The sequence below is a fragment of the Pseudoalteromonas sp. APC 3694 genome (genome assembly GCF_030407565.1).
GTDB lineage: Bacteria > Pseudomonadota > Gammaproteobacteria > Enterobacterales > Alteromonadaceae > Pseudoalteromonas > Pseudoalteromonas tetraodonis.
In genome coordinates, this window is the sequence record NZ_JASDDE010000004.1 from 1 (window position 1) to 57,671 (window position 57,671).

Here is a 57,671-nt window from a genome sequence, read left to right on the forward strand (position 1 = left end):
GGTTCGGTGTAAAGTTTTCTGGCGAATTCAATTATACCTTATCTTCATGCTGTTTGTTTTTCATACCACAAAGATCAACACGCCCTAAATAACCCTAAAAAGAGTAGGGATTGCTCATTTTTTGTAATTTGGGAGCTTATTTATTGTCTGGTCTGATGAGTTTGGGTGTGATATAAATTTAGCAAATAACAGCAAAAGGACATTATTTGTGCACTTTGAACAATTATTAAAACAAGCAGCCCAAGCGAGTCAGGAAACTGACCCGTTAACCAATACCATGCAGTTTCCTGCTAACTGGTGCCAAGGTCGTACTGCTTTTGGTGGCCTCTCTGCTGCGCTACTTTATCAAGCAATGCGCAATAAAGTTGATTCATCAAGAAGACTGCTTTCTTTAAGTACAAACTTTGTAGGGCCATTATTGGCTGAAAAACCGTTTTCTTTATCGGTAGAAATATTACGTGAAGGTAAAAGCAGTACCCAAGTGCTCGCCAAAGCGATCCAAGATGATGCGGTGTGTGTCATCGTGCAGGCCTGTTTCGCCAAAAATCGTAACTCATCAATTAATGTGCCGGTATCAAAGTCGTTAACCTTACACCCTGTAAACGAAGGCCATTGTTTAGGCTTTGTACCTGGGAAAATGCCAGAATTTTTTCAGCATGTTGATTTATGCCCGCAACAAGGAGCCATGCCGTTTAGTAGTGCGCAAACCTCTCACCTTGGTGGTTGGATGCGATTTAAACACACGCCTGAAGAAATTACAGAAGCTCATGTTATTGCTCTTACTGACGCATGGCCGCCAACATTACTACAAATGTTTAAGCAACCTGCACCGGCTAGTAGCATGTCATGGTATTTAGAATTTGTACAAGCGCCTAATTTAGTGCCAGGTGAATGGTTGGGTTTTGAAGCAATCACTCATCATTCAAAAGATGGCTATGGCTTAGAAGATGGCTGTATTTGGTCACAATCGGGTGAGCTTATTGCACTCACCCGCCAAACGGTTGCCTTATTTGATTAATTAAAGAGCAGTGAAGTCGCGCTGGGTATATTGCTTATCTAAGTTAAGCATTATGGTGCGATATTCACCGCTTTGAATTATATTTGCTAAGCCTTTGTCAAACTGCTGTCTCAGCAAATCATTGTTAAAATACGCAGGCCTTGCCGCAGGTGGAAAAATAGCATGAATAACAAAATCTTTAGTGGCATTAGTTTTTTGATATTCCTTTAAGTAGTGAAGAAATATACGCCTATCGAGAATAATCGTATCAACCCACCCTGCCATTAAATGGTGTATCTGCGCTTGTTGATTGAATACTTCTTCATAGCCTCTCAAGTTTTCCAAGTTATGACCAAATTCTTTGGGTAAATAAGCAGGCGCATTTTGAAATGCTAAAACACTTTTAGTCGCCAGATCGTAAATACTATTAATAGTGAAGTTACTCTTTTTAAGACTCACCACCACATTCTCATAACTAACAACCGATTGGCTTCGATATATGCCAGCAATTAAAATACCCGAGTAATTTAATGCAATATCAACATGGCCTTGGTTCAATAAAGCATCTGCACGGTGATTTGACATGTAATGTACATCAACCTCATTTATGTCTTGATTGTTAAGTGCTGCCTTTACAATCTCGAGCTGAATACCTGAATCATTTTCACTTATTACATAAGGCGCAACAGTAGGGTTAGCCGCAATAATAACTCGTTGCTGCTTAATATCATTAACAAATGCAAAACTATCGCCACATAAACACACTAAGGCCAATAAAAATACAACTTTCACTCTTTCACCTAATCCGTTTTTATTTTCAGTTATTGGGGTTACTTTTCTTTAGTAATTTAGCCGTAGCGTTTGTATTTAACTATTATTTATAGCAATATTTAAATTATTGAATTAATTATAAGCTAACATTTTGCAAACTGCCTGCCCAAGCTGTGATCTTATCATTGATATTCCCGAGATTAATGCCAAACAAGTGGCATTGTGCCCACGCTGTAGCCATAAAGTCCGCGGTATTAATATAAACCATGACACTGAAATAGTCTCACTGAGTTTAAGCGCATTATTAATGTTGCTCAGCAGTATGTTTTATCCGTTTATCTCTTTTAGTAGTAATGGCATTACCCAAACTATTACTCTGCCCGACGCAGCACGGATTTTATTTAACTATGATAGTGACCTACTCGGCCTATTTATCGATATCAGCATTATTATTCTGCCTATGAGTTTGCTGATTATTTTGATCCCTTTGCATTTGGGCGCACTCAAAGCACTGCCGCAAGCAGTTGCAAGAAAACTATTAAAATTCACTTTAACGCTAGAGCCTTGGATCATGTCAGAAATATTTCTGATTGGTGTTTTAGTTAGCATGGTAAAAATAATGTCATTGGCTGAAGTTAGCTTTGGCACTAGCTTTTTTGCCTATGTGGGATTTGTAGTTTTATATGTTAGTGCGTTAACACGGTTGAATCGTGCTAGGCTGTGGTCTCAAGTAAGCCCTGCCACTACACTTCAAAATACTTCAAACGCTGAGCGGGCTATTGATGAGAATATAAAAGCCTGCCATGTTTGCCATCAGCTGAGCGTTGAATCAATCTGTCCTCGTTGCCACAGTAAAACGTATTTAAGAAACCCCAACAGCGTACAAAAAGCGGCTGCATGGTTAGTTACTTCTCTGATTTGTTATATTCCTGCGAATTTACTGCCCATTATGTACACCATCAGCCTAGGGGATGAAACACCTGCAACCCTTATTTCAGGTGTTATTACGTTATGGAGTAGCGGCTCGTATCCTATTGCAATTATTATATTTTTTGCCAGTGTAGTGGTACCGTTAGCCAAAGCGCTTATTTTGAGCTTTTTGTGCTTTATGGTTACAAAACCCGCCAACCTGCATACAAAAGGTTACACAAAAGTGTATCAACTTACTGAATTTATAGGTAAATGGTCTATGATTGATGTGTTTGTTGTGGCTATATTAGTTGCACTGGTGCAGCTAGGAAACTTAATGTCGGTTACACCCGGTTTGGGCATCGTCTTTTTTACCGTTATGGTATTATGCCAAATGATGGCGGCACACGCATTTGACCCTCGCCTACTGTGGGACTCACCAAAAATAATAACGCAGAGAATAAAGCATGACTAAAACAGCTAACGTAGCACAAAAATCAAGTATTTCTGCAATTTGGATTATTCCTGTGGTTGCCTTATTTGTTGGTATTTGGATGCTTTATCAGTATCAATTAAATAAAGGGCAAACGATCTACATCACTATGCCCCAAGCCGAGGGGATTATTGCTGGTAAAACAGAAATTAAAGTGCGAAGTGTTAAAATAGGTCAAATTGATCACGTACGCCTCTCCAACAGCCAAGACAGTGTAATAGCCCGAGCACAAATAGATAAAAACTATGATAATTTACTCACCGAAGATGCCAGTATTTGGGTAGTAAAGCCACGCATTGATGAAACTGGGATCAGTGGTATGAGTACCCTACTTTCAGGGGTTTATTTAGAGTTTTCACCGGGAGAAAGTAACCGACTTAAAAAGCGCTTTACCCTGCAAGAAGAGCCCGCATTAATTGGTAAAGATGTACAAGGTGGACGCTTTAAGTTGCTCAGTTACAATGCAGAAGTACTCGATGTGAGTACTGGCATATTTTTTAAAAACTATAAAATAGGCCAAATAGAAACCGCCACCTTTGATTGGAAAAACCAAGCAATGCAATACGGTATTTTTATTAAAGCTCCCTACGAGAACTTGATCACCTTAAACTCTATTTTTTGGGTTAACTCAGGAATAGAAATAGATCTTTCTGCTGATGGCATAAATATTAACACCGGTTCACTGAGCAAGTTATTAAAAGGTGGTATTTCTGTCGGTTTACCTGACCAGCAAGCTCCCGGCGATTTGGCAAAAGACGGTCATAGCTTTTCTTTAAGTCAAAATTACAATCAAGCTCTAGAAGAGCGCTTTTATGACTTTGATTATTACCTTATCGAATTTGAACAATCGATTAGAGGACTCCGTGTTGGTGCGCCAGTTGAGTATAGAGGTACACGCGTCGGCACAGTGGTTGAAGCGCCCGCCAATGTAATTATAGATGGAAAACCGGCTCATTTTCGCGCTAAAAGTACCGCTGTCCCTGTATTGATCAAAGTGGAATATGGACGTTTATACCACAACAACGCCTTAGCTAAAGAGTATTGGAAATCAAGCATAATCGAGTGGATAAAAAATGGCATGAGAGCGTCACTTAAACCGGGTAATTTGCTAACCGGTGCAGTTTATGTTGATTTTGACTTTTATACCGACCCCCCTAAAAGCGAGCTTAAAAAGCTTGCTCAATACGATGTGTTTCCTAGTGTATCGAGCGGGATAACCGTGCTTGCTGACCAAGTGTCTGATGTACTGAATAAGGTAAATAATTTAAAAATTGAAGACAGCTTGGCAAAAATGCAAACAACCTTTAGCGAGTATCAGGCATTGGCCAGCGAGATGCGCATATTATTAAGTAAACCTGATACCCAAAATTTACCCGGTGACTTTAATCGTAATCTCGAAAAAATAACCAAAAGCATGGAACAGTTTGAAATAACCATGCGCCAGTTTGACAAAACCATGGCAAGCTATCAAGCAGGCTCTCAAATGCACTATCAACTTGAGCAAACACTGCTACAAATTAAGCGTTTAACAGAAGAGTTTCAGCCTCTTACTCGTGGCTTAAACGAGCAACCTAATATGCTCATTTTTGACAAATCACTACCTAACGATCCACAACCGAGGAAGCAATAATGAAAGCACTATTTTTACTTTTAACGGGTGTGATCTTTATCAGTGGTTGCAGCTCTGCTATTCAAACAACAATTCAGTATTACCAATTTGAGCAGCCCATTAATGACTCTTCGCGAAATGTGCAAGATACACAGGCACAACTGCGCGTGCAAACAGTCACCCTAAGAGGCGCATTGAATAACCGGGGTATTGCTATGAAAGTAGATAGTAATCAAATCCATGCTGCTAATTATCATCTATGGGGCGAGTCGCCAGATGTTATGCTCAGTGCCAGCGCGCAGCAAACATTATTTAATACCATGACAAACTGGATGGTTATTAAAGGCTTACCCGTTATTACTGACCAACAGCAACAAAGATTTTACGAATTAGAATACGAACTACACCACTTTAACGGTGATCTGCAAGGTAATGCAGATATTTCAGGGCTATGGCGTTTATACTACACTCACCCAGAATCGGGTAGGCGTTTAATAAGCATCCATAATTTCTCATCTGTTTTGCCAATTGATGATGATGGCTATGATTCATTGGTGGCGACTCTTGAAAAAATGTGGCAACAAATCAACATCCTTGCGGCAAAAGAAATTGAAAAAGCGCGAATTTAATTTCGCTCTGTATTAAGTAAATATAATACATCTACCGCAATGTTAGTGTTCTCTATAATCACTTGACCTTGGGTTTTAAAACCGAGCTTTTGTAATACATTTTTTGATGCGCGGTTATCACAGCGGGCGATCGCCGTAACCTGGTTAATCCCCAAGTTTTGTCTATGGTTTAGCAAGGTATTTGCCGCCTCAAAAATATAGCCCTTTTTTTCAAAACCGTCTTTTAGCGCAAACCCTAAATCGGGATATTGCAGAACAGCTCGCTGATAAAACCCAACAATACCAACTAGTGTTTCATCATGTAATGCGATTATATAAGGCCCAAAGCCATGCTGCTTATGGGCAGATATAAAACTGTCTTTGATGTATTTTTTAGCGTCGTCTAAGGTATAAATACCTTTATCACCAATGTATTTAGTGAAATTAGCCTGATTAACCAACTTAAGTAACTCCGCCGCATCTGCTATTTGTGCGAAGCGTATGTGTAAGCGCTCTGTTGTAAAAGCAATATTCAAAATAACTCCTGATAATATTTTTCACGACCCGATATTTTTTTATTGACTGAAATAAAAAAGAAGATTATTTTTGCGCCGATGTTTTTAAAGGCACAACAATAGCGGCATGCATTCCTTGCGCCGTCTGGCGCCAAAGCCAACGCGTTTCACTAAAACTATTAATTTAACATAATTTTTTAAGTGCCCTTCACGCGTGCAAAAGCAGTGACTTGGAAAATGATTTAACAACAAACTTATCATCTTCTTTGTTTTTGTATAAGCAGTTTACTTTTTAAATCTGCTTTTAATTTTGTGATCTTATAAATGCTTGAACCTTCTGCGTTAACTCTACTGCCGCCTGCGGTAGTGGTTGTATTGGCTGTTGTTTTACGCCGCCCTATTTTATCGTTATTGATTGGTGCATTAGTTGGCCTTGTTTTAGCTGACCCTAGCAAAGTTCTCTCAAATTTTGCCAGCACATCACTCAAAGTAATGACTGATGAAACCATTGGTTGGTTAATACTTGTGTGTGGCGGCTTTGGTGCGCTTATTGCCTTATTAGTGCGCACTGGAGGGGCTTCTGCGTTTGGTAGTTTGGCTTTAAAGTACACCCGAGGTAAACGATCCTCCTTATTTATGACCTTTTGTTTGGGTGTTGTGATATTTATTGACGATTATTTAAACGCGCTTACCGTGGGTGAAACCATGAAGCGGATCACCGACAAATTTAAAGTGAGTCGTGAAATGCTCGCTTACATTGTTGATTCAACGGCAGCGCCTATTTGTGTACTCGTCCCTTTGTCAACGTGGGCTGTATTTTTTGGTGGCCTGTTAGTGGATAACGGCATTGCAGAAGAAGGCAAAGGCATTGCCGTTTATATTCAAGCCATTCCGTACATGTTTTATGCCTGGTTTGCGGTGTTGACTGTGGTGCTGGTTATTGCCGGCGTGATCCCTACTTTTGGCCCCATGAAAAAAGCCGAGCAACAGGCGCTAACTCACGCTCCTACTTTAGAGCCTGCGATTTATACTCAAGTACAAACCGCCGATGAATATGCAGTAAAAGCAGCGGAAGAACACTTTGAAGATGCGGATCCTAAAGGTAAGTTATATAACTTTTTGTTGCCGATTATTTTATTAGTCGCATTTACCGTATATTTTGAAATAGATGTGTACAAAGGTCTATTAGCGACAATGGCTGTCACTTTGCCATTTTATGCGTTACAAAAATTAATGAGCTTTAGCGAAATGATTGAGCGTATGCTGGATGGTTTTAAAAGTATGATCCCCGCAATTGGAACCGTGATTGCCGCCTTTATTTTTAAAGATGTATGCGACTTAATTGGCTTACCACAATTTGTGATTGGCAGCTTAAGCCCGTATATGACCGCTGGCTATTTACCTGCGGTGGTATTTATTGCGATGTCGATATTAGCGTTTGCTACGGGTTCAAGTTGGGGGATTTTTGCGGTTTCAATTCCTATTGTCATGCCCCTTGCGACGGCGGTTGATGCAAATATTCCATTGGTGATTGGCGCATTACTTTCAGCGTCTTCATTTGGTAGCCAAGCCTGTTTTTACTCTGATTCAACCGTACTAGCAGCACAAGGCTCTGGCTGTAATTTGATCAGTCATGCTGTAACGCAATTACCTTATACCTTAATTGCTGCAGGCTTTGCCATAATTGGCTTTTTACTTATGGCCTAACATGGCAATGGTAGCCATTTTACTAAAACCATAATTAACGCCGTTAAAACAAAACCCAGTCAACAATGGCTGGGTTTTGTTTGGTTTTTGAGTAATTTCAACTTACTTTTGCAATTTTATATCGCTGTAGTAAGCATCTAAACTCGTCACTTTAGTTTGGTTTGGTAAATCAGCAAACTCGCTATCACTAAACTTAGTGCCGCGTAGCTGCACATTTAAGCGGGCTGCTTGTGGATTTAACATGGTTTGCTGGTAGTAGTCTTTAATATCAGCAAGGGTGACCTTTTCTACTTCTGCAATTAGCTTTTGTTTTGAATCAAAATCAAAGTTTTCACGGTACCAATCGTTAATCAATGGGCTCATTTCGTCGCTTAAATTCTTTGGCTGTTCTTTTAACGAAACCAACGTTGCATTTTTAAGCTGTGCAAATGTTTCTTCACTCATAGCATTAAGCTCAGAAGCGTACTCTTTTTTGAACTTATCAAAGCGTACTTGAATTTCTTTTGGCCCTTTGACCGGCGTTTGAATAAACAAACCAATACCAGAGTAATCCTCAATAGGACGCGCTAATGCCCCTACCGCATAAGCTAGTTGTTCTTCGGTACGCATTTTGTCAAACGCGATTGTTCTAAAGTGCCCTTGTAAAACCGCCGCCTGCGCTTTTTGTTTATAACCTGGCGTTGGGTGAATGGTCATATCGACAACGGCTACATCGGCTACATCAATATCTTTGTGTAATACGCGCGCTTCACCTTGTTGTGGTAACCAGGCTTTACTGCGAGCAAACTCAGATTTTGTATGATTATTTGGTAAAATAGCCGTTAACTCAGCAGCAATGGCATCAATATCTTTTTGGTTATAGTTGCCATAGCTAAATACGCGTAAGTTATTATTCGCTAATGTGCTTTGCTTTAATGCTTGTAAATCAGCGAGCGTCAGTGATTGAGCTGCCTTAATAAGCGCGTCAGTATCAAAACTACCGGTTCGAGTCAGTTTTGAATATTCACTAAACGCTTGTGCATACGGGAACTGTTTTTGCTGATTGAGTAAATCACGTTGATAACGGTCAATCGCTTGATTAAATGCTTGCGCTGAAATTTTATCGTCAAATCCAGCTAACGCTTGTTTAAGTAAGGTATCTTGTTTATCGGTAAAACCACTTAATGATAAAACTAAGCCATTGCTTGAGCTTAAATTAACATTCATACCGGCAATAGCCGCTTCGGTTCGTAGCTGACTTAATTGAGTGTTATATAAATCTGCCCACACAGAATAAAGGACGGTTGAGTTAATATCACGCAACCCTGTTTGTGTGTTGATATACACCTCAACTAAACCTTTGGGTTGCTCTGCAAACTGCTGGCTTGCTTGGCGCCAGATTTTTACACCGTTTTTATCATAGCTAAGTTCTGGGTGTTTTTGCTCTTTAAAAGCCTGCGTTTTAATTGCAAAACTCTCTGGCAGTAAGTTGTTAACACTTGGTAAGGCTAAATTAAATTCACTTGGTTTTTCCCAGCTGGCAATTTCTGCATCACTAATATCGTTAATTTTATATTTGCCATCGTAAAAATGCAGCTCAGAATCTGTATCTTCCTGTTGAGAAATATACCAAACACGTAAGGTATCTGCGTTAAGTTGTTTTAGTACATTATTAACCGCATCAGCATCAAACTTAGCGTAGTAGTATGGTGCGTTTATCGCATGATTTAACGGATAATCTTGCATGCTTTGAGTCAGCGCACTGACGTAGTTAAACTCATCGCCTTTTTCTAAAAATTTAAACTGGTTATTCAAAGAGGTGCGAATTTCATTAAAGTACTTACTATTAACACCTTCACGTTTAATTAAATCAATATATTGCATAATAGTCGCAACAATGGCTTCGCGGTTTTTCATGCCCTCATCAGTCAGCTCTATGTTCACATTTAAAGAGCCATAGTTACCATACTGATTTGGAGAGGCAGAGGCTGATAACTGAGATACCCAGCCTTTATCACGTAATATTTGTGCTGGGCTACCTGGCATTTCATTGCTAAGTAAATAGGCAACAAAACGATTAGGTTTTACTGCAAATTCAGTTTGATTATTAGTGATTGTAAAGTCGAGCTGTAATTGTTTAACGTCTTCGTTTGGCGAGTAAAAAACACGTTTACCACCGGCATTATCAAAATTTAGCTTGGCTGATACTTTTGGCTTTTCAATATTTTTATTTTTAATATCAGCGAAGTATTTTTCTGCTTTTTTCTGCATTTCTTCAAGTGGTAAATTAGAAATTAACGCCACTTTCATAATATTTGATGAATAATATTTATTGTAAAAATCAACCGTTTCTTTGTGTAATGAACTATCAGCTTTATCGCCTAACGTTTCAAGGTTACCAATTAAGAATCGATTAGCCGGATGCTCACCCATCATTTTACGTGCAAGTTTAAATTGGCCGAAAAAGTCCATTTCACGACGCATTGACCATTCAGCATTTACTGCATTTTTTTCTTTTTCTGTGTATTCTGGGTAAAGCTTAGGGGCTTTAAAAAAGTCTGAAAAGCGGTCTAAGCCTTCATCAAACGCATCGTTATTAATTTTAAACATGTAGTTAGTAATATCGAGCCAAGTGTAAGCATTATGCGCGCCGCCGTTTTTAGTCATAAAATCGGAGTACCCTTTAGTGTCTGGGTATCGCTCAGTACCTAAAAACAACATATGTTCTAGGTAATGCGCCATGCCTTGTTGGCTCATTGGGTCGTGTAACAGACCTACACCTACACTAAGTGAAGCCGCTGATTTTTCTGCGCTCGGATCAGAGACTAAAATCACTTCAATATCGTTAGCAAGTTTCAAGGTTTTATATTCACGATTATCGTTAGGGCTTACAACGAGCGTGGGTGATAAAAGTGAGGTTTGTGGTGATTGAGAAAGAGTGGCGGTATTTGAACAACCGCTTAATATTGCTAGTGCAATTGCACTTAAGCCGATGATGTGTTTCATTTTAGTTTTATCCGTTATCGTAGAATAGGGTATTAGCGTTTTAAAAAGACTAAATCAGCTATAAACTACCACTATCAATTAATACTATGCTACTAATTAGCACTTAATTATGTAACACATTGTGAATAACAATCGAATACTCAAAGAAAATAATAAGGTAAGTTATGGAAAAGATAATAATAATGGCCATGTTTGTGCAGGTAACACTTTCATTAGTTGTTATGGTGATTATGGGAAAACGTCGTTTTGCAGCGGCTAAAAATAAACAAATACAGTTAAGCGACTTTGCTGCTATGCGCCTCGATAATGCAGGCGATCATGTGAGAGTAGCGGATCGTAATTTTAGCAATCAATTTGAAATACCTGTGCTTTTTTATGCGGGATGTTTACTTGCTTTACAGCTTAATATGGCAAGTGTCCCTATCGCAGTATTGGCGTGTATATTTGTAGCCACACGCATTATTCATAGCCTCATTCACCTTGGTAGTAATCATTTAAGAGCCCGTTTTAGAGTATTTTTACTAGGCTGCTTATCTGTATTTGTAATGTGGTTTTTGCTATTGCTGGGTGTACTTTTAAACTAAAAAATAACAGCGAATTTAATAATTCGCCGTTATTTTTTTAAAGTTTACTTAGCACGTTTTAAGCGAGGTGCTACTAGCAATAGTGCACCTAATAACCATGCCATACTGCCACTAGAGTCTGACGTTTTTGGTGGTGTAACTTCTACGTTATCAATTAATGTATTCTCTTTAGGTGTTAAATTTTGTGCTGAATTAGGATCGTCATCAAGCACAACCACCGTTTGTATTGATACTAAGTTTTGATTACTAATAACCACATTTTCATCTGAACATTGCTCTTTAGTAACACCAACTAATGGCACCTGAGAACAATGAACTAAGGCCGCTATTTTATCTAAAGTTTCTTGGCTTTGTGCTGTTATTTGTCCGAAAACGGTAAACCCACCATTTTGTAAATCTAAGTTTTGGCTGTTATCACTCATATTAAAAAACCATTGGCTAGTGGCGCTGTTTTCGTTGCCGCCCTGTTTTGCCATGGCAATTGTGCCTTTTACATTTGAGTAAATAGGTTCGTTTATTACCGCAGGCTTGGTTGTAATTGGATCCATTTCATCAGAAAAAGTAAAACCTCCCCCTTGAATGACAAACTTATCAACAGAGCGATGTATAACCGTTTGATTGTAGGCGGCATCATCAACATAACTTAGGAAGTTTTCTACTGTTTTAGGTGTTTGTTGATCAAACAAGTTAATTTCTATCGTTCCTTGGCTCGTCTGCATTTCGACTATGGTTGCTACGCTTGAAAAACTTGCTGCAGTTAAAATTGACGCTAAGATAAGCTTCTTCATTATTTTTCCTACTTTTTATTGTCATTAGGCGTCATAGAGTAGTGTTATTCATTTTATAAATCGATACATAAGTACTTAACGCTACAATTCATAGCAAGTCGATTACACCATAGTTACAACTGTTTACATTTTAATTTTAAACATGTTATGGGTAGTTAATTGCCTGAGTGCCCTAGTGTGCATCACGGTTACTCTTTCTAATAAATTTTAAACCTAGCAAGGTACTTAAAAAGCCCCTTATCAATCACTTTTTTTTTGTTATTATCAACTCACAAAGTGATAGGAGTAAATATAATGACTAACAACACGACTATTTGTGACTTTGGACTACACCAAGGTGAACCTTACACCCAATTGCCCGTTAGCTTTTTGAAGTGGATGATTGATGTTAATCATCAAAAATCTCAATATGCACGGGATGAACTAGCACGAAGAAACAGAGTTGTAGAACAACAGCGTGAAGCCTCGCTGGCTGAAAAAACATAAAGAAGTGCGTTTTTTTAACCTCGAACTAGTTTAAACTAGCCACCTACTAGATTGAGCTTTTATTCATCGATAGGTATTTTATGCGTACACTTATTTTTCTTGTTTTTTTCCTTGGTTTATCTGGCTGTGCCAGCGACTCTGTCAATAAACCTGCAGCACACTATTTAACAGTTCTTCATACCAATGATAACCATGGTCGCTTTTGGCATAACGAAAAAGGCGAATATGGTATGGCTGCGCGTAAAACCTTAATTGACCAGCTAAGAGCAGATGCAAAGGCACAAGGACATCAGGTGTTATTATTATCAGGTGGCGATATTAATACCGGCATCCCTGAATCAGACCTGCAATTTGCTGAGCCCGATTTTAAAGGCATGTCGAAAATTAGCTATGACGCAATGGCACTAGGTAATCATGAGTTTGACAACCCATTAAGTGTACTAAAAAAACAACAGCAATGGGCTAACTTCCCGCTTTTATCTGCCAACATTTTCGATAAACAAACTGATAAAGCTGTTTTTGAGCGCTATAAAATATTTAACAAAGGCGGCTTAACCATTGCCGTTATTGGTTTAACAACCACAGACACTGCTAAAATTGGTAACCCGCAATACATTGGTCACTTAGATTTTAAAGATCCTGTTGAAATTACCGCCTCACTTACCCAAATCCTAAAAACAAAATACAATCCCGACATTACTATTGCCGTAACCCACATGGGACACTACGTAGATGCTAATTATGGGATCAATGCCCCGGGTGATGTCACCTTAGCTCGCTCCTTAGATAAAAGTGCCCTTGATATGATTATTGGTGGCCATTCCCAAGAGCCAGTGTGTATGGCTGCTGAAAATGTTACTGATGAGCACTTTAAACCGGGTTTAGCCTGTAAACCAGATCAGCAAAATGGAACCTGGATAATGCAAGCCCATGAATGGGGTAAGTATGTGGGTAAAGCGGAGTTTAAATTAGAAAGTGGCCAATTATCACTGCTCAGTTATCAATTATTACCCGTTAATTTATACGTAGATAAAAAACAAAAAGACGGGAGCGTAAAATCCGTACTTTCAGCAAATTACATTAAACCAGATCCAGAACTGCAAACCTTTTTAGCGGCGTACCAACAAAAAGGAGCAAAGCAAATTGAGGGTAAAATTGGCTTCGTCAATGACAGACTTGAGGGAGATCGCAACAAAGTACGCTTTGAACAAACAAACCTTGCGCGCGTCATCATCCAAGCACAAATGAACACCGTGGGTGCGGATTTTGGTATTATTAGTGGTGGCGGTGTTCGCGATAGCATTAATGCAGGTGACGTGAGCTATAAAGATATACTTAAAGTACAACCTTTCAAAAATCGTGTCGCCTATATCGACTTCAAAGGCAGTGATATTTTAACCTATTTAAACGTTGTGACACGTTTTCCACCCGACTCTGGGGCTTACATGCAATATCATAACTTAGCATTTGAATTGAAAGGTGAGCAGGTAACTAACGTGTTCATTGCTGGAAAACCGCTTGATATAAGCAAAACATACCGCATGAGTATTAATGAATATAACGCTTCAGGTGGCGATAGTTATCCAAAAATTACACAAATGGCAGGTTTTGTAAGCACTGATGAAACTGACTCGCAAGCTTTAAAGCGATTTTTTGCTGAACATAGCCCCGTTGATGCTCGTGAATTTGCACCTAAATAATCTAATGTGAACAGCGAAGAGTGTCATTAAAATGCTAATGACACTCTTCATTAAACTTTATGTGAGAACAAAGCTAGTTAATCAAACATTTCAGCCCACAAATCACTCACCCTAAACGATAAAACTAAATTACTTTCCTATTATTTCTATATTGCCTTGGCTAACATTTACTAAGCCATAGCTGTGCATCCGTGAACGAGAGCCCTCTCCAAATGCCTTTGGCGGATAATACAACTCTTTCTGCTCTGGGCAATCATTTAATACATCATCTAGCGCCGCACGTATTTCGCTTAAGGTTTTTTCTAAACTGTTATTAAAGTTTGGCCGTTTTCTAATAGTATGCCCGAGTTCAACTAACCGATAAAAGTACTTATTTGCAAGTTCTAGCAACTCCTCGGGCACATTTTTATTATGGTTAAGTTTAGCCTCTGGATTATTAGTACAAAATTCAACAAGTGCTAAATAAAAACACAGTGGCTTATTTGCTAAGGCTACTTGTTGCTCAGGATAATAACTATTGGATAATGTTTTACTTTTTAAATCAATCACGAGTGTTAATGATTTTGATTCTGGGGCAATTGAGTCTTGCTCAGTACCTAGTTTTTTATTTTTTTGATAAGTAATACTCTGCTTCATCATGAACATAAGTAATACACTAATACCAAAAAGTAGTATATAAATAGTCACTACATCAGGCGAAAAATATGCTTGCTTTAAAGATAAAACAATAAACACCACGCTATTATTACTATTTAGTTTTCGAATAAACTCATCGGCTTTCAAGGATAAGTTAAACTCGTGCTTTGGCACTATCGAAATCACCTGTATACCCGTACCTTGAATCTGAGCATTTACTGTTTGAATATAATGCTGTAAAGCCGCTTTATTACCCGAGTGCTTAAGCAGCTTATTTGATAAATCGAGCAAAGGTAAGTCTAAAGCGATTTGTTTTTCTATTTGGGTTATTTGTAACTTATTTACCTGTTGCTGTTTATGTGTTGTTGAAATATAAAACACGAATGAAAATACAGTGAATAGTATAAAAACACCTAATGACGATACAAGCTTTCTCATTACGACTCCCCTATAAAGGTAACGGGGTAATTATTACATTGCCAATATGGCTCAACATCTTGATAGTATTGAAACGATTGTTCTTTAGACATACTCAATAAGTGAGACTGTACAGCACAGAGTAAATCAGTATTGTTGTGCTGCATTTTTAAGTACCAACGGGTGCCTGCCACATTACTACTAATAGGCGTAATATAATTTTTTGAAAAACGCTGACTGTCACTTTCTCTCCAAAAAGAGGCAATAAGGTCTACTTCCCCGTTCGCCAATAATTCTCTCAACTCATTGTGTGAACTCGCATAGGTTATTTTTAGATGAGCAATGTTTAGGCCTAGCTCTTTAAAGGCTTGTTTGGGTAAAATGTGCCCTGAGCGACTCGTTGGATAATCCAACAGACCGATTTTTTTATCTAAAAAATATTGTTTGCTGATCTTTGGTTTTTCTTTTGAAGAGATAAAAAACGCAGTGTAATCAGAAAAGCCAACCACAGGCTGATAGTTGTAAGTAGATTCAGCCTTAAACGCATCCATAATATTATTTTTCGCTAAAATTAAATCTGCAATACCTTTACCTACAAACTCTAAGCTATCAACGGTTCTATACCCCCAATAGCCAATGACAGAGCCATACTGTTTTGCCACTACTTTGTCACCACAGAGATTTTGAGTAAGTAATTGAGCAACGTATTTTGAGGGGGTAAATACTATAAGTTGACTCTTATTAGCTGTTGCCGTTGTTTGACATGTCGTTGATGTCTCAATTATTACTGGAAACGTTATATCTTCCTCGCCCACAATAACTTGACCTGAAAACCAACTTAGCAACACGCCCAGAAACATAAATGTAACAATTGCTGTTTTATGCAACATTAACTTCTTAATATTCAAAAAACACCCGTTTAAATTAGAGTAATAACTCATTTGAACAATTTTAATTACTTATTTCAACAGGTAATTTTACTCATTAAACACAACCCATTGAATATAAATAACTTTAAATAAGAAAGTATGAATTTTATTGAGTCCTTTCTATCAACTAAAAAAATGAGGACAATTGACCTTACTAGCGTTTACCAAATAAATGTCACACTAACTAGGATGCTTCAATGTACAAAAATGTAAAATATTCGCTTTCTTTAACACTTTTAATTAGTGCAATATTTGCAAGCACAGATTGTAATGCTTGGGGCCAAAACGGGCATCGTGTAGTGGGTAAAATTGCAGAGTCGCACATAAGCGAAACTACTAAGACTGCACTTATCCCCTATCTCAATGGCGAATCTTTAGCTCAGATTTCAACATGGCCTGACGAAATGCGATCTGCACCAGGTGACTTTTGGCAAAAAAAATCATCTCGTTGGCATTACATTAATGCTGATGACAACGCGACCTTTAGTTTTGACCACGACCACACTAAACACAAAGAATCAGTAACAAACATATTAGAAGGCATTCACTACTCTATCCGCGTGTTGAAAGATGATAAATCAAGCCTCGCGGCCAAACAGTTTAGCTTGCGTTTTTTGGTGCATTTAGTGGGTGACAGCCATCAACCATTTCATGCAGGAAGAGCAGAAGATAGAGGCGGCAATCGCGTTAAGGTTTCTTTTTTTAATCAACAGACCAACCTACATAGCTTATGGGACACCAAACTAGTTGAAAACGAAAACTTATCTTTTACTGAGTACGCTCAGTTTATAAATACCAACAACAGCGAGCTAATTAGTGAATATTTACAAAGTACACCAACAAGCTGGCTTGAAGAGTCGCACAACTTAGCCCTAAAAATATATGAATCAACAGAAGAACAGATTAGTTACGACTATATCTACAACAACACCCCTATTGTGAAAACACGCTTGCAACAAGCGGGAATTCGCTTGGCTGGATTGTTAAATACATTATTTGATCCTGCTAACACGCAATCAAAAATGGCCTTAACACAGCAAACACAAAATTAAATTTAGTTTCTAACTTAAATCATCTACATGGGAAATCAACATTATGACTAAGCTTCGCCTTTCGAAATTAACTGGGGCTGTAATTCTAGCTCTAGGAGTTTCAACAAGCGCTATGGCTGCTGACACTTCGTCTGCAATGCGTGGTAAAATAACCACACCTTCAGGTGCGAGCGCTGCAAACGTTAAAATTAAGGTTGTTCATCAACCAACCGGCACAATTAGTGAACTAACGACCAATGAAAGTGGTACTTTCATTGCGAATGGTTTACGTGTTGGTGGACCTTACACTGTGATCATCGACTCTGATACGTTTAACGATACCACCGTTGAAAACATCTTTTTAAACCTTGGCGAAACTTACAGATTAACATCGCAATTAGCGCCGCTAAACATTGAAAAGATTGAAGTCTCTGGTTATAAAATTGTACAACAGTCAGGTGGCTCTAGTAGTACGTTTGGCGAAGATACTATCAATAATATGCCTAGCTTTAACCGCGACATTAAAGATATCGCACGTTTAAATCCGCTTGCGAGTATTAATGGTAATGGTGAGCTAACTTTTGCTGGCAGCAACCCACGTACGAATGGTTTAACCGTAGATGGTATTGGCCAAAATGATGACTTTGGTTTAAGTTACGGCGGCTACCCGACTTCACAGCCTCCAGTAGCCCTTGATGCAATTGAGCAAATATCTGTTGATGTTTCTCCATTCTCTGCTTCTAAAGGTAACTTTGGTGGTGGTACTATTAACGCGGTAACAAAATCAGGCACAAATGAGTTCAAGTTTTCTGGTTTTTACGAAACATCAACACCTGATATTGCAGGCGATGTAGACAGCATATCTCAAGTGTTTGCTGATAACCGCCCTGTTTTAGATGACGATGGCCACCGTACATATATTGTCGAACAAGTAGAGCCAAATCAAACTGAAAAACGCTACGGTTTTAATGTTGGCGGCCCACTTATAGACGATACCTTATTTTACTTTGTTAACTACAATAAATGGTCGAGCGAACTAGATTTAGACTATGGTTTTGAAGGTTCAGGCGCAACCAACGAATACGATGTGAGTGAAGAAAGCTATAACCGCTTTCTTAATATTCTAAATAACGAATACGGGTTAACCGATTCTCTTGGTGGCGACCCTAAAGACACCAATGAAACATTACTTGTAAAATTAAGCTGGAACATTGCTGATGATCATCGTTTAGATTTTACCTATCAGTGGCAAGATGACAAAGATGAAACAAACTTTGGTACTGGAGGTACATCAGTTCAGCTTGCATCAAGTCGTTACACATACGCCACTAAGTTTAATAACTTTGCAACCAAATTATACTCGGATTGGAACGAAGACTTTTCAACTGAAATCGGTATTGCATACAAAGATGTATCATCAAGAAGTTTAACAAATTCTGATATTGGTAGCGTTAAAGTTGAAGAATACTTCCGCGGACCTTCTTATAACTTTGGTATCGATGAGTTTCGACATGCCAATAGCTCAGCAACAGAAAATTTAACACTTTCTCTTGATGCCACTTATTTGATGGACGAGCATGAAATTAACTTTGGTATGCAATATGAGTCGTTAAACTTATACAACCTTTTTGCAGCTAATTCACTGGGTTCATGGGAGTTTGATAACTTTAATGGTTTTGAAAACCGTGAAGTAGGCAACTTCGCAGGTCAGTATGACTTTAGTTACAGTAATGCTTATACAAATAACCCGAACGATACTGCTTACGATGCAACTCGTAATCAATTAGCGCTTTACATTGAAGATACTTTTTATGTTGGTGATGATTTAGAAGTAACGGCAGGTGTTCGTTATGAGCGTTTATCTTCTGATGATAAACCAACACTCAATGAAAACTTTTTAAGCACCTATGGCTTTAGCAACCAAGAAAACCTAGATGGTTTAGATATTATACTCCCACGTATTGGCTTTAAGTATTACGCAACTGAAGCGTTAACAGTTAACGGTGGTGTAGGTCGTTTCCAAGGCGGTATTCCTAACGTTTGGTACAATAACTCATTCCAAAACGATGGCATTACTTTTGTAGATGCACCACAAAGCGTTATTGACGAATACTATGCTAATAATCAAGCTGATATCACTCAAGTACCAGACGCTATAAAAGGGTCACTAGTACAAGGTGCGGGTAGTACAAACTATGTTGACCCAAATTTTGAACTACCGTCAAGTATTCGTGCACAACTTGGTTTTGAGTACGACTTTGATTCTGAATTACTAGGTGAAGGCTTTAAATGGCAAGCAGAAATTGCTTATCACAAAAAAGAAAACGAAGCTGTGTGGCATAACACCGCCATTAAACCTGTAGGTGTAGCAGCCGACGGCGAACGTATCATCTATGAAAGTATTTACAACGGTGATTTAGCTGATAACTTTGATATAGCAATGACTAATTCAGCAGAAGACGGTCGCTCTGTTATTTTTACAACAGCACTTGCTAAAGAGTGGGAAAATGGCCTTTATATTTCAGCAAGCTATGCACATCAAGATGTAACAGAAGCGTCTTCAGGTTCTTCTTCACGTGCACAAAGCAACTATCAGTACAATATTACTAAGAGCCGTAATGAAGACTTTGCTGCCCGTGGTGCGTATGAAGTAGAGCATAGCTTTAAAGTTAATTTAGCGTATAACACTGAGTTCTTCAGTGGCTATGCCACAAGATTTAATGTGTATTTTGAACGTCGCTCTGGTCGTCCATTTAGTTATACTATGGGTATGTTCAGAAATGGGGATTTAGGCGACTCTCGTGACTTTAACTCGAGTTCAGCTTACTTAGCATATATTCCTACAGGTCCAGATGATGCAAACGTAAATTGGGATCGTTCTAAATTGTCATGGGAAGAGCTTGAAACCCTATTAAAGCGTGCAGGTATTAATGAGCGTGGTCAAATCCTAGACCGCAATTCGGGTACTCAGCCATGGGTTACCACTATGGATATTAGCGTTAAACAAGAAATCCCTGGTTTTGCAAAAGGTCATAGCGGTGAGGTTTACTTTATGATTGATAACTTTGCAAACTTATTAAACAGTGACTGGGGCGTAGAAAAGCGCTTAGGTTTCTCTGACCAAGCTGTTTATGACCTTGCTGGCTTAGATGATGATGGCCGTTACATCATTAATGCTAGATACAACGGTGCAGATGTTCGTAACTATAGCCAATATCAAACTAGCTCATCAGCTTGGCAAGCTAAAATCGGTGTTAGCTATAAGTTTTAACCTATAACTTGCACATCAAAAGCTCATAAAATTAAAAAGCCATTACATGCATGTAATGGCTTTTTTTTATGGAAAAAATAACTTTTCATCTGTTTGTCATAAAAACTACTTACTATTTGCATGGTAAATATTGAAACATAGATAAAATGCTAAATTTCATAAATAAAGTGTTTTATAATAAAAAAATTACAGTTGTATTTTATTTGTAACAAACAAATGAGGTACACTATGTAAGTATTTTGGGTTAAGTGTATTTTGCGGTCGCTTAATCCAAAATTAAAATAAAAAAGCTATTAAAAGTTTATTTAACTACACGGGAAAATAAAATGAAAATTCAACTTCGCAAAACAGCTCTATCACTTGCTATAGCAGCATGTGTTGGTGTGAGTGGTGCTGCAATTGCAAACGAAACAACCTCAGCAATTAAAGGTCAAATAACTGGACCTAACGGTAACCCTGCTGCAGGAACTAAAATTACTATTTTACACGTTCCTTCAGGCTCTGTTAAAACAACTGAAGTAAATGACGCAGGTTACTTTACTGCTAAAGGACTTCGTGTTGGCGGCCCTTACAAAGTAATCGTAGACTCAGACATCTACGCTGACCAAGAGTTCAATAATATTATCTTGAACATTGGTAGCGACTACCCTGTTAATACTTCACTTGAAAATATCTCAGATGTTGAACAAATTGTAGTAACTGGGCGCCCTATCAGCACTATGTCTGGTGGTACGGGTCCTGCTTCAACATTCACATTAAGCGATCTTGAAAATCAACCAGCTATTAACCGTGATTTAAAAGATATTATTCGTATTGACCCTCGCGTTGCTATCGATGATAGCCGTGGTTCAATCAACTGTGGTGGTGGTAATCCACGTTTTAACAGCTTAACCCTTGATGGCGTTCGCATGAACGATAACTTTGGTTTAAGCTCAAACGGTTACCCTACTATTCGCGCTCCGTTCTCTTTTGATTCAATCGAGCAAGTAGCGGTAGAATTAGCCCCTTTTGATGTTCAATATGGTGGTTTCACATCATGTAACATCAACGCTGTGACCAAATCTGGCGGCAACGACATTCACGGTGGTGTATTCTACGATTACACTAACGATTCAATGAAAGGCGATAAGATTGAAGGTAATGACGTTGACAACGGCGATTACAGTGAAAAACGTTATGGTTTCAACGTTGGCTTACCACTAATCAATGATACGCTTTTCTTGTTTACCTCTTACGAGAAACTTGAAGGTGTTAAACAGTTTAACTATTCATCTTTAGTGTCTTCTGCAGAAATTGATGAAATTAAACAAATTACACGTGATGTTTATGGTTACGAAGCCGGTGCTACACCAGCAAGCTCACCAGTAGAAGATGAAAAAATCTTAGTGAAGCTAGATTGGAACATCAACGATGATCATCGTGCTAACCTAATTTATAACTACAATGATGGCTTTACCCTATCTCAATCAGATGCAGATGGTGATGAGCTCGCATTTGACAGCCACTTTTATGAGCAAGGTGCTGAGTTTACCTCAATCGTTGCATCACTTTACTCTGATTGGAATGACAACTTTTCAACTGAAGTTCGTTTAGGTAAATCAGAGCTTGACGCTCGCGTTCAATCTTTAGACGCAGCAAGCGGTTTTGGTGAGTTCCAAATCAGCACAGATAATGCCACGGTGTACGTTGGTCCTGATGACTCTCGTCAATCAAATGATTTAAACTACGATACCACAACAGCTAAATTCTCAGGTACCTACTACCTTGATCAGCACACAATTACCGCTGGTTTTGAGTATGAAAAGTTAGAAGTATTTAACCAATTCGTACAACATACTGAAGGTGAATGGCGTTTTGCTTCGATTGACGCATACAGAAATGGGATTGCTAATGCAGTTTATTATAATAACTCTGCAAGTACGAATAACCCAAATGATGCAGCTGCTAACTTTGCTTATTCACAAAATACATTTTATGTACAAGATGAATACAGCTTTTCAGATATCGATGCATCATTAACATTTGGTCTTCGTTACGACAGCTATTCAAGCGATGACAAACCAACATTAAATCAGAATTTCACTAATCGTTACGGTTTTAGCAATCAGTCTACTTTTGACGGTATTGATTTAATTCAACCACGCGTAGGTTTTGAGTGGTATGCAACCGATGCACTAGAAGTACGTGCGGGTGTTGGCTTGTTCTCAGGCGGTAATCCAAATGTATGGTTATCTAACTCATACTCAAATGACGGTATTACAAATATTAGTGCTAACCAGTTTGGTAGCGTAGACTTATTTGCTCCTGAAAACGTTACAGTTACAGGTGCGGGCCCAGGTTTTGATATTCCAAAATCTCAGTTTGATAAGGTAGCTAATACGCCAATCGGTTCAGGTGATGGTACTGTTAACGCTGTTGATCCTAACTTTGAAATTCCATCAGAATGGAAATATTCAGTAGGTGCAACCTACACTACTGAAAACGATTATGTTATTGCTTTAGATTACCTTTACACTGATAAACGCGATGCAGCGACATTACAAGATATCGCACTTCGCCCTACAGGTGAAGTTAGCTTTGACGGTCGTCCTTTGTATGAATCAATTGAAGGTCGTGATGGCGAGCTTTTATTGACTAATGTTAACGGCGATAGCGGTTCATCATCAATCATTTCAGCAGCAGTGAGCAAAGCGTTTGATAATGGCGTTAGCGTTCAGTTCTCATACGCTTACACTGATGCAGATGATGTAAACCCAATGACTAGCTCTGTAGCCAGCTCAAACTACGGTAACCTAGCAACATCAAACCCAGGTAACCCTGGCGTAGCATCATCTGATTACGAAATCCCACATCGCTTTACATTAAACCTAGGTTATAAACACGAGTTCTTCGATGGTTATAACACTCGCTTCAACCTATTTGGTGAGGCATACAAAGGTTTACCATATAGCTTTACCTACAAGAGTAATCGCGACACGGGTGCGGGTGATATTCAATTTGGTGACGACAATTCAAATGGCGCGCGTCAATTATTGTATGTACCACTTGAAAATGATCCAAATGTTGTCTACAACATGAGTGCGGATGAAATCAATGAGTTTAACGACTTTATTGCATCTGAAGGCCTTAAACGTGGTGAAATCACAGGTCGTAACCAACAAAACTCTGATTGGTTCGTTAAATTTAACTTTAAAATTACTCAAGAAGTACCTGGCTTTATGGATGGCCATAAAGGTGAAGCATTCTTCGTAATCGATAACTTAACGAATATGTTAAACGATGATTGGGGTGTATTAAGAAAAGGTTCTTTCGTGGGTAATAAGATGGTTGAAGTAAATATTAATGACCAAGGTCAATACGTTTACTCAAACTTCAGTGCACGTAGTGCTGAACAGTCTGTACAACGCGATGCCTCTTTATGGGAAATGCGTGTAGGTGTTCGTTACACGTTCTAATTTGATTGATTAAATTAGTGTATTTAAAAGCCCACTTTGTGGGCTTTTTTATGCCTGTAATTTATTTTTTAATTTATCAAAAATTGCGATTAGCTGATGCTGTTCAGCATCCGACAGGCAGCTTAATAATGCACGCTCCCACTGCAATGCTTGTGGCGTTATTTTTTCATATAAAGCCATGCCCTTATCACTTAGCATCAAAAATGCAGCGCGCTTATCATGCTTATTTAACTCACTATAAATAAGCCCTTCATCTATTAGCGTTTTTACCGCTCTTGATACTGTCGACTTATCCATATCTGCTTGAATACATAGCTGCTTTGCTGTGCTTTGCCCAGATTGCGCTAAATTAGCGATTATTCGCCACTGAGGAATAGTTAAATCAAACTCTTTTTTATAAATACTCGAAAAATCATTACTTACCTGTGTTGCTAAGTGTGTTAATTGATAAGGTAAAAATGTCGTTAAATCTATTTTCATATTGAATCACTTATTTATTTACATACGACTTTTATTTGTTCACTTTTATTTACAAGGGTCATAATCAGTGTGTTTGATATTAGTCTCACTTGAGAGTATCTTAGCGTAAATAACAAAAATATAACACTCCCCCACTTTCACAGGAGTCAGTAATGGCGACACAATTAAACTACATGAACGGCTTTGGTAATGAATTTGAAACCGAAGCGCTGCCTGGTGCATTACCGATAGGGCAATTTAGCCCGCAAAAAGTAAAATACGATTTATACGCAGAGCAATTTAGTACCACTGCATTTACCGCTCCGCGCGCCGATAATCGCCGCACGTGGATGTACCGTATTCGTCCATCAGTTGTACAAGGCGATTACACAGCCATAGACAATGGCTTAATTAGAACAGCGCCTATTACTGAAGTGCCAACGCCGCCCACCATGCTTCGTTGGGATCCCATTGATATACCAGCAGAACCTACTGATTTTATTGATGGGCTGATCACCATGGCTGCAAATGGCAGCGCCAATGGGCAAGCCGGTATTGGCATTCATGTTTATGTCGCCAACAAATCAATGGACAAGCGCTTTTTTTATAACGCCGATGGCGAAATGTTATTTGTACCACAACACGGCGAGTTATTACTTAAAACAGAACTCGGGCATTTAAGTATTAAAGCCGGTGAAATTGCGGTCATTCCGCGCGGCATTAAGTTTCAGGTTCAATTATTAACTGACACAGCCCGTGGGTACATTTGTGAAAACTACGGCCATGCTTATGTTCTTGCTGAGCGCGGCCCTGTTGGCGCAAATGGTTATGCTAACGACCGTGACTTTCAATATCCAGTAGCGGCTTTTGAAGACATCGAAGGCGAATTTGAACTTATTGCTAAATTTAATGGCAATATGTTTCGTTGTGATATTGGTCATTCTCCTCTTGATGTTGTTGCTTGGACAGGTAACAGTGCGCCTTACAAATACGCCTTAGCCCGCTTTAATGTCATGAATACCGTTAGCTTTGATCACCCCGATCCATCAATTTTCACGGTACTAACCTCGCCATCAGGCACTGAAGGCGTTGCAAATATCGATTTTGCTATTTTCCCACCACGTTGGATGGTCGCTGAAAACACCTTCCGCCCGCCTTACTATCACCGTAATATTATGAGTGAGTTTATGGGTTTAATTGAAGGCGTTTATGATGCAAAAGAGCATGGTTTTGTCCCTGGAGGGATGAGCTTACATAACTGTATGTCGCCGCATGGTCCTGAGGCGGATGTATTTGAAAAAGCGTCAAACGCGGACTTAGAACCACAACGCTACGATAATACGCTGGCGTTTATGTTTGAGTCACGTTATGTAATATCGCCAACTAAATACGCATTAGAAGGTAAAGAGCGCCAAGCTAATTACACTGACTGCTGGCGCACAATTAAAAAACACTTTAACGGTAATCAAGGGTAATTAGATTATGAAGCTTTATACTTATTTTCGCTCATCTGCAGCGTATCGAGTGCGCATCGCATTAAACCTAAAAAATATTGATCACCAGTTGGTGCCGGTAAACTTATTAAAATCAGAGCAACAAAGCACAGATTACTTACAGAAAAACCCCCAAGGACTTTTACCTGCTTTAGAAACAGAAGACGGCGTATTAGGTCAATCTCTAGCAATTTTAGAGTACCTTGAAGAGCAATACCCTGAAACACCATTGCTGCCTGGTAATGCATGGCAAAAAGCACATATTCGCAATTTAAGTTATGCAATTGCGTGTGATATTCACCCGATTGATAATTTACGTGTGCTTAAGTATTTAAGTAGTGAACTCAATGTTGATGATGAAGCAAAAAATAAATGGTACCGCCACTGGGTTGAAGTGGGTTTTGAAAAAATAGAACGCATGCTCGATAGTAAAAATACATTTTGCGCAGGCGAGTCGCCAAGCTTAGCTGATGTATGTTTAGTACCGCAGGTATTTAATGCCATTCGTTTTAAAGTAGATATGGCTGCCTACCCTAAAATAGCAGCCATATATCAGCGTTGTAATGAGTTGGCAGCCTTTATTGATGCAGCCCCTGAAAATCAACCTGATGCAAACTAATAGAGTAAATTAACTTTTAAGTGCACTGTGTATTACCGTCACATGCTCAATTAAATCTAAGCCCAGTTCGGTTAAATAACCGCCATCTGGGCTATCTATAACCCCTTTATCGAACAAACGTTGTGCTGCGCTTAGTAAGGCGGGTTCAGCGTCTGAATGAAGTTTAATTCCCTGCATTTTGCTCTCGCGTGGAAATTTTGCTAGTAGTGTAAATTCATCAATCATAGTTTGATTAAATAGCATATGTGTTCACCTTTTTATTGTTCTGTGTTTTACTGAAGTTGTCTTACTTACCCTAGCATGTTTTTTTGCTAAGTGTACTTATTTTAAACACCTTGAGGTTATTCATGCGTTATTATTTTACTTTTATTATTGCTGTTTTATGCTTGTGTTTTTCAGCTTTAAGCTACGCAAACACAATAAAAACGCTTTCTGTTGTTGATGCTACCCAGCTTATAAACACAAACACTGAGTGCTGGTATGATAATAAACGCTATAGCGAAGGTGCCGTAGTGCAGGTTCATTCTGTTACCCTTATTTGTGCCGCAAAATACCCCCAACATAGCAACAGTCAGTTGATGTGGCTAAAGCTTGATAAGCAAGGTAACCTTATTTATCCCAAGAAGCCTGCAACCATTACCGTAAATTAATCAAGATTAACAATCTGGAATCTGCCAGCCATCTCCAAACTATTAAGATGCGGCGGTATACGTTACAATACATGCAGTTTAAAAAAGCAGTGTGACTATGAATAATCAACCAAAAAACCCGCTTCATGGGGTAACTTTAGAGCAAATCCTTGTTGAACTAGAACAACGTTTAGGCTTCAAAGCAATGGGCGAGCAAGTAAATATCAAATGTTTTACCGATTCGCCAAGTATAAAATCAAGCTTAAAATTTTTACGTAAAACGCCTTGGGCAAGGGATAAAGTAGAAGCGCTTTATATTCATACCATGAGTAATAAACCGCTACGAAAACCCAGAAATAAACCAAAACTAACAGAGCCCACGCAACCTGATACATCAGATTTTGTATGGCCCTCCATTAAAAAATAAATGAGTGCTAAATGGCGTAATATTTACGCCATTTTTAGTCAGTTAGTTTTGTTCTTGGCATATTACATTCAATGAAGCAGGGTGAATACTCACTACCACTTTATCGGCAGATTTAACCTCGCCATCAATTACATAATCTAGCGTTTGATCTGCGCTTATCTCTACACGTTTTGCGTTAGTATAATGCGAGTTAATAGCAAGATGCGTTTGCGTAATACTGCTAAACATCAGCTCTGCAATACTTAATATCGTGGTTTCATTATCTTTGTTTGGCGTTAGCCAATTTACATCTAATAATCCATCACGGTGGTCGGGTTGTCCCCCACCTTGGGCTAAAAGGGTTGTAAATGGGGCAGCATTAGCGACAATAAAGCTATTTGTATTAATAGCTTCAGGCTCATTATCATCTAATTTAACCATCAGCTTTTGCGCTTTATTCTCGCCAAAGGAATGTAAAAACCCATTTAAATAAGCAAGCTGGCCAGATTTATTTTTCGACTCTCTATCTGCTTTTTCAATCATTGCATGCTCAAAGCCAATGCCAATTAGCAATAACATCAAATCGTTATTACAATATGCGGTATCGATCAGGTTTGTCTGACCATCAATTATTAAATCGCACGCTTGCTCAACAGGAATAAATTTAGATTTTATTCCCATCAGCACATGGGCCAACGCATTAGCTGTCCCCAACGGTATAATTCCTAATCGACAAGACGTACCCACTAAAACACTCGCAACCTCAGTGACAGTGCCATCTCCACCGCAGGCAATTATAATATCAGGCTCGTGCTCTATAGCTTGTTTAGCCAATGTAATGCCGTTTTGTTCCGGTGTAGTTTTTAAAATGGTTAAATCATAATAAGCAGATAAACGTGTAACGATTAAATGCTCTTTTTCAGACCATAACTTAGTGCCTGATACAGGATTAGCAATTAAATATGCTTTATTTTTTATCAGTAGCTCACCTCTTCGGTGGCGCTTAACTAAATGGCGTAATTGGCGTTTATTAAGATTGGCTGTTTCACGTGTTTCTTTAATTTGAGCAAGAATGTCATGTACATCAGCTTCTTTATTTTGACTCAATAAATACGCTGCCATAACAAACACCGAACGTCCGCGACCTAATGCACAATGCACCACAACACGACGGTCTTTCTTTATATGATGATGGATCCAGTTAATTGCCTGGTTTAATTGCGAGTGAGTAGGCACACTATGATCAAGAACAGGAATGTTTAAATAACTAATATTTTCTTGGGTAGATGTCCACTCAAGTCCATCAAATTCACAAGTCACATCTAAAATAGCGGTAATGCCATTTTCTTTTAATGTATCTATATCAGAGGGAAACAAACGACATGCTAAAAATAAGTTATCGTTTATTTGTTGAATTGGGGGTACCTTATCGTGTTTGCGTGACCATGCATTATAAATTTGTGCACCTAACAAAAAAGGAACAAATGCCCAACGAATGTAAAAAGGGATAACGCCATTTTCTCGCTTTCTGAATATTTTCCCCGCATTAAAAAAATAAGCACCGCTGACCAATATCAGCGACAGCGCCGTCCAAAAAAATGCAACCGCGAAGTAAACAGAATTAACCTTCAACCCCAGTACTATAAATACTAATGCTGTTACAAGATAACTGACTGCAGCCCACATGTGATCTCCTTTAAGTTGGCAGCGCCATATTAGCGCCTTTAATATAGTCCTAACTTGCAAATAATACGCCAAAAAAGCAATTTATCTTGTTTGTTGTCGTTTCGCCACCGGCGTTGATATCACATCAATTGGCTATAACCCACTGTTAATCAATGCTTTTATAATATAAAAAGGAATGACTTCACGCTAAAACATCGTACTCAGTTTTTATTGATTACGCTTAAATAAAAGCAGCTTAATTTATATGACTCTTTCATATTTACAACAATATCAGTCAAATATTCATAGTTATTTAATGCTTCAACTTATTATTTATCAAATGGCATAAGTAATGTTTTCATCGCTGGGCGCAGTGCAATCAATACAGTTTCCTCGGTCAATTCAGGAAATAACATTTTTCGTAATAGCAGTCCGGCCATCACTGAGAAAATCACATTAATGCGGCTTTCGAGTTCTTGCTCTGAATGTGATTTTATTAAACTACTTTCACTGACTAATAAATCACGCATTCTGTTACGTGCTTGCGTATCAGCCTCGCGTAGTAATAAAGCGACTTTTTTGTTTCTACTGGCCTCTGCCATCATGTCTAAGTCAACTACGCAGGCCCCCGTGTCCATATGACGCTGCACACCATGGTGTAAGCCATCAAGTAACACTGTTAAAATATCGCCAGGTTGATCTTCAAACTCTTGAAATATGGAAAACATTTCTTCCATATCTTGTTCAATAATACTTTCAATTATGGCTTCTTTACTTTCAAAGTAATTATAAATATGGCCGGCACTCATCCCGGCTGTTTTAGCTATTTCTGCCATACCTGCGCCATGGTAGCCTTTGCGACGAAAACAATCAGCAGCGGCGGTTAATACCTGCTCGCGACGCGCTTGTGCTTGCACCGGATCTAGGTGTTTTTTATTTTTAGGTTTCATTTGAAACTCCAGTATCGAGTCTCTCAACTCGAAATATTTAGCGTTTACTGCTTTGATCACAAAAAATAAACGCTAAACGGGCATTACTTTAATCGCGCATAAAACCTTTTATTGTTAACAGGCTTTATGCGTACTAATTTACTTAACGGTTGAAGTAGTGGTCTGCCAGCCACCGCCAACCGCTTTGTATAAATTGATTTGGCTTGCAAGCACAGCTTGTTGGCCCGTGATCAATTGCTGCCTTGCGCTATACCAAGTTCGCTGAGCGTCAAGCACTTGTAAAAAGCTATCAACCCCTTTGTCGTAGCGCGCCTGCGATAATTCAAAGGTTGTCTTTCGGCTTTGTAATAACTCCTCAAGAGCCATTAACTGTGCGTTATAGCCTTCTCTATCCGCAAGTACATCAGCAACTTCACGAAATGCTTGCTGTATTTTTTGCTGGTACGTTGCTACAGCAACTTGTTGCTCTGCGTTAGCGACATCTAAATTTGCTTGATTTCGACCCATATTAAAAATAGGTAAATTTACCGATGGCATGAAGCTCCATGTGCCTGAGCCTGCATCAAATAAATTACTTAAATCACGTGATGCAGTTCCTGCATTGGCAGTTAAACTAATGCTCGGGTAAAACGCTGCACGGGCAATACCAATGTTAGCGTTAGCGGCTAACAGCTGATGCTCTGCTGCTTTTATATCTGGTCGCTGCGTTAGTAAATCAGAAGGTAAACCCACAGGGACACTAGGCAAGTCTAATAAATAATTTAATGACTTACTTGGCAGTAAATCCTCACCTACCGTTTTACCTACTAATAAATCAAGCGCGTTTTTATCGCGTTTCACTAAACGTTGGTATTTAGCAATATCAACTTTCGCTGTGGCTACCGTACTTTTAAGCTGTTCCAGCGTAATTTTAGAAGCGGCACCTAAATCAACACTTTTTTGGGTTAATGATAAGGATGCTTGCTGCGATGATAACGTCTCTTGTGCCAACGCTAACAACTGTTGATCGGTCGCGTAATTTAACCAGGCATTAGCAAGCTCTGCAATTAACGACACTTGCATGGTGTATTGGCTCAGTTGAGTTGAATAAAGCGTTTGTAATGCTTGCTCTGACTGATTGCGTACTTTACCCCATAAATCTAACTCGTAAGCCGTCATGCCTACCGTTGCACTGTATTGAGAACTTATTTGTGGTTGACCACTTGCTGATAAATCGCTGGGTAAACGCTGACGACTTCCTGATGCATTAAAATCCAGTGATGGATATAACGCTGAATCTTCAATCTGATACAAACCACGCACGCGCTGAACATTTAGAGCAGCTATTTGTAGGTCTTTATTATGTTCAAGACTTTGTGATATCAGTGTTTTAAGTTTTTCATCATTAAAAAACTGCTGCCATTTTAACGAGGACACCTGCTCATCCCCTGTCTCTGATGCATACGCATCAGGGACAGGTAAATTTAGCGCTTCCTTTTGAGGAGCTAACTGACATCCAGATAAAATTGCTAAAGTAAAAGCACTAAAACTGATTGCTCTTAAACTCATTATACTTCCTCCTCGGAGGTGGTTTTAGCCTTTCCTGAAAACAGTCTACGTACTAAAACAAAAAACAACGGTACAAAAATAACAACCAATGACGAGGCGGCAAGTGTTCCACCAATAATTGAAATACCTAATGCATTTTGTGCACCTGAACCAGCACTTGAGGCAATAGCTAATGGAAGCACACCACACACAAAGGCCATTGAGGTCATTAAAATAGGACGTAAGCGAAGGCGTACAGCGGCAATCGCCGAGTCAACTAAGCTTAAGCCTTCTTCCATTTTATGAATCGCAAACTCAACGATTAAAATGGCATTTTTAGAGGCTAAACCTATGGTGGTTAATAAACCCACTTGTAAGTAAATATCGTTTGATAAGTTACCCATAAAGGCGGCTACAATCGCACCAAAAATACCCAGTGGCACAATTATCATTACTGCAAATGGTACTGACCAACTTTCATAAAGCGCAGCTAAACATAAAAATACAAATAACAGTGATAATCCATATAACAACGGCGCTTGACCGCCACTTGATCGCTCTTGAAACGAAATACCAGTCCACTCAGAGGCAATACCGTTAGGTAGTTGCTTGACTAAACGTTCCATTTCATCCATTGCTTGCCCTGTACTGTAACCTGGCGCAGCTGTTCCTTGAATTTCCATAGCAGAAAAACCATTATAACGCTCAAGACGTGGCGAACCATAGGTCCAATGCGAACTGGCAAATGCTGAAAATGGCACCATATCACCGCTATCATTACGTACATACCACTTGTTTAAGTCCTCAGGCACCATTCGCGATTCAGCATCGCCTTGCAGGTATACTTTTTTCACGCGACCACGGTCGATAAAGTCATTTACATAACTACTACCCCACGCCGTCGAAAGCGTACTATTAATATCACTTTGCGACACACCAAGCGCTTCTGCTTTTGCAAGATCAATATCCAGCTGTAACTCAGGCATATCTTCTTGGCCATTAGGTCGTACGCCCGCGAGAATTGGGCTTTGGCTTGCTAAGCCTAATAACTGGTTACGCGCGGCCAGTAGAGCCTCGTGGCCAAGTCCAACACGGTCTTGTAAAAACATATTAAAGCCATTGGCTGTACCTAGTTCCACAATCGCTGGCGGCGGAAATGCAAATACAAACGCTTCTTTAATGGTAGAAAAATAGCCCATTGCTTTACCTGCAACTGCTTGCACAGATAAACCTTCGCCTTGACGCTCATCCCAGTGCTTAAAGTTAACAAAGGCAATTGCTGAGTTTTGGCCAGAACCTGCAAAACTAAATCCAGTCACCGTGAAAATACCATTTACAGCATCCGATTGATCGTTCAAAAAGTGTTTTTCTACTTTTTTAACTACTTCAAGCGTTTCTTCAGTCGTTGAGCCTGCTGGTAATGACACCTGATTAAACAAAATACCTTGGTCTTCATCTGGTAAAAATGCCGTTGGTAAGCTTGAAAAAATATACACCATACCCGCTACAATAAGGCCATAACATAAAAGATAGCGCTTAGATAAACGGATCATACGACTGACAAGACTTTGTGCGCCTGTATTAGTTTTATCAAATCCGCGGTTAAAACCACTGAAAAAACGACCGAATAACGAGCTGTTATCGTGAACATGGCTTGGTTTTAAAAGCGTAGCACACAACGCAGGTGTTAAAATAAGCGCCACCAATACCGATAGTCCCATTGCTGATACCAATGTAATAGAGAACTGACGATAAATAACACCGGTAGAGCCACTAAAGAACGCCATCGGAATAAATACCGCCGACAGCACCATAGCAATACCCACTAGCGCGCCTTTAATTTCATCCATTGATTTACGTGTTGCCTCAAGCGCAGAGAGTTTTTCTTCGCTCATTACACGCTCAACGTTTTCTACTACAACAATGGCATCATCAACCAGTAGGCCTATGGCAAGTACCATGGCAAACATGGTTAATGTATTTATTGAATAGCCAAACGTGTACAAAATACCAAAAGTACCGAGTAACACCACCGGCACAGCAATCGTTGGAATAAGCGTAGCGCGGAAGTTTTGTAAAAACAGATACATAACAACAAAAACGAGTACCACTGCTTCTATTAAGGTATTAACCACTTTTTCAATCGATAGTGATACAAAAGGGGTGGTATCGTAGGGTACAACAACGTCTAATCCCTCAGGGAAAAACGATTTAAGCTCTGCAATCGCAGCTTTTACACCTTCAGCTGTATCAAGGGCATTGGCGCCACTGGCAAGCTTAATACCTAGGCCTGATGCAGGTTTTCCATCGTAACGAGCTACAACACGGTAGCTCTCGCCACCTAGCTCCACACGCGCTACATCTTTAAGGCGAACAAACGAGCCATCAGCGTTTGCTTTTACTATAATTTGTTCAAACTCTGCTGCGGTTTGCAAACGGCTTTGTGCTGTTACCGTTGCATTGAGCTGCTGGCCTTCAACCGCTGGCATGCCCCCTAATTGACCAGCAGATACCTGTGCATTTTGCGCACTAATTGAGGTGCTAATATCAGCAGGGGTTAATTTGTAGTTTTGCAACTTAGCTGGGTCTAACCAAATACGCATAGCATATTGAGAGCCAAATAGCTGAACTTCACCCACCCCTTCAACACGCGAGATAATATCTTGCACATTAGATGAAACATAATCACCAATGTCGATATTGGTCATGCTGCCATCTTTTGATACAAAACCTAATACCATTAAAAAGTTACGTGCAGACTTAGCCACCGATACACCTTGCCTTTGCACTTCTTCTGGTAAAAGCGGTGTAGCTGTGGCTAACTTGTTTTGCACTTGTACCTGTGCAATGTCTGGGTCTGTATCAGCGCTAAATGAAAGCGTAAGCGTAGCCGAACCACTCGACTCAGACGTAGATGACATATACAACAAGCCATCTAGTCCTTTCATTTTTTGCTCTATAACCTGGGTAACCGTATCCTCTAGGGTACGAGCTGATGCCCCTGGGTAAGTAGCGGTAATGCTAATTGCTGGCGGTGCAATTGACGGGTATTGTGCTATTGGTAAACTTTGAATAGCCAACACACCTGCAAGCATAACCACGATAGCAAGCACCCACGCAAAGATGGGTCTGTCGATAAAAAATCGTGACATTAAAACTCTCCGTTATTGCGCTTTGTCGGCTGTTGCAGACGGTGAAACTTCTGAAGGGCTAACTGGCGCACCTGGGCGAATTTTTTGTAAGCCTTCAACAATTACTTTATCGCCATCAGCTAATCCAGCGGTAACTAACCAGTTAGAGCCAATCGTTCTATCTACTTTTAACACACGGCTTTCTACGGTGTTTTCTTTACTTACAACCATCGCTGTTGGCTCACCTTTGGTGTTTCGGCTTACTCCACGCTGCGGCACTAAAATAGCGTCTTGTTTTACACCCTCAACCACTGAGGCACGTGCATACATACCCGGTAGTAATAACTTATCTGGATTTGGGAATTTAGCGCGTAAAGTTACCGACCCAGTGCTTGGGTCTACAGTTACTTCTGAAAATTGTAACGTGCCTTTAATTGGGTAAATAGAGCCATCTACCATTTGCAGCTCAACGTCGGCTTGTGCTTTTGAGTCAACACTTAGTGAACCAGAAGAAATGGCTTTTTTAAGTTGAGTTAGCTCGTTGCTTGATTGCGTTAAGTCAACATAGATAGGGTCAAGCTGGGTAACGGTTGCCAGTGCCGTTGTTTGATTAGCACTTACAAGCGCACCAACAGTAACGTTCGATTTACTAATTTGACCACTAATCGGAGAAGATACATGGCTGTAATCTAAGTTTATTTGTGCAGATTTAAGCTGTGCTTTTGCTGTTAATAGCTCGGCTTGTGCTTGCTTATATGCTGCATCGGCTTCATCAAAGTCTTGCTGGCTTACCGCTTTAATTTCTAGTAATTCTTTATAACGCGACGCTTTAGATTTACTGCTTGCAATACTAGCCTCTGCGCGCGCAACGGCCGCTTTGCTGGCTGCGAGTTCTGCTTCAAAAATGTCAGGATTAATTTGATAAAGCGCTTGGCCTTGCTCAACCTGTGTGCCTTCTTCAAATAAGCGAGATTGAACAATACCACTTACTTGAGGACGAATTTCAGCAATTTGAAACGCACTAACACGCCCTGGTAATTCTTTTTTAAGTGTAATAGCTTGGCTTGTTAAGGTGACCACACCAACAGGTGTCGCTGCAGGAGCAGAAGCCTTAGGCTGTTCAGCAACCTGATCACAACCACTTAAAGCAACAGAACCAACGAGGGCCGAAAATACAAAAAAAGCGATGCGGGAACGCTGCATGTAAAATACCTTTTAGTTTAGAATGAACGATCATTCTAAACTAAAGTAAAGCAATTAAAAATAGCTACTGAGCAACATTTACACATTTTTACAATTGAATAGATAAGTAACACAAATAACAGCTGAGTTATTTAAGCAACACCCATAAAAAAAGCAGTCAATGAACTTTCATTGGCTGCTCTTAAGCTATGTTGGCTGTCATTATTCGTTGTCAGTATTAACTCTAGAGACTAGTAATTGCTCAATACGAATTCCTTCCACGTCCACAACTTCAAATTTAAAACCTGCAAATAAAACAAACTCTGCGCGTTTAGGAATATGTTTCATGGTATAGATTAAATATCCGGCCACGGTTTCATAATGATTTTGATCAGGAAATTCATCAATTTCAAGTACCTTCGCCAGCTCAACAATCGGGGTTAAGCCATCTACTAACCAAGAACTCGCGTCGCGCTCAATAATTAACTCTTCACTTTGATGAGTAATTAAATCGCCCATAAAACCTTTCATTAAATCTTTAACCGTAACAATCCCAACCACCAAAGCATACTCATTAACTACCACCGCAAAAGGATGTACAGCGGTTTTAAACGCATTTAACGCTTCAGATAAACTCAATGTTTCGGGCAAGAAAAAAATATCTTTATCAAGCATGTCATCGTTAATATTTGCCGCCTCACCTTTGAGTACTTGGCGTAAAATATCTTTAGACTCAACAGAGCCAATTAACTTATCAAGATTGCCTTTGCACACTAAAAAGTGATTGTGCGGGTGATCTATAATTTTATTTGCTATATCGTCGCTAGATTCATCAATATCAAAATAAACAATTTGCTCACGCGGTGACATAACGCTTGATAAGAAACGCGCTTCTAAATCAAATACATTTCCTATTAAATCATACTCTTGTTGCTGTAAACTGCCATATTCAGCACCAGCATCCATCATCGCAACAATATCTTCAGTGGTCACAATATCTTCACGTTCGCTGGGCACTTTAAACACCCGTAAAACAATATTGGTTAAGCCATTAAAAAATAATACCAGTGGCGTGAGCGCAAAAGTAACCCAGCGCATAATTGTCACCACCCTCACCGCAACGGCCTCAGGTAAAATCATCGCTAAACGCTTTGGGAGTAAATCGGCAAATAAAATAAATAACGAGGTAATAATTAAAAACGATAATACAAAGCTAATTTGCCCAAGTAATGGACCTTGATAAAACAGCTGTAGTATTTCTTGCATGTAAGGAGACAATGCTTGCTCGCCAACAATCCCGCCTAATATGGCAATCGCATTGAGCGTAATTTGGATCATGGCGAAAAAAGCCCCAGGCTGCTCTTGCAACTTTAAAACAGCCAAAGCATGCACATTGCCCTCGTCCGCCATTACTCTTAACTTAATTTTGCGTGAAGCGGCAATCGAAATTTCTGACATCGCAAATAACGCACTCATCAAGATTAATAACGCAATCCCGATTAAATCACCCATTTATAACTCCAAAATAATCGCTTTTACAAGCAAAAGCAGCTGGATTATAGACGCTTTTATAGACAGGGCAATTGATATTTAAATAATATTAATAATTAATAAAAATCAAACACTTAATATTTATAGTTTAGACTCATATGAAGAAAAAGCCGCGCTAAGTTGTTGCTTTACGTTATCGGGTAGATTTTTATTACAGGCAAAATATAAAGGGGCTTGATGGGCATTGATGGGCATGAGTGATTCGAGTTGTAATTTGTTTAATAAATGAGATTGTTCATGGTTTATTCGCTGCGCAGGTATAACCACTAAATCAATACTCGAACTTCGTGTTTGAATTATCTTAAAAATATTATCAAAACTACTAAACAACATTAAATTTTCGTTTTCTTTAAAGCCTTTTGAAAGTAAGTAATGATGGCTGTGTAGTTATCTTTTAAAACCGCAATACGGTATTGCTTAGCCTGCTCTAAATTAGTTAAGGAAATACCTTTGCTTTTAAGGGAGTAAAAATTAGTGTCAAATTGGGCAAGCTTAGCAAACCAAATAAAATTATTTTCCCGTTCAGGCGAACGAGAAATGGAAAATATACAGGTTTGGGGATCTCTCAGTGCAATATTGTAAGCCATACTCCAATCGTTTACAGAAATTGAATAATCAATGCCTGCGCTATCAAGCGCCAATCGGACTTTATCGGCAGCATCACCTACTAAATTGTTATTCGCGTCCAGATACTGCGCAGGCGCGAAGTTCTCTGTTACAACAGTAAGTTTAGCCACACAATGATGGCTTACAATGAGCAATAATACACAATACCACTTAGTCACAATAACCCACTATATAAAATTTAAGATGTTACTTTTTTGGTAAAAGCAAATTTAATATAGCGGATTATTTACAAATAGCCAATTTTGGGCCTGTGGGATTAACGATTCATTGCTGCAATTAAGAATGCTGAAATTTTAGCGCCTTCTCTAAGCGTCGTCTCTGAGCTTGATTGCCCCACTAATGAGCTGTCGGTAAACGGTGCGATTTCCATCATATCTGCACCGGTTATTGGAAACTCATCAGCAATAGCTGACAAAATATCAAGCGCATGCTGTGGTGTTAATCCATTTTCTTCAGGCGTACCTGTCGCAGAGGCAAATTGCGCATCTAGTGCGTCAATATCAAAGCTTACATACACTTCATCAACCTTGTCGGCCTTTAATTGCGCGATTGTATCGGCAGCAACAGCGGCTGCGCCACGCTCAATAATTTCAGCTGCCCAGTGCTGTTTAACGCCAAAGGTACTTTCCCAATGTGATTTAGGCTTACCACTTGAGCGAATACCAAATTGAATTAAATGATGTGGCGCGGGTAAAAATTCTAAAATATGGGTACACCAAGAGCCAAAACATAAATCGATGCCTAAACGCTCAACCAATAAATCGGTGTGGGCGTCAAAATGAATAATAGCCGTACGCTTACCTTGGCTACGCTTTGCTTTTAAGTACGCTTTTGTCAGCGGGTAACTAATAGAATGATCGCCACCAATGCCAAAAATGCCTTTATCTTGGAATGTTGCATAAAAGCTGTCACATACATCTTCGGTAATAGACAGTGGACTTACGAAATGATCGTTATTGTCATTGCCATAAAGCGCTTTTTGGCAATTGGTAATTGTTGCCTCGTTTAAGTATTTATCGTGTAATAAATGCGGTATTACGCGCACATCACCTAAGTCAAATGAACGACACTGTGTTTGCTGGTCAATTAAAGCTGAACGTAAAAATAAAGGCCCCCAGTTTGCACCGCGTAAAATACCACCACCACAATCAGAGCTAATCCCCAGCATAACCGCTTTGTGGGGTGAGTTAGGTAATTCATTTAGCGAGTCACGCCATAAAGCATCGACATTTTCAGTTTGACCATATAATTTATTTCTGAGTGCTGCTTTGCGTTCTTTTGCCGTATTAACCGTGAATACACCGTCGCCAGGTGCACATAAACAGTGTTCAACTTTATTTTTAAATGCTTGAAATTGTGTGCTCATTGTAAACCCTTTTTCAATCTGAATATCTTGTCTATTATTGAGTAGTTATGCAAAACGACGAACGCTGAATAAATTAAAAATTAATTGTCTGTGGTTATAAAAATCACTGAACGTTGTGTTTTGCGAGGTTAGGTCAGCGGCAAAACAATACAAAACCTACTAACTAACCTTATGAATATAAACAATTTAAAATTTAGCTAACAACTCTTTTAGCTAGCTACTGGTTTGCTCTGAGGTATGAATATAGTGTCTGAGCAAACAAGTCAACTGGCTCATTTTGTTAGTGATTTTAGCCATTGATTGAATATTCAGAGTTGATGAATAAATCAATACGGACATCCGTCCTGTACTTCATTTAGGTTTCTCGTAATCATGTTAAATTGACAACAACTCTTATTAAAAAGGCTTAGTTATGGAAAAGGTATTTCACTTAGGACTGTGTATTGATGATTTAAAAGGTGCGAAACTGGCTATTGTTCCAGGGGATCCAGATCGTGCAGCACGCATTTCACAGTTCTTAGATAATCCAACCTGCCTTGCTCAAACGCGTGAGTTTCACATTTATTTAGGCCAATTAAACGGCCACTCAGTGGTTGTATGTTCAACCGGTATCGGCGGCCCTTCAACGTCAATTGCGGTTGAAGAACTGGCTCAACTTGGCGTACGTAGCTTTCTTCGCATTGGCACAACAGGCGCGATTCAGCCGCACATTAACGAAGGCGATATTTTAATTAGCCAAGCCTCAGTTCGTTTAGATGGCGCGAGTCAGCATTTTGCACCGCTGTGCTACCCAGCTGTTTCTGATTTTTTTGCCACTCAAGCGATGGTAAAAGCCTGTGAAAACCTAAACATCGATTTTCATATCGGTATCACCGCTTCAAGCGATACCTTCTACCCAGGACAAGAGCGTTACGATACGCATTCTGGTTATGTTCCTAAGTCATTACAGGGTAGCTGTGAAGAATGGCAAAAACTAGGCGTGATGAACTACGAAATGGAATCGGCTACTTTATTTACTATGTGTGCCGCTCTTGGCCTACAAGCAGCCTGTGTTGCAGGTGTATTAGTAAATAGAACACGTCAAGAAATTCCTAACGTAGACCACGGCGAGATTGAGAAAAAATCGGTTGCCGTGGTACTTGAAGCCGCTAAAGTGTTACTTGGCTAATGTTACGCTAATAACCTCAAGTGTTGGCAAGCCAGTAAAGCTTGCTAACACGGCTTTTGCCACCCCTGATTGGTTTTCATGACCAGCCGTTTCTAATAACGTAACTGATTTAACTGTTTGCTTATCAAAGCTCAGTCCTGCTAAAAACAACTGACTCACAGCACTTTGTAATGGCGATAAACTCGGGCTGTACGCTGCATTTTCTGCATAGCTGCCATAAAAATCACCGTTTTCAAACGTACTTATTTTTACTGCACTGTAATTTTGGCTGTATGGCACATAAGCCGCTAAAGCATAGCTCATCAGCTTTTCATCAAGTTGTTTGTTTTCAAAGCAATTAGTTTGCTCTGCTGGGTTAAATAAGCTGTGCTCATTGCCTAAATCGGTTGGTCCAAATGAATGAGGTAATAACTCTGCCAATTTAAAGTTTTGTGCTGGCAGTAAAATATCAAGCTCTTTCGCATCAGCGAGTTCATTCATAAATTGACGACAGTACCCACATGGGACATCACTAATCGCTATTTTAAGAATTTTTTTACCGCCATTTAACCAGGCATTATTAATGGCAGATTGCTCACCGTGCACCACTAAACTAAGTGCTTGATGGTCAAACTCAGCGTTAGCGCCAAAGTAAAAAGTGGTGTTTCCTTGTGAATCAAGCCCTTTTACAATTGCGCCGACATGAAATTTGGAAATAGGTGCAACGGAAAACTCTGAAGCCATAGGCACTAAGCCTTGTAATAATGCATCGTCGCTAACATTAAGCTCGGTGCAAAGCGCTTTAATATCGCTTGAATATAAAATACCGCGTTGAGTTTTTAATTGACTGCGTAGAGCTTGCGTTTGCGCTACGTTTAGAGAAATGTGTGAATTGCTAAGTGCTGTATTATGTTGCACTTTAAAAGTTGCTGAAGCCATAATAGTTTTTATTTGTTCAATGGCCAAGTAGTGTAAAAGGTTGGCAAACTAAATACCAGCCTATTCAACGTAAAAAAAGGGAACACGTCGTGTGTTCCCTCTAAAACTAATCTAGTTTTGGATTAACCTGTATTACGCATACCCGCTGCAATACCGGTCATAGTGATCATCAAGGCATTGTCTATATCATTTTCATTGCCTTTATCATCGCCACGAGAACGACGTAATAGCTCAACTTGTAATACATTAAGCGGGTCGGTGTATGGGTTTCTAAGCCCAATAGACTCTTTGATCCAAGGCTGATCAGCCAATAAGCTTTTTTGTGGGCTTAATGATTGCACTAACGTCATCGCCTCACCAAGTTCCTCTCGCAAGGCAACACCTAAAGGCTTATACATCTCTTCCACCAGCGCATTATCGTAATGCTCACTCAACCAGCTATCCGCTTTACTAAATACCATTTCTAGCATTTCTAAACGTGCTCTAAAGAACGGCCATTGCAAACTCATTTCGCTTAAGGTTTCAATCCCATATTTTTCAAGCGCGGCTTTAAGTCCACTTAATGCACCTAACCATGCAGGTAACATTAACCGGTTTTGACTCCACGCAAAAATCCATGGAATAGCACGTAAGCTCTCAACCCCTCCATTTGGATTTCGTTTTGCAGGCCTTGAGCCTAACGGTAGTTTTGACAGTTCTAATTCAGGTGTCGCCATTCTAAAGTAAGGCACAAAGTTTTCATCGTGGCGCACCACATTACGGTAATGCTCACACGACACATCGCTAATTAATACCATTACTTCGCGCCACTGTGATTTAGGCTCTGGTGGTGGCAATAAATTACTTTGTAGTACCGCACCTGCATAAATATTTAAGCTTTGTAATGCAACATTAGGCAGGCCAAATTTAAAGCGGATCATCTCACCTTGCTCTGTTACCCTAAGCCCGCCTTTTAACGACCCCGGCGGTTGAGAATGCAATGCTTGTGCAGCAGGCGCACCACCACGTCCAACCGTACCACCACGTCCATGGAATAAAATAAGCTCAATACCGCGTTCATCCGCTAGTTGTACGAGCTTATCCATTGCCTCATATTGTGCCCAACCAGCAGCCATCATGCCTGCATCTTTGGCTGAGTCTGAATAGCCAATCATTACATTTTGGGTGTTTTTGATGTGTCCACGGTACCACTCGTTATTTAAAAGCGTAGTGATGACGTTGTGGCCATCGTTTAAATCATCCAAGGTTTCGAATAAAGGCGCCACAGGCAGTTCAAAACCACAGCCTGACTCTTTAAGTAATAACTGCACCGCTAAAATATCAGAAGCTGTTCGGGCCATAGAAATAATATATAAACCAAAGGTTTTTTCATCTTGTTGCGCAATAACATCAAAGGTGTCAAGCACCTCTTGCACTTCTGGACTTGGTTGCCAATGCCTAGGAATTAGCGGACGACGTGAATTGAGCTCTGTCAGTAAAAAAGCTTGTTTGTCTTGCTCTTCCCACTGATTGTAATCGCCAATACCTAAATGACGGGTTAACTCAGAAAACACATCGCTGTGTCTTGACGAATCCTGTCGCACATCCAGTTTAGCCAAACGCAAACCAAAGCTATTTACACGATGGATCACATCTAATAGCAAGCCATCAGCAACCACTTGCATATTGCATTTTAATAATGAGCGATAACACACCTCAATTGGGTGCTTAATTTGGTTAATATCAGTAATTAAATCTTGTGATTCTGTACGCTTATTTTTAATTTTAGCGCTTAAGTACATCACTGTTTCAGCCACTTGATTTTTAAGCGCTTTGAGCACGGCTCGATAAGGTTCAAACTCTTGCCCTGCCAGTTTAATAAGCTCATCGCTGGCATCAGACATAGAAAGTTCAGCACACAAAGTTTCTAAATCACGCTGGTATAAATCCAGCGCCATCCAACGGCCATGATCGAGTACTTGCTTAGTCACCTCGGCGGTTACAAACGGGTTACCATCACGATCTCCCCCCATCCACGACGTAAATTCTATCGGGCTGTAGTTGGCAGGTAGCTCAAGGCTCAAATGCTGTTTAACATGCTGGCTAAACTCACGTAAAAAACGTGGCACGGCATCCCATAAGCTATTTTCAATTACCGCATAGCCCCATTTAGCTTCATCAACAGGGCTTGGACGAGAACGACGAATATCGTCGGTATGCCAAGCTTGGCTAATTAGCTGCGCAATTCGATTTAATATCGCTTCGCGCTCTTGCGCAAGGTTGTCGGTACGCTCAAGCGACGCTAAACAATCGCTTAGTTCAACATGTTTGTTAATAATAGTACGGCGAGTCACTTCGGTTGGGTGAGCGGTTAGTACTAAGTTTATGTGGAGTTTTGAGAGTGTGTCGGCTAAATGATTATGATTAAGCTGACCTTGTTCGGCCTTTGCTGCTAACGTTTTTAATGTTTGAGTGAGAGGATTTAGTTGGCAAAAACCAACATCATTAAAACGTGATACGGTATGAAACTGCTCTGCAACATTAGCTAAGTTTAAAAAATGATTAAATGAACGGGCAACCGGTAAAAGCTCCTCATCACTGAGCGCATGGAGTACATCAATTAACGCTTGGCGATCGGCTTCATTGCCACTGCGAGATGATTTTGATAAAGCCCGAATTTCTTCTACTTTATCTAAAATCTCTTGGCCTTGGGCATCTTTAATAGTTTGTCCTAATAATTGCCCAAGTAGATTAACATTACCTCGCAAGGCGGCATATTGTTCACTCATTTCTAGCTCTCCTTCGTTTCTTGGAGACCTATTAATATCACTAAGAGGGAATATTTAATAGATCCATTTGCATTGTCTTGTCGTAAAAAAGCATATGTAAAATAAACACAAAGCGACAAAATGATCATTTTTTACGATGGCAGTTGCCCCCTTTGCAATGCAGAAATGCAACATTTAAAACGTGCCGATGTTGATCATAAAATTACACTAGAAGATTTAAATGCGGATGATTTTAGTGAGCGTTTTCCTGCAATCGATAAACAAAATGCCATGGATTTATTGCACGCCCAAACTGATAAGGGGCAGATGATTTACGGCTTAGACGTCACTTATCAAGCTTGGCGCATCGTTGGAAAATACCGCTGGCTTAAAATAATTCGTTTGCCAGTAATTCGCTTTTTTGCCGATCATGCTTACACTTTTTTTGCAAAATATCGTCACCACATTAGCCGTTTTTTAATGCCCAATGCGCAGTGTAGTAATGGTCAATGCAATATGAAATCTAAAGGTGAAAAATGAAAACAGTGATTTTATTTGGCGCCAGTAGCGCCATTGCACAATCCTACGTAAATCATTTAAATCAGCAAGCAACACAATTTAATATAATTTGTGTCAGCTCATCGAATATTGAGCATAATGATGACAAGGAAACCTATTTCCACAGCGACTACTCTGCGCAAAGCCTAAATGAGCTAACCCAGTCGTTAAAGTCACAACAAATTGAGCTTGCTCAGGTAATAATATTTAATGGTCAATTACATAACGACCAGCACATGCCGGAAAAAAAGCTCGAAGAAATTAACAGTGATTATTTTATGCAGCTTTTGCACTCTAATACACTTGTCCCCCTGCTGTGCTTACAAAGTATAGTGCCGCTGCTTAATCATAAAACTCACTGCACAATTACCGCTTTGAGCGCTCGTGTAGGCAGTATTAACGACAATAAATTGGGTGGCTGGTATACTTATCGCGCATCCAAGGCTGCGCTGAATATGTTATTTAAAACAGCCGCCATTGAACTTGCTCGTCGCGCTAAAAATACCAAACTGATTTTATTTCACCCAGGTACTACAGATACACAGCTCTCTAAGCCATTTCAAAAAAATGTGCCCGCAGATAAACTGTTTACCCCTGACTTTGTTGCTCAGCAATTATTTAAATTTACTTACGAAAACCCACAGCTAGAACTCAACGGCGAACCTGCCTACCTAGATTGGCAAGGAAACACCATAAAATGGTAAGGAACAAACACATGCATTTTTCCAAAGACCGCATAGCCGCACTTGAAAAACATACCCGTACACACTTTATCAACTCACTTTCAGGGTTTAAAAGTGCAAACTTAATTGGCACACAAGACTTACAAGGTAATACTAATCTAGCCATTGTCAGTTCAGTTATTCATTTAGGCGCACACCCACCGCTAGTAGGCATGATAATGCGCCCGCACAGCGTACCAAGGCATACATTTGAAAATATTATAGAAACAGGTATCTATACCATTAATCAAGTAAACAGTGATATATACCAGCAAGCACACCAAACATCGGCACGTTACGCTAAAGATGAGTCTGAGTTTGATGCTACGGGGTTAAAAACAGAGTACTTAAACGAGTTTAACGCTCCATTTGTTGCACAAAGTCGACTTAAATACGCGGTAAAATTTGTAGAGAATCAACATCTAGCAGTTAATGGCACTGAGCTGGTTATTGGTGAAATAATGGATGTGTATGTCGATGAATCAGCACTCCAAAGTGATGGCTTCTTAGACTTACAAGCCATCGACACAGTTGCAGTTACAGGGTTAGATAGCTACCACACGGCGAATAAGCTCAATCGTTTACCCTACGCGAAAAAATAGCCCAAGGTTATCAAGTCCTTGGGAATGAGGGACTTGATAACTCCCCCCATTTGTTCAGTCCCTTGTTCACTAATCGCAATTAATTTGAATTGAACGCATTTAGCCTACACACTATACAAAATTTTGTAGGAGAAATATATGACCACAGTTGGTATTGGTACACACACACCCGAACAAGCACTTGCTAGTTTAAGCAATATGACCCACTCAGTAACGCCAATTCAGGCCGATGAGTATTTAGTGCGTATGGCCAAAGCGCAAGCTTATATGCAAGCTAATAATATTGATGCGATATATTTAAATGCAGGTACCAACTTAACGTATTTTACCGGTATGAAATGGTACGCCAGTGAACGACTAGTCGGCGCTATTTTACCCGCCATGGGTGAGGTGCAATACATTGCCCCCCACTTTGAGATTGGCTCTTTAAATGGCTTTAAAGTCATTGATGGCCCAATACACGGCTGGCAAGAACACGAGAACCCTTTTGAGCTATTCGTTAAAGTGCTAAAACAGCTTAATATTAGCGACACCGCTACCGTGGGTATTGATGAGAGCGCACAGTTTTTTATTTTTGATGGCATCAATAAAGCCAGTTCAGGATTAAAACTAGTTAACGCACAACCTGTAACCGCACATTGTAGAATGCATAAATCAGCCAATGAATTAGCATTAATGCAATGCGCTATGGATATGACTTTAGCGGTTCATCAGGCTACGGCGAGCATGCTTTATGAAGGAATTAGCACCGTAGAAGTCGAAGAATTTATAAAAAAAGCGCATCAAAAAGTAGGTGCCCCAGGTAATTACTTCTGTATTGTATTGTTTGGCCTTGCTACCTCATTCCCTCATGGTGTAAAAGATCCGCAAATTTTGAAAAAAGGCGACATGGTCCTTATTGATACCGGATGCAAAGTACACGATTACCTGTCTGATATTACCCGTACTTACGTATTTGGTGAAGCAACCAGCCGCCAACGCCTATTTTGGGATTTTGAAAAAGCGGCCCAGTTAGCAGCTTTCAATCAAGCCGCCCTTGGCGAAACCTGTGAATCGGTTGACGAAGCAGCTCGCAGCTACTTAGCAGCTCAAGGCTTAGGCCCTGAATACCAAACACCAGGTTGCCCACACCGCACAGGCCATGGTATTGGCTTAGACATTCATGAATGGCCATACTTAGTGGGCGGCGATAAAACCCCGCTTGCCACAGGCATGTGTTTTAGTAACGAACCAATGCTGGTTATTCCAGATGAGTTTGGGGTTAGATTAGAAGATCACTTCTATATGACAGATGACGGTCCGCGTTGGTTTACCCAGCCAAGCCACAGCATTGACGACCCATTTGGCTTGAACAGCTAACCTGAAAACATTCAATAAACGAGCAGCACTTTCGCTGCTCTTTTTATGTTCAATGATTGATAAACTAAACTTCATCCCAATATCCATTGTTATTAAAAAGCAATCCTTCAAGGATCCCTATGAAAAACTTAAAAATTGATATCGTCTCAGATGTAATGTGCCCGTGGTGTATTATTGGGTATAAAAACTTAGAAACCGCATTGGCAGAATTAAAAGACGAAATGAGTGCGGATATTACATGGCACCCTTTTGAGCTTAATCCAGATATGCCACTTGAAGGACAAGACTTAAACGAGCACTTGCAGCAAAAATACAGTTTAACTGAAGAAGAAAGCGCGCGAAATCGTCAAAACATGGCGGATGCGGGTGAACGAGCTGGGTTTACCTTTAATTTTGACGGTAAACGCATCATGATCAACAGCTTTGATCTACACCGCTTGCTAATGTGGGCGCGTGAAGAAGGCAAACAAACTGAGCTGAAATTGGCGTTTTTTGAAGCACACTTCACCGATTTAAAATATTTAAATCAAGAAGATGCGTTACTGGATGTGGTAGAAAAAGTCGGCCTTAACAAAGACACAGCCAGAGAAATTTTACACTCAGATAAATACGTACAAGCGGTACGCCAAGAGCAAAATAACTTTAAACAAATGGGAATAACCTCAGTACCTACTTTCATTATAAATGATAAGTACGCGCTTACCGGTGGGCAGCCGAGTGAGTCATTTATTCAAGCGCTTAAGCAAATAAATGAAGAAGAAGCCAAGCAAGACACTTAAAAAATAAAGTTTAAAACCAAAAAAGGCTGCACATCGCAGCCCTTATTTATCTCAGTTAGTATTTTTTAAGAAGCGTTTAAACAACGTGCATAATATTTAAGAATTTAATCTGACACTGAACTTTGAACGCCTTCTCTATAGGTACCTAACAGTTAGATACTTCAAAATTAAATCTGCTTATGGTGAAAATTAAATAATGCTGCCTTTTAACGGACTCGTTCTTTTTCTGGATATACTAAATTTTTTATCTGTATTTTTAGCGTAATGATAGAAATTCAAGCTAGTCTGCGTGACATCTTCAATAAACCATCCAGGTATCTTAACTAAAGAATAGCCATGTTTAGAAAAGTGTATCTCAATTGATTTAATCACGGGCTTTTCAACAATCGTGATATGGTCTGCTTTAATTAAATCTATAACCTTTTCACCTTGAATCAATGTCTGCTCATTTAAATCGACAATAATCGGTTTATTTTTAAAAAAATCAACGAGAAAATAGGTAATAAATACCGGTATGAGAATAATTGATAATTGGCGCAGTGTTACAGCTCTAAAGTAGGTCTCTTGATGAGACCAAGTATCAGGCGTGGTGAACCATATTATGAAGATATAAACCGCTACCGCTAAAGTCCAGCGGTGTAGGCGAAAAAGCTTTTTAAGGTCAAAAGTCAATGTCATTCTTTTTAGCATTAATTTAATCTCACTTTCATTCGGATGCTATAAGCGTTCCCCACATGTGTAAGTGACTTAAATTTAAATATTTGGTCAATTTCACTATCTAGTTTAAAGTTTTTAGCACTTTTTAGATCCTTTTCAGTAAAATACAAGTTAATTCCAAGGCTATTTAAGCTATTAATCTCATCATATGTCTGCAATCCATCTTCGTTTTTGTCATTCCAAATAAATAACTTTTCAAAAATTGGATCCAAATTGTTTATTACGTTATTACTATCATAATCAAACGTCATTAAGCCCTCTAAATCAGTAGCAGATTTTTTCGGAGAAAATAGAGAAAACATAAATTCAGTGCGTTTGTCTATAATGCCAGAACCATTCTAATCAGCAAAAAGAACAGCATTTCCTTTAGTGGGCCAACTTAACTTATCAAGAATCCCATCATTATTTACATCAAATAAATATGGTGAATTGTCTAATTTTGTATAGGAAAGACCATCACCATCTAAGTCCAATATTATAGGGCGAATACTACAACCGGCGCTTCTACGTTTATGTGGAGGGATCATTGAACATATAAGATCATCGATAGCATCGTCAGCTAATTTAAAAATATTTGGTAAGCCAAACTTTAAGTTAATAACATTCAGAAAATCTTTATGATTAAATCGCTCTAAGTTTTTATCGCCCCACGCCTCAATTTTAGGAAGTACGACCATAGCTGACACCATGACCACTCCAGTTGTCAAAGCGACGGGGGCACCAGCAACAATAGCAATGCTTCCGCCTGCGGTCATTGCCAAACCAACTAAAGTTGTAGCTAATTCAATTCCAGCGTAACCCCACTCCTCATTGACTAAGTGGTTTGAAATCTGCGTAGTGCTATTAATTGTAGCAATCAAAGCATTTGCTTGTCCTAACGATTTGGTAAGCTTTGCTGCCATATCTGGATTAAGGTCATAGTTAGACAAAATGTAGTTAACCAAAACCTTTACCTGCAAAATCGATGAAATAAAATCTGCGGTCTGTTCGTTATCCCATATTTCTTTATCATTCTGACTTTCTAAAATATCTTGCAGATCTCCCATTTTCATATAATTGGGATAAGGGTTATCTGAAATATAGTAGACATTTGCTCGATAACTGTTATACCAAATAGAAAAATCAACATTAACAGGTTCACCATTAGAAAAGTAAGCTTTTGTTTTTTGTACACTTTTTACTCTCACTTTCAGTATTACAGTCCATTGCAGCATAACTATTTACTGAGAGCAATGTAGCCAATGATAAAGCTGATAATTTTTTCATATTTAAAATCCTTTTTTATTGTATCAATATATTAAATGTTTTTATTACGCTTATTATGTTAACCCTGCACACAAAAGTAAAGCAAAAAATTAACAAATTTATTTAAAAAGGGTACATGGAACTGATTTAAATTAGAGTAATGTAAGTATTATTTACTTAAATCAAGAAGATGCGTTACTGGATGTGGTAGAAAAAGTCGGCCTTAACATAGACACAGCCAGAGAAATTTTACACTCAGATAAATACGTACAAGCGGTACGCCAAGAGCAAAATAACTTTAAACAAATGGGAATAACCTCAGTACCTACTTTCATTATAAATGATAAGTACGCGCTTACCGGTGGGCAACCGAGTGAATCGTTTATTCAAGCACTTAAGCAAATAAGTGAAGAAGAAGCCAAACAGGAGCAATAATTTTTCGGGTTAGGCTACATTTTGCGGCCTAACCTTATTAATTTTTTAAGTTAAACACCCGTCTGTTATTTAAATTAAGCCCGTCCTCAACATCACGATAATAGTGCTCATAAAGCGCATTTAACTCGCCGCTATCTGCTAACTTTGTTAAGCCTTGCTCTAATAACTCAATGATTGCTTTGTTATTTTCGTTTGCGTAAAAATAATAGTAATTATCGTATTGCAGCATAATATGAGGCTCAATAACAAAGTTATACTGAGGATGTTTACGTATTTCGGCTTTTATAGCAGTTACTGAACGCGGAAAATAATCGCCAAGTCCTTCATCTAACGCTTTTAACATGCTTTCATAACTCAAATCACCATTAACTGTTAAGCCATTGTTCTTTAATACATAATAATCAGACCAACTTTGCTTTTGTAAGGCTATGAACGGCTTTAGTTGTTCAAGGGTTTTTATATCTGAAAATTCACCCAACCGGCTTTGTTTAACCATGAGCAAGCGCTTTGAATGCAGCCCATTATAAATAGGATAACTTGTGCGGATTAAATGTCTTTGCTCTGCAAGGGAGTTTGGCAAAGTTAACCAAGCTAAATTAACATCATCGTTACGTGTGAGCTCTTCTAAAATTCTTTTAGTATTCATTGGCTCAAGACTATAAGCAATATTGAGCTTTACATTAACCTTTGCAAAGCTCTTTTCTAATAATGTTAAAATATAGTGGTTTTTTGGTATGTCTTGGGTGCTTGGTTTGCCAAGCTTAAGGGTGATCGTTTGCTCAGTGCTACTGGCAAAAAATGACACTGCCATTAAAATTAAACTGCAGCATAAAATAATAAGCTTCATAGTTATTCCAAGTTGCTTTAGCAATGTAACAAACTAAACAAATGATAAGTATAGCGGCAACTTAAAATTGCGTTAGTTTATGTACGATAAAGCACCTTAATCACATGCCAACCAAATTTCGTTTTTACTAAATGCGGTTCTAAAATTGCACCACTAAAGGCAACCTTATCAAACTGTGGAACCATTTGGCCTCGTCTAAACTCACCTAAATCACCGCCTTTTTTACCCGATGGGCATGACGAATACTTTTTAGCTAAAGTTTGAAACTTTGCGCCTTTGCCTAATTGCTTGATGATGTCTTCTGCAATCTCTTTATGTTTTACTAAAATATGCAGTGCGTGCGCCGTATTTGCCATGAAAAAGCCCTTAAAACCTATTTACTAGTAATTAAACGCCGCGATTTTAGCACAGCCAATATAGTCAGGCATCTATTAAAGCACTTATAAATAGTGGGCTTGGTCTTGCTTTGAAGGGATCCTGCAATAGTGATATTTACCAAATAAGGTATATCGATTTGATGCAATTTTATCATAAAGCCAATTGTTAAAACGATTTGGCAACACACTAAACATACCACTAAGTTTCCACGGATAGCCTAGCTGTTTAATCACCTCAAAAAATGCATGGCTTTGTATAAATGCTTGAGCGTTTTCAATGTAAACCATAGAGGCAAAATCAGTTGTCGAATAGCAAAAGTGCATTAATATTTGCTGCCCTTTTGGTGATTGTACACTGCACAGTTTAAACATGGCCTGAGGGTCGTGAGCAATAATAAAATTACACCACGCACTACAAAGCTTGCACTGGGCGTCGAACAGTATAATTTTTTGGCTTTTTATTAGCGCGGCGGTATGGGTCATTAATTGCTTGCTCAAGTGAGGGCTTATTGCTGCACAGGTTTTTTTTGTAGCTTGCGCTGCAAAGTGCGTCTATGCATATTAAGCTGCCTTGCAGTCATTGATACATTACCGTTGTTACTGTGCAATACATGTTGAATATGCTCCCACTCTAAACGCTCGGGTGACATAACCTCTTCAGGAATTTCGGTTACTGTCGATACCGGCTCTACTTTTAGCGCTTTTAATAAGCTTGCCATATCGACAGGCTTAGTTAAATAGTCATTAGCGCCCAAGCGCATCGCCTCTACGGCTGTAGCTATACTTGCAAATCCGGTAAGCAATACAATATGCGCCTTGGGTAACAAGTGTCGCAGCGGTGCAATAAGCGCCAGCCCATTTTCATCTGCTAACTTCATATCTAATAAAATACAATCAGGTTGCTGCTGGCGAGCCCTAAGTAAAGCCTCTGTTTGGTTATGTGCAACCTCACAGTTAAAGCTGTGTTTTGTTAAGCGCCTTGCCAAAGTGGTAGCAAGGTTAATGTCATCTTCAATAATTAGCAGCTTCATAGCGCCGACTCGGTTATTAATAGTGGCATTTGTATCTTGGCCACCGCCCCACCATCGGGGTGATTATAAACAGTTAACGAACCATTTAAACGCTCGAACGTGACATTTGATAGCATAACCGCTATTCCCATGCCTTGCTCGCTGGGCATGAGCTGCCCGCCTAACTCCGCTAACTCTGAGGATAAAAAACCAGCGCCAAAATCCCGAATAATTAACGCAATACTTTGCGCATCTGGCTGTTGCCAACTCAACTCTAATTGCATTTGGCCTTTTTTTTCGTTAGCAAGCGCTGCATTTTGTAATAAGTTTAAAATAGCAGGTAGCAGCATCGCATCACTTTTTAATGTGGCTTTAGGCGCCTCATTAAGCCAGTTTATTTGTTGATTAGGGTATTGTAATAGCAACGTATCATGAATTTGATTTTGCAGCTGCTCTGCTTTTATAGGTGTTTGCGTGTTTTTATCTCGTAGCTGCATAGAGAGCTTTCTAAAATCATTAAGCTGAGTGCGGCATTGCAGCAAGGGTGCTTGCATTTGCTGAATAATTTCATTGTTGGGATACTCTTCTACAAGCTCTTCAAACAATAATTGTAAATTAGCAATAGGCGTTGCTAATTGATGAGTAATTTGCGCCGCTGCGCCATCGAGAGTAACCAGTTGTTCACTGCGCAACTGTTTCTCTCTAACTTTGGCAATAGTGCGCTCACGTTGTTGTAAAGCACGGTTCATTGCACCAATAACCAACGCAATCACGCAGGCACTGATAACAAAATTAACCCACATACCAATAAAGTGGCCACTCATGTTCATTTGGTGCATGCTATGCTCTGGCATTTTAATCAGTAGCATGCTGTAGGCAGCGATAGCCAGCACAGCAATATAGGCAAGCCCACGAGCGCTCAATGTAATTGCCGCTATCATAATAGGTAACAATAATAACGACACAAATGCGTTAGTTGCACCGCCACTTAAAGACAACAAAATAGTTAAAAAAAGTACGTCAGCGGTCAGTTGCATCAGCATGCCAACTGGCTTTGCTTGGCTAACATTTCTATAAGCAATGATACTTGCTAACTGAAAAACCGCCTCAAGCGTAATAACGGCTAGCAACGGCATGAGCGCAATTTGATGCTCTAATAAAAAATAAACGCTTAACACCGCAATAAGCTGCACAGCAATGGCGCCACTGCGCAGCATTAATAACCGGCTAATAGCAGGATCGGTTTTAATTAACACAATAAGATTCACCTGACTGAATATACATTGCTTTGTTATCCATTATAAATAATGCTTTTTAAGTAATGATTTCATAATATGCGCCCCATATTAGCTGCTCACTCAGCCGCACTCAAGCATATATGGTCAACAAAGTATTCGTATTCTATTAAGCTTAGAAAGCCTATGAGCTATAGTGTAAAACACGCAAAATCATTAAAAGCATTTAATTAACACAATAAAAATAAGCCACTTACCTTTAAACAAAAATGCAGCAAATAGTCCGTAAAATAGCAGTAATTACTAAGCAAACCATGCTATAAACTAGTGTTAACAGCTAATTTTTGATATAACGTCCTCATTAGACGAACACGTCATACCACTTTTAAGAGAACACACTATGCCTTACGCACATATCACTGGTTGGGGTAAATGCATTCCACCAGCAAGCATCAGCAACGACGAAATAAGTGAAATTGTAGATACAACCGATGAGTGGATCACCACACGCACAGGTATCAAGGCACGAAGAGTTAGCCATGTAAGTACTGCTGAACTTGCTAGTGTGGCTGCAAAACATGCCATTGCTTGTGCTGGCGTAGATGCAAAAGATATCGATTTAGTTATTTTAGCAACGTGCACCCCCTCAACAGTAGTTGCAAACACCGCCTCATTAGTACAAAAAAATATTGGTGCCACAGGCGCTGCAGCCATGGACACCAACGCGGCATGTTCTGGTTTCTTATATGCTTTACAAGCTGCGACAGCGCAAATTCAAGCTGGCATGATCAAAAAAGCTGTCGTTATCGCGGCTGAGCGCATGACGTGGTATGTAAACTGGGCACGACGCGACAGCGCAGTATTATTTGGTGATGGTGCCGGTGCCGTTGTGCTTGAAGCAGCAGAAACACCTGCAGGCTTATTAGGGACTAAAACCGGTTGTGACAGCGAAGATCGTGATATTTTACACATTACTAATTTTGGCAGTGATTTAAATAAATATGAGCCAATTGGTCCATCAGACCTTTTATTTGAAGGCCGTGAAATATTTAAACGTGCCGTTAAAGGCATGAGTGAAGCCTGTGACGACGTGCTTGAACAAGCCAATCTTAAGTTAGACGATATCGATGTACTAGTTCCGCATCAAGCCAATCTACGCATTATTCAAGCTATTCAAAATCGCTTAAAAGTGGATGACGAAAAAGTAATGGTCAATATTGGTGAATATGGCAACACCTCTGCTGCCACCATTGCAATTGCATTGTGTGAAGCCGTTGAGCAGGGCTTAATTAAACCGCATGCAAACATTATGTCGGCGGCATTTGGGGCTGGCCTTACTTGGGCGGCAAGCTATATAAAATGGGGCGAGCGAGTAACGCCTATCGCTATTAGTGATGCTGAGCTTCCACCGTGTGATAAAACGGGTTTAGAGCTTGTTGCACCGGCTGTAAAAGCGTGTAAAGACGCAGAGCCTAGTTAAAAGCTAATATATATGACCATGCACATGTATTGATAAACAGCGCACTGCTTTTAGTGCGCTTTTTGCTTTTTAAGGAAAATATATGCAACTACTAGGCATTCATCATGTAGCCATCATTTGTAGCAACTACCCACGCTCTAAACATTTTTATAGTGAAATATTAAAACTCACGATTATTAATGAGCATTATCGTGCACAGCGTCAGTCTTACAAACTCGATTTAGCTTTACCTGATGGTAGTCAGTTAGAATTATTTTCGTTTAATGATGCGCCAAGTAGACCAAGCTACCCCGAAGCACAAGGACTTAGACATTTAGCATTTAAAGTTGGGTGTATTAATACTGCTAAACATTATTTAGAGTCACACAATGTCATCGTCGAAAATATTAGAGAAGATGAAATAACCGGCAAAAAATTCACCTTTTTTGCCGATCCAGATGGCTTACCCCTTGAGTTATATGCACTTTAATATCTAATAACTCAAGGTATATTTAATTTAGTTAAATCGATTTTGTAAGTAAGTAAATACTGCACGAATACCCAGTGCCTCACCACCAGCTGGACGCCCAGGTAATGCACGTAAATTCCATGCCATTACGTCAAAGTGAACCCATGGTGTATTTGGCTCTACAAACTCTTTCAAATAAAGCGCAGCGGTTATTGCGCCACCAAATGGCGTACTTGCACAGTTAGCCATATCAGCCACATCGCTTTTCAAAAATGGTTTGTATTGCTCGAATAACGGCAATTGCCAAACAGGGTCGTTAACTTGTATTCCCGAGTCCATAATGGCATTTGCTACAGCGCGATCCGTTGAGAAAAATCCCGGTAACTCTGTACCTAAAGCAACGCGGCACGCACCGGTTAATGTAGCAAAATCTATGATTAATTCAGGATCATCGTTTTGTGCTTCGCTTAAAGCATCACACAGTACTAATCGCCCTTCTGCATCGGTATTGTCTATTTCGACCATAATACCTTTACGGGTTTTTACTACATCGCCAGGGCGAAATGCATTACGCGAAACAGCATTTTCAACCGCAGGCACTAAAACACGAAGGCGTATTGGTAAGTTAGCGGCCATAATTAGCTGAGCCAGGGCAATAACATGCGCAGCCCCACCCATGTCTTTTTTCATGTTGCGCATGCCTGAACTGGGCTTTAAATCCAGTCCACCGGAATCAAAACACACGCCTTTACCGACTAACGTAATTTGTGGCGCATCGACTGCCCCCCATTTCAAGTCAAGTAATCGTGGTTTATTTTCACTCGCGCGCCCTACCATGTGAATAGTTGGGTAATTTTGCTCTAATAACTCATCACCTATCCACTGCGAAAATTCACCGTCGAATGTATCTGCTAGGTCACTCATGACTTGTGATAAGTGCTGCGGCATCATATCGGCAGCTGGGGTATTAACTAAATCGCGTGCTAAATTAATGGCATCCGCTTGTTGTTTTACTTGTTCATATAATGTTTTATCAGCAATACCAAGCTGAGCTTTAGCGGTGGCTTTTTGTTTGTATTCACTAAACTCATAACCACCTAACACAAAGCCTAAAGCAAGTTGAGCAACTAAAGACTCATCACCTTGAATTTGATAACAACCCGCAGGTAATTTACTGGCAAGCTCGCCAGCAGCCCAAAAATCATCAGTGCTTTGCATTACACAAAATACCTGACTTAGTTCACCCGTTTCTGGGTTTGGTACTAGTGCGAGTCCTGATTTTTCAAAATCTGTGTTTGCTAGCCAGCGCTGTACAAAACTCGGTTGCTGCGTAAGCCAATCGGTTAGTTCGTTTTTAACGATAAATGATAGAGGAATTCCTGAAGAGGTATGACGAAGTAAAGCACTCATTAAATGACTCACATAATAGAAAATGATGCCTTAGCATAACAATAAGCACTATTAAAAGGTATAGCTAATTATGTTCTACTAGCTTACTTCTTCTTTGAGGGCGTTGAGTCTTGCTCTT

The 57,671-nt window shown here is 39.5% G+C and carries 52 protein-coding genes and 1 pseudogene (1 of these 53 running past the window's edge); 24 read left to right on the top strand and 29 right to left on the bottom strand.

From position 1 onward, the window contains the following. Window positions 1-208: 208 nt before the first annotated feature. Window positions 209-1,018 (top strand): thioesterase family protein, encoded by an 810-nt coding sequence (locus QMA00_RS02440; RefSeq protein WP_008464384.1) that lies wholly within the window; start codon window positions 209-211, stop codon window positions 1,016-1,018. Here QMA00_RS02440 and QMA00_RS02445 read toward each other — a convergent pair whose 3' ends face one another. After that, a complete protein-coding gene (locus QMA00_RS02445; protein WP_290155861.1) occupies window positions 1,019-1,789 on the bottom strand; it encodes a transporter substrate-binding domain-containing protein in 771 nt (256 codons plus the stop codon). Between the two features lie 193 nt (window positions 1,790-1,982). Between QMA00_RS02445 and QMA00_RS02450 the strand changes: the two genes are divergently transcribed. Genes QMA00_RS02450 through QMA00_RS02460 form a run of 3 tightly spaced genes read left to right on the top strand, consistent with a single transcriptional unit; the run spans window position 1,983 to window position 5,408 of the window. Then, window positions 1,983-3,152 (top strand): paraquat-inducible protein A, encoded by a 1,170-nt coding sequence (locus QMA00_RS02450; protein ID WP_290155956.1) that lies wholly within the window; start codon window positions 1,983-1,985, stop codon window positions 3,150-3,152. Then, the gene (gene pqiB, locus QMA00_RS02455) at window positions 3,145-4,800 is read left to right on the top strand and encodes an intermembrane transport protein PqiB (RefSeq protein ID WP_290155863.1); all 1,656 of its coding nucleotides are present in this window, start codon (window positions 3,145-3,147) and stop codon (window positions 4,798-4,800) included. Before QMA00_RS02450 ends, pqiB begins: the two co-directional genes overlap by 8 nt. Next, window positions 4,800-5,408: a PqiC family protein gene (locus QMA00_RS02460; RefSeq protein WP_138686723.1), complete on the top strand. Its 609-nt coding sequence runs from the start codon at window positions 4,800-4,802 to the stop codon at window positions 5,406-5,408. The genes pqiB and QMA00_RS02460 overlap by 1 nt, the downstream gene beginning before the upstream one ends. Here QMA00_RS02460 and QMA00_RS02465 read toward each other — a convergent pair. Further along, window positions 5,405-5,923 (bottom strand): GNAT family N-acetyltransferase, encoded by a 519-nt coding sequence (locus tag QMA00_RS02465; RefSeq protein ID WP_290155866.1) that lies wholly within the window; start codon window positions 5,921-5,923, stop codon window positions 5,405-5,407. The two genes, QMA00_RS02460 and QMA00_RS02465, sit on opposite strands and share 4 nt — an antisense overlap. A gap of 303 nt (window positions 5,924-6,226) precedes the next feature. Between QMA00_RS02465 and QMA00_RS02470 the strand changes: the two genes are divergently transcribed. After that, the gene (locus tag QMA00_RS02470; protein WP_262977005.1) at window positions 6,227-7,609 is read left to right on the top strand and encodes a Na+/H+ antiporter NhaC family protein; all 1,383 of its coding nucleotides are present in this window, start codon (window positions 6,227-6,229) and stop codon (window positions 7,607-7,609) included. A gap of 102 nt (window positions 7,610-7,711) precedes the next feature. Here QMA00_RS02470 and QMA00_RS02475 read toward each other — a convergent pair whose 3' ends face one another. After that, complete coding sequence (locus QMA00_RS02475; RefSeq protein WP_076921713.1) at window positions 7,712-10,594, bottom strand: insulinase family protein; 2,883 nt, start codon at window positions 10,592-10,594, stop codon at window positions 7,712-7,714. Window positions 10,595-10,758: 164 nt separating this feature from the next. Here QMA00_RS02475 and QMA00_RS02480 point away from each other — a divergent pair, with 164 nt between their 5' ends. Continuing rightward, the gene (locus QMA00_RS02480; protein ID WP_076921711.1) at window positions 10,759-11,178 is read left to right on the top strand and encodes an MAPEG family protein; all 420 of its coding nucleotides are present in this window, start codon (window positions 10,759-10,761) and stop codon (window positions 11,176-11,178) included. Between the two features lie 44 nt (window positions 11,179-11,222). Here the strand turns inward: QMA00_RS02480 and QMA00_RS02485 are convergent, their stop codons facing one another. Next, complete coding sequence (locus QMA00_RS02485) at window positions 11,223-11,966, bottom strand: peptidylprolyl isomerase (protein ID WP_076921708.1); 744 nt, start codon at window positions 11,964-11,966, stop codon at window positions 11,223-11,225. A 294-nt stretch (window positions 11,967-12,260) separates the two neighbouring features. Between QMA00_RS02485 and QMA00_RS02490 the strand changes: the two genes are divergently transcribed. Together QMA00_RS02490 and ushA are read left to right on the top strand one after the other, a co-directional pair. Next, complete coding sequence (locus QMA00_RS02490; RefSeq protein WP_010389030.1) at window positions 12,261-12,452, top strand: hypothetical protein; 192 nt, start codon at window positions 12,261-12,263, stop codon at window positions 12,450-12,452. An 80-nt stretch (window positions 12,453-12,532) separates the two neighbouring features. Then, a complete protein-coding gene (ushA, locus tag QMA00_RS02495; protein WP_076921706.1) occupies window positions 12,533-14,152 on the top strand; it encodes a bifunctional UDP-sugar hydrolase/5'-nucleotidase UshA in 1,620 nt (539 codons plus the stop codon). Between the two features lie 129 nt (window positions 14,153-14,281). On the opposite strand, the gene QMA00_RS02500 is transcribed toward ushA, so the two are convergent. Both QMA00_RS02500 and QMA00_RS02505 read right to left on the bottom strand, forming a co-directional pair. Continuing rightward, window positions 14,282-15,226: a hypothetical protein gene (locus QMA00_RS02500; protein ID WP_076921704.1), complete on the bottom strand. Its 945-nt coding sequence runs from the start codon at window positions 15,224-15,226 to the stop codon at window positions 14,282-14,284. Continuing rightward, window positions 15,226-16,095, bottom strand: a complete 870-nt coding sequence (locus tag QMA00_RS02505) for a hypothetical protein (RefSeq protein ID WP_290155874.1) — start codon at window positions 16,093-16,095, stop codon at window positions 15,226-15,228. Before QMA00_RS02505 ends, QMA00_RS02500 begins: the two co-directional genes overlap by 1 nt. 236 nt (window positions 16,096-16,331) lie before the next feature. Between QMA00_RS02505 and QMA00_RS02510 the strand changes: the two genes are divergently transcribed. The 3 genes from QMA00_RS02510 (at window position 16,332) to QMA00_RS02520 (ending at window position 23,891) form a co-directional block, all read left to right on the top strand. Then, window positions 16,332-17,186, top strand: a complete 855-nt coding sequence (locus QMA00_RS02510) for a S1/P1 nuclease (protein ID WP_290155876.1) — start codon at window positions 16,332-16,334, stop codon at window positions 17,184-17,186. 43 nt (window positions 17,187-17,229) lie between these two features. Next, the gene (locus tag QMA00_RS02515) at window positions 17,230-20,436 is read left to right on the top strand and encodes a TonB-dependent receptor (RefSeq protein WP_290155878.1); all 3,207 of its coding nucleotides are present in this window, start codon (window positions 17,230-17,232) and stop codon (window positions 20,434-20,436) included. Between the two features lie 326 nt (window positions 20,437-20,762). Further along, window positions 20,763-23,891: a TonB-dependent receptor gene (locus QMA00_RS02520; protein WP_290155880.1), complete on the top strand. Its 3,129-nt coding sequence runs from the start codon at window positions 20,763-20,765 to the stop codon at window positions 23,889-23,891. Window positions 23,892-23,939: 48 nt separating this feature from the next. Here QMA00_RS02520 and QMA00_RS02525 read toward each other — a convergent pair whose 3' ends face one another. Further along, window positions 23,940-24,371 carry a MarR family transcriptional regulator gene (locus tag QMA00_RS02525; RefSeq protein WP_028834128.1) on the bottom strand — a complete coding sequence of 144 codons (432 nt, stop codon included), beginning with the start codon at window positions 24,369-24,371 and terminating at the stop codon, window positions 23,940-23,942. A 152-nt stretch (window positions 24,372-24,523) separates the two neighbouring features. Between QMA00_RS02525 and hmgA the strand changes: the two genes are divergently transcribed. Together hmgA and maiA are read left to right on the top strand one after the other, a co-directional pair. Next, on the top strand, window positions 24,524-25,825 hold the full coding sequence (gene hmgA / locus QMA00_RS02530; protein WP_076921701.1) for a homogentisate 1,2-dioxygenase: 1,302 nt from the start codon (window positions 24,524-24,526) through the stop codon (window positions 25,823-25,825). 7 nt (window positions 25,826-25,832) lie between these two features. After that, the gene (gene maiA / locus QMA00_RS02535) at window positions 25,833-26,462 is read left to right on the top strand and encodes a maleylacetoacetate isomerase (RefSeq protein ID WP_016899147.1); all 630 of its coding nucleotides are present in this window, start codon (window positions 25,833-25,835) and stop codon (window positions 26,460-26,462) included. Between the two features lie 9 nt (window positions 26,463-26,471). Here the strand turns inward: maiA and QMA00_RS02540 are convergent, their stop codons facing one another. Further along, a complete protein-coding gene (locus QMA00_RS02540; RefSeq protein WP_008112333.1) occupies window positions 26,472-26,705 on the bottom strand; it encodes a TIGR02647 family protein in 234 nt (77 codons plus the stop codon). Window positions 26,706-26,809: 104 nt separating this feature from the next. On the opposite strand from QMA00_RS02540, the gene QMA00_RS02545 reads away from it, so the two are divergent. Both QMA00_RS02545 and QMA00_RS02550 read left to right on the top strand, forming a co-directional pair. Beyond that, complete coding sequence (locus tag QMA00_RS02545; protein ID WP_076921699.1) at window positions 26,810-27,112, top strand: DUF1496 domain-containing protein; 303 nt, start codon at window positions 26,810-26,812, stop codon at window positions 27,110-27,112. Window positions 27,113-27,209: 97 nt separating this feature from the next. After that, window positions 27,210-27,518 (top strand): VF530 family protein, encoded by a 309-nt coding sequence (locus tag QMA00_RS02550; RefSeq protein WP_076921697.1) that lies wholly within the window; start codon window positions 27,210-27,212, stop codon window positions 27,516-27,518. 42 nt (window positions 27,519-27,560) lie between these two features. On the opposite strand, the gene QMA00_RS02555 is transcribed toward QMA00_RS02550, so the two are convergent. The 9 genes from QMA00_RS02555 to QMA00_RS02595 all read right to left on the bottom strand — a co-directional run bounded on the left by QMA00_RS02555 (window position 27,561) and on the right by QMA00_RS02595 (window position 39,496). Further along, complete coding sequence (locus QMA00_RS02555) at window positions 27,561-29,183, bottom strand: diacylglycerol kinase family protein (RefSeq protein ID WP_076921696.1); 1,623 nt, start codon at window positions 29,181-29,183, stop codon at window positions 27,561-27,563. Between the two features lie 308 nt (window positions 29,184-29,491). After that, a complete protein-coding gene (locus QMA00_RS02560; RefSeq protein WP_008464339.1) occupies window positions 29,492-30,112 on the bottom strand; it encodes a TetR/AcrR family transcriptional regulator in 621 nt (206 codons plus the stop codon). A gap of 138 nt (window positions 30,113-30,250) precedes the next feature. After that, window positions 30,251-31,660: an efflux transporter outer membrane subunit gene (locus QMA00_RS02565; RefSeq protein ID WP_008112328.1), complete on the bottom strand. Its 1,410-nt coding sequence runs from the start codon at window positions 31,658-31,660 to the stop codon at window positions 30,251-30,253. Further along, window positions 31,660-34,791, bottom strand: a complete 3,132-nt coding sequence (locus QMA00_RS02570; RefSeq protein ID WP_076921694.1) for an efflux RND transporter permease subunit — start codon at window positions 34,789-34,791, stop codon at window positions 31,660-31,662. The genes QMA00_RS02565 and QMA00_RS02570 overlap by 1 nt, the downstream gene beginning before the upstream one ends. Before the next feature lie 12 nt (window positions 34,792-34,803). Then, window positions 34,804-35,973 carry an efflux RND transporter periplasmic adaptor subunit gene (locus QMA00_RS02575; protein WP_076921693.1) on the bottom strand — a complete coding sequence of 390 codons (1,170 nt, stop codon included), beginning with the start codon at window positions 35,971-35,973 and terminating at the stop codon, window positions 34,804-34,806. A gap of 201 nt (window positions 35,974-36,174) precedes the next feature. Further along, window positions 36,175-37,464, bottom strand: a complete 1,290-nt coding sequence (locus QMA00_RS02580) for a hemolysin family protein (RefSeq protein ID WP_036983877.1) — start codon at window positions 37,462-37,464, stop codon at window positions 36,175-36,177. 120 nt (window positions 37,465-37,584) lie between these two features. Continuing rightward, on the bottom strand, window positions 37,585-37,836 hold the full coding sequence (locus QMA00_RS02585) for a hypothetical protein (RefSeq protein WP_290155888.1): 252 nt from the start codon (window positions 37,834-37,836) through the stop codon (window positions 37,585-37,587). Beyond that, window positions 37,836-38,240 (bottom strand): transporter substrate-binding domain-containing protein, encoded by a 405-nt coding sequence (locus QMA00_RS02590; RefSeq protein ID WP_290155890.1) that lies wholly within the window; start codon window positions 38,238-38,240, stop codon window positions 37,836-37,838. The genes QMA00_RS02585 and QMA00_RS02590 overlap by 1 nt, the downstream gene beginning before the upstream one ends. A gap of 146 nt (window positions 38,241-38,386) precedes the next feature. Continuing rightward, window positions 38,387-39,496 carry an arginase family protein gene (locus QMA00_RS02595; protein WP_008464328.1) on the bottom strand — a complete coding sequence of 370 codons (1,110 nt, stop codon included), beginning with the start codon at window positions 39,494-39,496 and terminating at the stop codon, window positions 38,387-38,389. A gap of 412 nt (window positions 39,497-39,908) precedes the next feature. Here QMA00_RS02595 and udp point away from each other — a divergent pair, with 412 nt between their 5' ends. Next, window positions 39,909-40,664, top strand: a complete 756-nt coding sequence (gene udp, locus QMA00_RS02600; protein WP_008112319.1) for a uridine phosphorylase — start codon at window positions 39,909-39,911, stop codon at window positions 40,662-40,664. Here the strand turns inward: udp and cdd are convergent. Beyond that, window positions 40,653-41,582, bottom strand: coding sequence for a cytidine deaminase (gene cdd, locus QMA00_RS02605; RefSeq protein WP_036932763.1), 930 nt, complete (start codon window positions 41,580-41,582; stop codon window positions 40,653-40,655). The genes udp and cdd overlap by 12 nt on opposite strands. Before the next feature lie 122 nt (window positions 41,583-41,704). Beyond that, complete coding sequence (gene ppc, locus QMA00_RS02610; protein ID WP_076921690.1) at window positions 41,705-44,350, bottom strand: phosphoenolpyruvate carboxylase; 2,646 nt, start codon at window positions 44,348-44,350, stop codon at window positions 41,705-41,707. A 120-nt stretch (window positions 44,351-44,470) separates the two neighbouring features. Here ppc and QMA00_RS02615 point away from each other — a divergent pair, with 120 nt between their 5' ends. The 5 genes from QMA00_RS02615 to QMA00_RS02635 all read left to right on the top strand — a co-directional run bounded on the left by QMA00_RS02615 (window position 44,471) and on the right by QMA00_RS02635 (window position 48,349). After that, window positions 44,471-44,869 carry a DUF393 domain-containing protein gene (locus QMA00_RS02615; protein WP_008464323.1) on the top strand — a complete coding sequence of 133 codons (399 nt, stop codon included), beginning with the start codon at window positions 44,471-44,473 and terminating at the stop codon, window positions 44,867-44,869. Continuing rightward, the gene (locus QMA00_RS02620) at window positions 44,866-45,591 is read left to right on the top strand and encodes an SDR family NAD(P)-dependent oxidoreductase (RefSeq protein ID WP_008464321.1); all 726 of its coding nucleotides are present in this window, start codon (window positions 44,866-44,868) and stop codon (window positions 45,589-45,591) included. The genes QMA00_RS02615 and QMA00_RS02620 overlap by 4 nt, the downstream gene beginning before the upstream one ends. 11 nt (window positions 45,592-45,602) lie before the next feature. Beyond that, window positions 45,603-46,211, top strand: coding sequence for a flavin reductase (locus QMA00_RS02625; RefSeq protein WP_008464320.1), 609 nt, complete (start codon window positions 45,603-45,605; stop codon window positions 46,209-46,211). Between the two features lie 138 nt (window positions 46,212-46,349). Beyond that, window positions 46,350-47,570, top strand: a complete 1,221-nt coding sequence (locus QMA00_RS02630; RefSeq protein ID WP_008464319.1) for a Xaa-Pro peptidase family protein — start codon at window positions 46,350-46,352, stop codon at window positions 47,568-47,570. Window positions 47,571-47,689: 119 nt separating this feature from the next. After that, window positions 47,690-48,349 carry a DsbA family oxidoreductase gene (locus QMA00_RS02635; protein WP_076921687.1) on the top strand — a complete coding sequence of 220 codons (660 nt, stop codon included), beginning with the start codon at window positions 47,690-47,692 and terminating at the stop codon, window positions 48,347-48,349. 189 nt (window positions 48,350-48,538) lie between these two features. Here QMA00_RS02635 and QMA00_RS02640 read toward each other — a convergent pair whose 3' ends face one another. The 3 genes from QMA00_RS02640 to QMA00_RS02650 are packed head-to-tail and all read right to left on the bottom strand — an operon-like array spanning window position 48,539 to window position 50,280. Further along, a complete protein-coding gene (locus tag QMA00_RS02640) occupies window positions 48,539-49,039 on the bottom strand; it encodes a hypothetical protein (RefSeq protein WP_076921684.1) in 501 nt (166 codons plus the stop codon). Beyond that, window positions 49,039-49,368: a hypothetical protein gene (locus tag QMA00_RS02645; RefSeq protein WP_076921682.1), complete on the bottom strand. Its 330-nt coding sequence runs from the start codon at window positions 49,366-49,368 to the stop codon at window positions 49,039-49,041. Before QMA00_RS02645 ends, QMA00_RS02640 begins: the two co-directional genes overlap by 1 nt. A gap of 36 nt (window positions 49,369-49,404) precedes the next feature. After that, window positions 49,405-50,280, bottom strand: coding sequence for a hypothetical protein (locus tag QMA00_RS02650; protein ID WP_076921679.1), 876 nt, complete (start codon window positions 50,278-50,280; stop codon window positions 49,405-49,407). A gap of 205 nt (window positions 50,281-50,485) precedes the next feature. Here QMA00_RS02650 and QMA00_RS02655 point away from each other — a divergent pair. Next, window positions 50,486-50,746 (top strand): annotated as a pseudogene (locus QMA00_RS02655) (DsbA family protein); the annotation flags it as partial. A 37-nt stretch (window positions 50,747-50,783) separates the two neighbouring features. Here QMA00_RS02655 and QMA00_RS02660 read toward each other — a convergent pair. The 5 genes from QMA00_RS02660 to QMA00_RS02680 form a co-directional block, all read right to left on the bottom strand. Beyond that, complete coding sequence (locus QMA00_RS02660; RefSeq protein ID WP_028834138.1) at window positions 50,784-51,593, bottom strand: transporter substrate-binding domain-containing protein; 810 nt, start codon at window positions 51,591-51,593, stop codon at window positions 50,784-50,786. A gap of 77 nt (window positions 51,594-51,670) precedes the next feature. After that, on the bottom strand, window positions 51,671-51,949 hold the full coding sequence (gene ppiC, locus QMA00_RS02665; protein ID WP_008464312.1) for a peptidylprolyl isomerase PpiC: 279 nt from the start codon (window positions 51,947-51,949) through the stop codon (window positions 51,671-51,673). An 84-nt stretch (window positions 51,950-52,033) separates the two neighbouring features. Next, window positions 52,034-52,453 (bottom strand): DCC1-like thiol-disulfide oxidoreductase family protein, encoded by a 420-nt coding sequence (locus QMA00_RS02670; protein WP_076921677.1) that lies wholly within the window; start codon window positions 52,451-52,453, stop codon window positions 52,034-52,036. Window positions 52,454-52,476: 23 nt separating this feature from the next. Then, window positions 52,477-53,001 (bottom strand): response regulator, encoded by a 525-nt coding sequence (locus QMA00_RS02675; RefSeq protein WP_064663847.1) that lies wholly within the window; start codon window positions 52,999-53,001, stop codon window positions 52,477-52,479. Next, window positions 52,998-54,236 (bottom strand): ATP-binding protein, encoded by a 1,239-nt coding sequence (locus tag QMA00_RS02680; protein ID WP_076921675.1) that lies wholly within the window; start codon window positions 54,234-54,236, stop codon window positions 52,998-53,000. Before QMA00_RS02680 ends, QMA00_RS02675 begins: the two co-directional genes overlap by 4 nt. A gap of 379 nt (window positions 54,237-54,615) precedes the next feature. Between QMA00_RS02680 and QMA00_RS02685 the strand changes: the two genes are divergently transcribed. Together QMA00_RS02685 and QMA00_RS02690 are read left to right on the top strand one after the other, a co-directional pair. Continuing rightward, window positions 54,616-55,695 (top strand): ketoacyl-ACP synthase III, encoded by a 1,080-nt coding sequence (locus QMA00_RS02685; protein WP_028834141.1) that lies wholly within the window; start codon window positions 54,616-54,618, stop codon window positions 55,693-55,695. Window positions 55,696-55,777: 82 nt separating this feature from the next. Continuing rightward, the gene (locus QMA00_RS02690; protein WP_008464296.1) at window positions 55,778-56,164 is read left to right on the top strand and encodes a VOC family protein; all 387 of its coding nucleotides are present in this window, start codon (window positions 55,778-55,780) and stop codon (window positions 56,162-56,164) included. Window positions 56,165-56,191: 27 nt separating this feature from the next. Here QMA00_RS02690 and QMA00_RS02695 read toward each other — a convergent pair whose 3' ends face one another. Beyond that, window positions 56,192-57,553 carry a leucyl aminopeptidase family protein gene (locus tag QMA00_RS02695; protein WP_076921673.1) on the bottom strand — a complete coding sequence of 454 codons (1,362 nt, stop codon included), beginning with the start codon at window positions 57,551-57,553 and terminating at the stop codon, window positions 56,192-56,194. A gap of 83 nt (window positions 57,554-57,636) precedes the next feature. Next, window positions 57,637-57,671, bottom strand: the end of a protein-coding gene (locus tag QMA00_RS02700) for a hypothetical protein (RefSeq protein WP_076921671.1). 376 nt of this gene lie beyond the right edge of the window; 35 of the gene's 411 nt are visible here — the last part of the coding sequence; its start codon lies beyond the right edge, outside the window; it ends in the stop codon at window positions 57,637-57,639.

Bases quoted from the DNA above. Each gene is read 5' to 3' on its own strand.
- QMA00_RS02475 (WP_076921713.1), bottom strand. From the start codon at position 10,594: ATGAAACACATCATCGGCTTAAGTGCAATTGCACTAGCAATATTAAGC.
- cdd (WP_036932763.1), bottom strand. From the start codon at position 41,582: ATGGCTTCAGCAACTTTTAAAGTGCAACATAATACAGCACTTAGCAAT.
- QMA00_RS02580 (WP_036983877.1), bottom strand. From the start codon at position 37,464: ATGGGTGATTTAATCGGGATTGCGTTATTAATCTTGATGAGTGCGTTA.
- QMA00_RS02635 (WP_076921687.1), top strand. From the start codon at position 47,690: ATGAAAAACTTAAAAATTGATATCGTCTCAGATGTAATGTGCCCGTGG.
- QMA00_RS02630 (WP_008464319.1), top strand. From the start codon at position 46,350: ATGACCACAGTTGGTATTGGTACACACACACCCGAACAAGCACTTGCT.
- QMA00_RS02690 (WP_008464296.1), top strand. From the start codon at position 55,778: ATGCAACTACTAGGCATTCATCATGTAGCCATCATTTGTAGCAACTAC.
- QMA00_RS02525 (WP_028834128.1), bottom strand. From the start codon at position 24,371: ATGAAAATAGATTTAACGACATTTTTACCTTATCAATTAACACACTTA.
- maiA (WP_016899147.1), top strand. From the start codon at position 25,833: ATGAAGCTTTATACTTATTTTCGCTCATCTGCAGCGTATCGAGTGCGC.
- QMA00_RS02505 (WP_290155874.1), bottom strand. From the start codon at position 16,095: ATGTTGCATAAAACAGCAATTGTTACATTTATGTTTCTGGGCGTGTTG.
- QMA00_RS02510 (WP_290155876.1), top strand. From the start codon at position 16,332: ATGTACAAAAATGTAAAATATTCGCTTTCTTTAACACTTTTAATTAGT.
- QMA00_RS02670 (WP_076921677.1), bottom strand. From the start codon at position 52,453: ATGACCCATACCGCCGCGCTAATAAAAAGCCAAAAAATTATACTGTTC.
- ushA (WP_076921706.1), top strand. From the start codon at position 12,533: ATGCGTACACTTATTTTTCTTGTTTTTTTCCTTGGTTTATCTGGCTGT.
- QMA00_RS02550 (WP_076921697.1), top strand. From the start codon at position 27,210: ATGAATAATCAACCAAAAAACCCGCTTCATGGGGTAACTTTAGAGCAA.
- QMA00_RS02695 (WP_076921673.1), bottom strand. From the start codon at position 57,553: ATGAGTGCTTTACTTCGTCATACCTCTTCAGGAATTCCTCTATCATTT.
- ppc (WP_076921690.1), bottom strand. From the start codon at position 44,350: ATGAGTGAACAATATGCCGCCTTGCGAGGTAATGTTAATCTACTTGGG.
- QMA00_RS02520 (WP_290155880.1), top strand. From the start codon at position 20,763: ATGAAAATTCAACTTCGCAAAACAGCTCTATCACTTGCTATAGCAGCA.
- QMA00_RS02470 (WP_262977005.1), top strand. From the start codon at position 6,227: ATGCTTGAACCTTCTGCGTTAACTCTACTGCCGCCTGCGGTAGTGGTT.
- QMA00_RS02585 (WP_290155888.1), bottom strand. From the start codon at position 37,836: ATGTTGTTTAGTAGTTTTGATAATATTTTTAAGATAATTCAAACACGA.
- ppiC (WP_008464312.1), bottom strand. From the start codon at position 51,949: ATGGCAAATACGGCGCACGCACTGCATATTTTAGTAAAACATAAAGAG.
- QMA00_RS02555 (WP_076921696.1), bottom strand. From the start codon at position 29,183: ATGTGGGCTGCAGTCAGTTATCTTGTAACAGCATTAGTATTTATAGTA.
- QMA00_RS02515 (WP_290155878.1), top strand. From the start codon at position 17,230: ATGACTAAGCTTCGCCTTTCGAAATTAACTGGGGCTGTAATTCTAGCT.
- udp (WP_008112319.1), top strand. From the start codon at position 39,909: ATGGAAAAGGTATTTCACTTAGGACTGTGTATTGATGATTTAAAAGGT.
- QMA00_RS02545 (WP_076921699.1), top strand. From the start codon at position 26,810: ATGCGTTATTATTTTACTTTTATTATTGCTGTTTTATGCTTGTGTTTT.
- QMA00_RS02540 (WP_008112333.1), bottom strand. From the start codon at position 26,705: ATGCTATTTAATCAAACTATGATTGATGAATTTACACTACTAGCAAAA.
- QMA00_RS02460 (WP_138686723.1), top strand. From the start codon at position 4,800: ATGAAAGCACTATTTTTACTTTTAACGGGTGTGATCTTTATCAGTGGT.
- QMA00_RS02615 (WP_008464323.1), top strand. From the start codon at position 44,471: ATGATCATTTTTTACGATGGCAGTTGCCCCCTTTGCAATGCAGAAATG.
- QMA00_RS02565 (WP_008112328.1), bottom strand. From the start codon at position 31,660: ATGAGTTTAAGAGCAATCAGTTTTAGTGCTTTTACTTTAGCAATTTTA.
- QMA00_RS02650 (WP_076921679.1), bottom strand. From the start codon at position 50,280: ATGCTGCAATGGACTGTAATACTGAAAGTGAGAGTAAAAAGTGTACAA.
- QMA00_RS02490 (WP_010389030.1), top strand. From the start codon at position 12,261: ATGACTAACAACACGACTATTTGTGACTTTGGACTACACCAAGGTGAA.
- QMA00_RS02645 (WP_076921682.1), bottom strand. From the start codon at position 49,368: ATGTTTTCTCTATTTTCTCCGAAAAAATCTGCTACTGATTTAGAGGGC.
- QMA00_RS02485 (WP_076921708.1), bottom strand. From the start codon at position 11,966: ATGAAGAAGCTTATCTTAGCGTCAATTTTAACTGCAGCAAGTTTTTCA.
- QMA00_RS02560 (WP_008464339.1), bottom strand. From the start codon at position 30,112: ATGAAACCTAAAAATAAAAAACACCTAGATCCGGTGCAAGCACAAGCG.
- QMA00_RS02660 (WP_028834138.1), bottom strand. From the start codon at position 51,593: ATGAAGCTTATTATTTTATGCTGCAGTTTAATTTTAATGGCAGTGTCA.
- QMA00_RS02575 (WP_076921693.1), bottom strand. From the start codon at position 35,973: ATGCAGCGTTCCCGCATCGCTTTTTTTGTATTTTCGGCCCTCGTTGGT.
- QMA00_RS02640 (WP_076921684.1), bottom strand. From the start codon at position 49,039: ATGCTAAAAAGAATGACATTGACTTTTGACCTTAAAAAGCTTTTTCGC.
- hmgA (WP_076921701.1), top strand. From the start codon at position 24,524: ATGGCGACACAATTAAACTACATGAACGGCTTTGGTAATGAATTTGAA.
- QMA00_RS02625 (WP_008464320.1), top strand. From the start codon at position 45,603: ATGCATTTTTCCAAAGACCGCATAGCCGCACTTGAAAAACATACCCGT.
- QMA00_RS02480 (WP_076921711.1), top strand. From the start codon at position 10,759: ATGGAAAAGATAATAATAATGGCCATGTTTGTGCAGGTAACACTTTCA.
- QMA00_RS02620 (WP_008464321.1), top strand. From the start codon at position 44,866: ATGAAAACAGTGATTTTATTTGGCGCCAGTAGCGCCATTGCACAATCC.
- QMA00_RS02570 (WP_076921694.1), bottom strand. From the start codon at position 34,791: ATGTCACGATTTTTTATCGACAGACCCATCTTTGCGTGGGTGCTTGCT.
- pqiB (WP_290155863.1), top strand. From the start codon at position 3,145: ATGACTAAAACAGCTAACGTAGCACAAAAATCAAGTATTTCTGCAATT.
- QMA00_RS02595 (WP_008464328.1), bottom strand. From the start codon at position 39,496: ATGAGCACACAATTTCAAGCATTTAAAAATAAAGTTGAACACTGTTTA.
- QMA00_RS02675 (WP_064663847.1), bottom strand. From the start codon at position 53,001: ATGAAGCTGCTAATTATTGAAGATGACATTAACCTTGCTACCACTTTG.
- QMA00_RS02685 (WP_028834141.1), top strand. From the start codon at position 54,616: ATGCCTTACGCACATATCACTGGTTGGGGTAAATGCATTCCACCAGCA.
- QMA00_RS02500 (WP_076921704.1), bottom strand. From the start codon at position 15,226: ATGAGAAAGCTTGTATCGTCATTAGGTGTTTTTATACTATTCACTGTA.